Annotated in this window: 50 protein-coding genes and 2 pseudogenes (2 of these 52 cut by a window edge); 26 read left to right on the plus strand and 26 right to left on the minus strand. The window is 64.7% G+C overall.

The genetic code is table 11. From position 1 onward, the window contains the following. The 5 genes from F9288_RS08915 to F9288_RS08930 form a co-directional block, all read left to right on the plus strand. On the plus strand, positions 1-14 hold the end of the coding sequence (locus F9288_RS08915; protein ID WP_174836287.1) for an RHS repeat protein. It extends 2,368 nt beyond the left edge of the window; only the last 14 of its 2,382 coding nucleotides appear in the window; its start codon lies beyond the left edge, outside the window; it ends in the stop codon at positions 12-14. Beyond that, entirely contained in the window at positions 11-799 is a 789-nt protein-coding gene (locus F9288_RS22125; RefSeq protein ID WP_254621191.1) for an RHS repeat-associated core domain-containing protein, read from the plus strand. Before F9288_RS08915 ends, F9288_RS22125 begins: the two co-directional genes overlap by 4 nt. Positions 800-808: 9 nt before the next feature. After that, positions 809-1,150, plus strand: a complete 342-nt coding sequence (locus tag F9288_RS08920; RefSeq protein ID WP_174836288.1) for a hypothetical protein — start codon at positions 809-811, stop codon at positions 1,148-1,150. An 89-nt stretch (positions 1,151-1,239) separates the two neighbouring features. Further along, complete coding sequence (locus F9288_RS08925) at positions 1,240-2,070, plus strand: RHS repeat-associated core domain-containing protein (RefSeq protein WP_302675332.1); 831 nt, start codon at positions 1,240-1,242, stop codon at positions 2,068-2,070. A 439-nt stretch (positions 2,071-2,509) separates the two neighbouring features. Continuing rightward, positions 2,510-2,791 (plus strand): transposase, encoded by a 282-nt coding sequence (locus F9288_RS08930; RefSeq protein WP_174836289.1) that lies wholly within the window; start codon positions 2,510-2,512, stop codon positions 2,789-2,791. 112 nt (positions 2,792-2,903) lie between these two features. On the opposite strand, the gene F9288_RS08935 is transcribed toward F9288_RS08930, so the two are convergent. Genes F9288_RS08935 through F9288_RS08945 form a run of 3 tightly spaced genes read right to left on the minus strand, consistent with a single transcriptional unit; the run spans position 2,904 to position 4,486 of the window. After that, complete coding sequence (locus F9288_RS08935; protein WP_174836290.1) at positions 2,904-3,818, minus strand: HEPN domain-containing protein; 915 nt, start codon at positions 3,816-3,818, stop codon at positions 2,904-2,906. Positions 3,819-3,830: 12 nt separating this feature from the next. Continuing rightward, on the minus strand, positions 3,831-4,232 hold the full coding sequence (locus tag F9288_RS08940; RefSeq protein WP_174836291.1) for a type II toxin-antitoxin system VapC family toxin: 402 nt from the start codon (positions 4,230-4,232) through the stop codon (positions 3,831-3,833). Then, complete coding sequence (locus tag F9288_RS08945; protein ID WP_174836292.1) at positions 4,229-4,486, minus strand: type II toxin-antitoxin system Phd/YefM family antitoxin; 258 nt, start codon at positions 4,484-4,486, stop codon at positions 4,229-4,231. The genes F9288_RS08940 and F9288_RS08945 overlap by 4 nt, the downstream gene beginning before the upstream one ends. 120 nt (positions 4,487-4,606) lie before the next feature. Between F9288_RS08945 and F9288_RS08950 the strand changes: the two genes are divergently transcribed. Beyond that, a complete protein-coding gene (locus F9288_RS08950) occupies positions 4,607-5,128 on the plus strand; it encodes a hypothetical protein (RefSeq protein ID WP_174836293.1) in 522 nt (173 codons plus the stop codon). Between the two features lie 3 nt (positions 5,129-5,131). Here the strand turns inward: F9288_RS08950 and F9288_RS08955 are convergent. Continuing rightward, positions 5,132-6,607: pseudogene (locus tag F9288_RS08955) on the minus strand (conjugal transfer protein TraG); the annotation flags it as partial. On the opposite strand from F9288_RS08955, the gene F9288_RS08960 reads away from it, so the two are divergent. After that, a complete protein-coding gene (locus tag F9288_RS08960) occupies positions 6,582-7,169 on the plus strand; it encodes a hypothetical protein (protein WP_174836294.1) in 588 nt (195 codons plus the stop codon). The pseudogene F9288_RS08955 and the gene F9288_RS08960 overlap by 26 nt on opposite strands. Before the next feature lie 224 nt (positions 7,170-7,393). Here the strand turns inward: F9288_RS08960 and F9288_RS08965 are convergent, their stop codons facing one another. Then, positions 7,394-8,692: a hypothetical protein gene (locus tag F9288_RS08965; RefSeq protein ID WP_174836295.1), complete on the minus strand. Its 1,299-nt coding sequence runs from the start codon at positions 8,690-8,692 to the stop codon at positions 7,394-7,396. 47 nt (positions 8,693-8,739) lie between these two features. Beyond that, positions 8,740-9,225, minus strand: coding sequence for a MarR family winged helix-turn-helix transcriptional regulator (locus F9288_RS08970; protein ID WP_174836296.1), 486 nt, complete (start codon positions 9,223-9,225; stop codon positions 8,740-8,742). 267 nt (positions 9,226-9,492) lie between these two features. Between F9288_RS08970 and F9288_RS08975 the strand changes: the two genes are divergently transcribed. The 4 genes and pseudogenes from F9288_RS08975 to F9288_RS08990 all read left to right on the plus strand — a co-directional run. Continuing rightward, the gene (locus tag F9288_RS08975; protein WP_174836297.1) at positions 9,493-11,709 is read left to right on the plus strand and encodes a TonB-dependent receptor; all 2,217 of its coding nucleotides are present in this window, start codon (positions 9,493-9,495) and stop codon (positions 11,707-11,709) included. Between the two features lie 59 nt (positions 11,710-11,768). After that, complete coding sequence (locus F9288_RS08980; RefSeq protein ID WP_174836298.1) at positions 11,769-12,782, plus strand: MBL fold metallo-hydrolase; 1,014 nt, start codon at positions 11,769-11,771, stop codon at positions 12,780-12,782. Positions 12,783-13,019: 237 nt separating this feature from the next. Next, on the plus strand, positions 13,020-13,304 hold the full coding sequence (locus F9288_RS08985) for a hypothetical protein (protein ID WP_174836299.1): 285 nt from the start codon (positions 13,020-13,022) through the stop codon (positions 13,302-13,304). 49 nt (positions 13,305-13,353) lie between these two features. Next, a pseudogene (locus tag F9288_RS08990) lies at positions 13,354-13,663 on the plus strand (IS481 family transposase); the annotation flags it as partial. 72 nt (positions 13,664-13,735) lie between these two features. Here the strand turns inward: F9288_RS08990 and F9288_RS08995 are convergent. After that, positions 13,736-15,613 carry an alpha/beta fold hydrolase gene (locus F9288_RS08995; protein WP_174836300.1) on the minus strand — a complete coding sequence of 626 codons (1,878 nt, stop codon included), beginning with the start codon at positions 15,611-15,613 and terminating at the stop codon, positions 13,736-13,738. Between the two features lie 119 nt (positions 15,614-15,732). Between F9288_RS08995 and F9288_RS09000 the strand changes: the two genes are divergently transcribed. Then, complete coding sequence (locus tag F9288_RS09000; RefSeq protein WP_174838991.1) at positions 15,733-16,749, plus strand: cupin domain-containing protein; 1,017 nt, start codon at positions 15,733-15,735, stop codon at positions 16,747-16,749. 317 nt (positions 16,750-17,066) lie between these two features. On the opposite strand, the gene hisD (F9288_RS09005) is transcribed toward F9288_RS09000, so the two are convergent. After that, on the minus strand, positions 17,067-18,374 hold the full coding sequence (gene hisD / locus F9288_RS09005) for a histidinol dehydrogenase (protein WP_174836301.1): 1,308 nt from the start codon (positions 18,372-18,374) through the stop codon (positions 17,067-17,069). A gap of 220 nt (positions 18,375-18,594) precedes the next feature. On the opposite strand from hisD (F9288_RS09005), the gene F9288_RS09010 reads away from it, so the two are divergent. The 3 genes from F9288_RS09010 (at position 18,595) to F9288_RS09020 (ending at position 23,516) form a co-directional block, all read left to right on the plus strand. Then, positions 18,595-19,608, plus strand: a complete 1,014-nt coding sequence (locus F9288_RS09010) for a LacI family DNA-binding transcriptional regulator (RefSeq protein WP_174836302.1) — start codon at positions 18,595-18,597, stop codon at positions 19,606-19,608. A 303-nt stretch (positions 19,609-19,911) separates the two neighbouring features. Beyond that, positions 19,912-22,245 (plus strand): TonB-dependent receptor, encoded by a 2,334-nt coding sequence (locus F9288_RS09015; RefSeq protein WP_174836303.1) that lies wholly within the window; start codon positions 19,912-19,914, stop codon positions 22,243-22,245. 20 nt (positions 22,246-22,265) lie between these two features. Next, positions 22,266-23,516, plus strand: a complete 1,251-nt coding sequence (locus F9288_RS09020) for an MFS transporter (protein ID WP_174836304.1) — start codon at positions 22,266-22,268, stop codon at positions 23,514-23,516. On the opposite strand, the gene F9288_RS09025 is transcribed toward F9288_RS09020, so the two are convergent. From F9288_RS09025 to hisD (F9288_RS09035), 3 genes are read right to left on the minus strand one after another with little or no spacing between them, the layout of a single operon-like run. Then, positions 23,513-24,292 carry an HpcH/HpaI aldolase/citrate lyase family protein gene (locus tag F9288_RS09025; RefSeq protein ID WP_174836305.1) on the minus strand — a complete coding sequence of 260 codons (780 nt, stop codon included), beginning with the start codon at positions 24,290-24,292 and terminating at the stop codon, positions 23,513-23,515. The genes F9288_RS09020 and F9288_RS09025 overlap by 4 nt on opposite strands. A gap of 29 nt (positions 24,293-24,321) precedes the next feature. Beyond that, a complete protein-coding gene (locus F9288_RS09030) occupies positions 24,322-25,092 on the minus strand; it encodes an SDR family NAD(P)-dependent oxidoreductase (protein WP_174836306.1) in 771 nt (256 codons plus the stop codon). Further along, a complete protein-coding gene (gene hisD, locus F9288_RS09035) occupies positions 25,085-26,419 on the minus strand; it encodes a histidinol dehydrogenase (protein ID WP_174836307.1) in 1,335 nt (444 codons plus the stop codon). The genes F9288_RS09030 and hisD (F9288_RS09035) overlap by 8 nt, the downstream gene beginning before the upstream one ends. Positions 26,420-26,581: 162 nt before the next feature. Between hisD (F9288_RS09035) and F9288_RS09040 the strand changes: the two genes are divergently transcribed. Continuing rightward, entirely contained in the window at positions 26,582-27,097 is a 516-nt protein-coding gene (locus F9288_RS09040) for a hypothetical protein (protein ID WP_174836308.1), read from the plus strand. Here F9288_RS09040 and F9288_RS09045 read toward each other — a convergent pair. The 3 genes from F9288_RS09045 to F9288_RS09055 are packed head-to-tail and all read right to left on the minus strand — an operon-like array spanning position 27,094 to position 31,291. Continuing rightward, a complete protein-coding gene (locus F9288_RS09045) occupies positions 27,094-29,271 on the minus strand; it encodes a CHASE2 domain-containing protein (protein ID WP_174836309.1) in 2,178 nt (725 codons plus the stop codon). The two genes, F9288_RS09040 and F9288_RS09045, sit on opposite strands and share 4 nt — an antisense overlap. 3 nt (positions 29,272-29,274) lie before the next feature. After that, the gene (locus tag F9288_RS09050; RefSeq protein ID WP_174836310.1) at positions 29,275-30,612 is read right to left on the minus strand and encodes a FecR domain-containing protein; all 1,338 of its coding nucleotides are present in this window, start codon (positions 30,610-30,612) and stop codon (positions 29,275-29,277) included. Then, complete coding sequence (locus F9288_RS09055) at positions 30,599-31,291, minus strand: response regulator transcription factor (RefSeq protein ID WP_174836311.1); 693 nt, start codon at positions 31,289-31,291, stop codon at positions 30,599-30,601. Before F9288_RS09055 ends, F9288_RS09050 begins: the two co-directional genes overlap by 14 nt. Positions 31,292-31,957: 666 nt before the next feature. On the opposite strand from F9288_RS09055, the gene F9288_RS09060 reads away from it, so the two are divergent. The 7 genes from F9288_RS09060 (at position 31,958) to F9288_RS09090 (ending at position 38,812) form a co-directional block, all read left to right on the plus strand. Beyond that, on the plus strand, positions 31,958-32,356 hold the full coding sequence (locus F9288_RS09060; RefSeq protein WP_174836312.1) for a PilZ domain-containing protein: 399 nt from the start codon (positions 31,958-31,960) through the stop codon (positions 32,354-32,356). Between the two features lie 138 nt (positions 32,357-32,494). Beyond that, positions 32,495-33,064: a hypothetical protein gene (locus F9288_RS09065; protein ID WP_174836313.1), complete on the plus strand. Its 570-nt coding sequence runs from the start codon at positions 32,495-32,497 to the stop codon at positions 33,062-33,064. Between the two features lie 159 nt (positions 33,065-33,223). After that, complete coding sequence (locus tag F9288_RS09070) at positions 33,224-33,679, plus strand: hypothetical protein (protein WP_174836314.1); 456 nt, start codon at positions 33,224-33,226, stop codon at positions 33,677-33,679. Positions 33,680-33,686: 7 nt separating this feature from the next. Continuing rightward, positions 33,687-36,227 (plus strand): TcfC E-set like domain-containing protein, encoded by a 2,541-nt coding sequence (locus F9288_RS09075; RefSeq protein ID WP_174836315.1) that lies wholly within the window; start codon positions 33,687-33,689, stop codon positions 36,225-36,227. Between the two features lie 44 nt (positions 36,228-36,271). Continuing rightward, positions 36,272-36,976 (plus strand): molecular chaperone, encoded by a 705-nt coding sequence (locus F9288_RS09080; protein ID WP_174836316.1) that lies wholly within the window; start codon positions 36,272-36,274, stop codon positions 36,974-36,976. A 169-nt stretch (positions 36,977-37,145) separates the two neighbouring features. Further along, on the plus strand, positions 37,146-37,427 hold the full coding sequence (locus tag F9288_RS09085) for a hypothetical protein (protein WP_174836317.1): 282 nt from the start codon (positions 37,146-37,148) through the stop codon (positions 37,425-37,427). Beyond that, positions 37,424-38,812, plus strand: coding sequence for an HD-GYP domain-containing protein (locus F9288_RS09090; protein WP_174836318.1), 1,389 nt, complete (start codon positions 37,424-37,426; stop codon positions 38,810-38,812). Before F9288_RS09085 ends, F9288_RS09090 begins: the two co-directional genes overlap by 4 nt. Before the next feature lie 187 nt (positions 38,813-38,999). Here F9288_RS09090 and F9288_RS09095 read toward each other — a convergent pair whose 3' ends face one another. Continuing rightward, positions 39,000-41,189 carry a TonB-dependent receptor gene (locus tag F9288_RS09095; protein ID WP_174836319.1) on the minus strand — a complete coding sequence of 730 codons (2,190 nt, stop codon included), beginning with the start codon at positions 41,187-41,189 and terminating at the stop codon, positions 39,000-39,002. Between the two features lie 33 nt (positions 41,190-41,222). Beyond that, positions 41,223-42,272, minus strand: a complete 1,050-nt coding sequence (locus F9288_RS09100; RefSeq protein ID WP_174836320.1) for an aromatic ring-hydroxylating dioxygenase subunit alpha — start codon at positions 42,270-42,272, stop codon at positions 41,223-41,225. 181 nt (positions 42,273-42,453) lie between these two features. Here F9288_RS09100 and F9288_RS09105 point away from each other — a divergent pair, with 181 nt between their 5' ends. Beyond that, the gene (locus F9288_RS09105) at positions 42,454-43,329 is read left to right on the plus strand and encodes an alpha/beta fold hydrolase (RefSeq protein WP_174836321.1); all 876 of its coding nucleotides are present in this window, start codon (positions 42,454-42,456) and stop codon (positions 43,327-43,329) included. On the opposite strand, the gene F9288_RS09110 is transcribed toward F9288_RS09105, so the two are convergent. The 5 genes from F9288_RS09110 to F9288_RS09130 all read right to left on the minus strand — a co-directional run bounded on the left by F9288_RS09110 (position 43,326) and on the right by F9288_RS09130 (position 47,678). Beyond that, positions 43,326-44,273: a helix-turn-helix domain-containing protein gene (locus tag F9288_RS09110; protein ID WP_174836322.1), complete on the minus strand. Its 948-nt coding sequence runs from the start codon at positions 44,271-44,273 to the stop codon at positions 43,326-43,328. The two genes, F9288_RS09105 and F9288_RS09110, sit on opposite strands and share 4 nt — an antisense overlap. Positions 44,274-44,302: 29 nt before the next feature. Next, positions 44,303-44,497, minus strand: a complete 195-nt coding sequence (locus F9288_RS09115; protein ID WP_174836323.1) for a hypothetical protein — start codon at positions 44,495-44,497, stop codon at positions 44,303-44,305. Positions 44,498-44,680: 183 nt separating this feature from the next. Continuing rightward, positions 44,681-45,622, minus strand: a complete 942-nt coding sequence (locus F9288_RS09120) for a VOC family protein (RefSeq protein ID WP_174836324.1) — start codon at positions 45,620-45,622, stop codon at positions 44,681-44,683. A 15-nt stretch (positions 45,623-45,637) separates the two neighbouring features. After that, positions 45,638-46,720 carry a hypothetical protein gene (locus F9288_RS09125; RefSeq protein WP_174836325.1) on the minus strand — a complete coding sequence of 361 codons (1,083 nt, stop codon included), beginning with the start codon at positions 46,718-46,720 and terminating at the stop codon, positions 45,638-45,640. 28 nt (positions 46,721-46,748) lie between these two features. Continuing rightward, positions 46,749-47,678: a 3-keto-5-aminohexanoate cleavage protein gene (locus F9288_RS09130; RefSeq protein WP_174836326.1), complete on the minus strand. Its 930-nt coding sequence runs from the start codon at positions 47,676-47,678 to the stop codon at positions 46,749-46,751. 175 nt (positions 47,679-47,853) lie between these two features. Between F9288_RS09130 and F9288_RS09135 the strand changes: the two genes are divergently transcribed. Together F9288_RS09135 and F9288_RS09140 are read left to right on the plus strand one after the other, a co-directional pair. Beyond that, positions 47,854-49,038, plus strand: a complete 1,185-nt coding sequence (locus F9288_RS09135; protein WP_174836327.1) for a cytochrome P450 — start codon at positions 47,854-47,856, stop codon at positions 49,036-49,038. A 29-nt stretch (positions 49,039-49,067) separates the two neighbouring features. Continuing rightward, positions 49,068-50,627, plus strand: coding sequence for an amidohydrolase family protein (locus tag F9288_RS09140; RefSeq protein ID WP_174836328.1), 1,560 nt, complete (start codon positions 49,068-49,070; stop codon positions 50,625-50,627). 47 nt (positions 50,628-50,674) lie between these two features. Here F9288_RS09140 and F9288_RS09145 read toward each other — a convergent pair whose 3' ends face one another. The 5 genes from F9288_RS09145 to F9288_RS09165 all read right to left on the minus strand — a co-directional run. Beyond that, complete coding sequence (locus F9288_RS09145) at positions 50,675-53,056, minus strand: TonB-dependent receptor (RefSeq protein ID WP_174836329.1); 2,382 nt, start codon at positions 53,054-53,056, stop codon at positions 50,675-50,677. A gap of 94 nt (positions 53,057-53,150) precedes the next feature. Further along, a complete protein-coding gene (locus tag F9288_RS09150; RefSeq protein ID WP_174836330.1) occupies positions 53,151-54,179 on the minus strand; it encodes an aromatic ring-hydroxylating dioxygenase subunit alpha in 1,029 nt (342 codons plus the stop codon). Further along, positions 54,176-55,489, minus strand: coding sequence for an MFS transporter (locus F9288_RS09155; RefSeq protein WP_174836331.1), 1,314 nt, complete (start codon positions 55,487-55,489; stop codon positions 54,176-54,178). Before F9288_RS09155 ends, F9288_RS09150 begins: the two co-directional genes overlap by 4 nt. Further along, positions 55,486-57,102: an FAD-dependent oxidoreductase gene (locus tag F9288_RS09160; RefSeq protein WP_174836332.1), complete on the minus strand. Its 1,617-nt coding sequence runs from the start codon at positions 57,100-57,102 to the stop codon at positions 55,486-55,488. Before F9288_RS09160 ends, F9288_RS09155 begins: the two co-directional genes overlap by 4 nt. 26 nt (positions 57,103-57,128) lie before the next feature. After that, on the minus strand, positions 57,129-57,671 hold the 3' portion of the coding sequence (locus F9288_RS09165; RefSeq protein WP_174836333.1) for a fumarylacetoacetate hydrolase family protein. It continues 324 nt past the right edge of the window; the window shows 543 of its 867 coding nt (coding positions 325-867); the start codon falls outside the window, past its right edge; the stop codon is at positions 57,129-57,131.

The raw sequence follows: 57,671 nt of genomic DNA on the forward strand, positions 1-57,671 counted from the left end.
CGCGGTCGCGGTGAACAAATATGACGAATATGGCATTCCCGCGAGCGGCAATAGCGGGCGGTTCCAGTACACCGGACAGATCTGGCTTCCGGAGCTTGGATTCCAATATTCCAGGGCCCGCATGTACTCGCCTACCCTCGGCCGGTTCATGCAGACCGATCCCATCGGCTACGCCGACGGCATCAACTGGTATAATTACGTCGGTGGAGATCCCGTCAATAGGAGCGATCCGAGCGGATTGGAAGGAATTCCGGATGTAGTTGTAACCGCAAACAGCCCTAGTACATTCGGCATGGATAATGGATACAATTTTTTACTTCCAATTTTCGTCTCGAGAGTTGAATATGGACTGAAAACAAATCTAGATGTACAAAAACTCGTTGAAGAACATAAAAATGACAAACCGCCTCAAAAAGAGGCTCAGAAAGATGATGAGATCGGGCCAGATATTGTAGTGACTGCAATTGGAGCTGGCCCAAAACCCACGCCAAACTTTCTACCTCCGACGAATTCGCCAAGGTTTCCACCTGCAAATTTACCGCCTGGGCGCATAAGGGTCATGCCTCCTACGGAGCAGTATCCAAATGGATACTGGGTTCAGACGAACGAATTAGGGCAACCTGTTGATCCGTCTACAGGAAAACCGCCGGCAAACGTGACTCGCGCTCAAGCTCGTGCTCAGACCCATGTCCCATTGCCGGCAAATACGCCTAGGAATTATTCTATACCTACAAATCTAAGCGTACTAGGTATACTCTGTTTCGCCGTTGGGATTTGCAACCCAACGCCGGCTTACTGATGGGGCTACATGTATAAGATATCCGAAAATAACGTTCCCGTCTTTTTGATTGGGAGAGATCTTATCCAAGTTGGTCTTGGGCTTAACGATGTTGTTATGAATTTTGATAACAATTGCTCTATGACTATCATGTCTATCGATAGGTTTTCCGTGGAAAATAAGGATTTATTAGAAAGTGTTGTATCATTCGATGGAAAGTACATAGGGAAGGCGGTAAAAAAAGTAACGATAGGAGATCAATCTACCTTCTTCCTAACATTTGATGGGGGTGGCGTTGTTACGGTGGCCGATGATAGCGAGGACTACGAATCTGTTATCTTGCGGCATGGCAGCAGGACTTACTCAATATAAGGCACTCTCGGCGATGGCGTTGATATAACCGGGTTTCTCGACACTTTCCGATTGCCAACCTCACGATCCTGACCGGCGCTGCGACGACGATCAACCGCTATGACGAATACGGCATCCCGGCTGGCGGCAATGTCGGACGGTTCCAGTATACCGGCCAAACCTATATTCCCGAAATCGGCCTCTATTACTATAAGGCGCGCATGTACTCGCCCACCCTCGGCCGGTTCATGCAGACCGATCCCATCGGCTACGCCGACGGACTCAACTGGTATAATTATACCAAAGCCGATCCGGTGAACAACGTTGATTCCACTGGGACTCAGTCGAGGTATGTCTGCTCGGGTATAGATGACGGCAGCCCTCTAAATTGCTGGTATCAAGATGATGGATTGGATGGCAGTAGTTGGTTGAGTGGAGGATTTCCTTCTTGGCTCTATGATGGTGAAAATGGAAATCCAGGTGAGGGTGGCACGGATACAGCGCCAAATCAGCAGCTGCAGAATGATAAGCGCAACTGTGAGCGTCCTCGCTCTTCGCTAGGTGATGTTGCGGATATTGCAGGACGGGTTTCGGACGCGACGGGTTACGGAGCTCTGGTGTCCCTCGGCCTTGGCGTCGCGACCTCCGAAACTGGAGTTGGTCTTGGCTTCATTCCCGTTGCCGGCTTTCTTGGCCTCGTCTCAGCCGGGGCGGGAGCGGTGCAAGCAACCGCCCAGTATTTCGACGGCAACAAGCGGGGCGCCGCTGCTACTGCGCTCGGTGTCGGAGTTGGTCTGGCGGTTCCCAAGGGTGTCAGCGGCGCGATCAACGCAGGCAGGCTCTCGGGAACGGCTCGGATGTTGGCGACGCCGGAACGCTTAGCTCCTGAGGTGTATGGCACCCGCGCAGGCTCAGTTGCGCCAATCACTCTTTGTAATTGAGGGGCCGTTGATGTTAGAGACTCTACTTATATTTTTTGTGTTATCTTCGGGTGTTTATTGGGCACCACAGGTCTTGCTCACAACATCCGGATCGGAACATTTAACCGAGGCAAAAGCTAGAAGGAAGGTTTCCCTTCACCGCGTATTTTTTCTGTTGCAGGCGGCCTACCTAGTGATAACATTGTGGGTAGCGAACTGGGTCGAAGCTCCTCCAGAAAAGAGATTAACGATTAGCTTAGTTGCCCTCATTCCAATTGTTATAATATCAATGATTCAGCTTTATAATGTTACGAGGCGGTAATAGCCGCAAAAGGAGAACTTGGCCTGCACGAATGTCAATCGGCACGGGATATTGACCCTCGATTGGAGTGGGCCCCTTGGGGCGGACAGGATGGCTGAGCGGGATTGACCGGGTGGTCGGGCTTTTGGAGGATAGCCGATGCGGACACACCGATCCCCCAGCGTCGAGTTCAAGCGCCAGGTCGCGCAGGAGTTGCTCGGCGGGGAGACGCTACACGGTTTGGCGAAGCGCCACGACATTTCGCGCAACCTGATCCGCGTTTGGGTCGAGAAGTACGAAGCCGGCGGGCTGGATGAGGACGCGCGAGCCGCCGACCTTGTCCAGGAATATGAGGTACGCATCGCCGCGCTCGAGCGCCTCGTTGGCCGTCAGGCCCTCGAGCTGGAGTTTCTAAAAGGCTCCTTGCTGATGGTTGGTTGAAGTGATGCCAACATGTCTGGGGGCATGCACCCAGACATGTTGGCCGGCGATCTCGGCGGGGGTCTTCCCGCCCGGCTGTGAGGCTTCATGCGAAACAGGGCGCGTGGTGCTTTCAGACAGCTCGCCGCAATTCCTCGATGCGGTCCGTGCATGTCGAATGTACCAGGCGTCCCAATTCCTCGATCTGCTCGGCGAGCCAGCGCAGCTCCTCTTCGCTGATCCGGTAATGTCTCGAGTAGCGTGCCTTCACATAGGCGTCCTTCAGCTTCTCGAAGCGCGCGCGTTCCTGCCGGTTTGCGCGGGGCCAGGCGTGGAACAGGCGAGGGGCGGCGCGTTCCGCCTGGGTGCGGAGGAAGGCGAGGTTGTGCACGTGCGGGGTGTAGAAGGTCATCACCAGCAGGACGCAGTGATAAAGCCTTTCCGTCGCCTGATGGAGGTTGAATGCGGCATCTCGATACTCGCCCTGCGATATGCAGAACAAAAAGATTTTCTGTGAGCTTGTTGCGAGCGGAAACCACTCCTCAAAATATTCGATCGCCAACGCCAGCGCCTGTTCGGGCGTCTTAGGTTTCGGTGTCAAAAGTTCGCTGTCGTCAGCCTGGTAAAGCGCGATGCCGTCGCGAGCCACGTCCATGAAGAAATAGCGGCCGTGGGCGAGGCCGTCGTTCACTTCCTGGAGCGAATGGACAATGAAATTGACCGGCGTCTTGAGCGTGCCCGTGATCGCGCGTTCGCATGTTAACCGCTCCTCGGCGCGTTCCCAATAGGCAACGCGGTCGGTCAACTCCTTCTGGTTGACGATCACCAGCAGGTCGAAGTCGGACTGATAACCTTTCGCCGTGTGCGGTTCGTCCACCCAGCCGCCGCGCGCATACGAACCGTACAGGATGACCTTCAGGATCCTGCCCATGCGGCGATTGCCGGTGGCCTGGCCATTCGCGTCCTCGAATTCCTCGAACAGGATCTGGACGACGCGCTGCAACTCGCGCTGCTTGGCTGCCGGGAGGTGGTCGAGTTCGGTCTTCATCGAGCGTTCTTGTTAGCCCACGCTGCCGCCGGCGCGCGCATCCCCGACATCCGTTTTCGAGAAATCCTCACCCACGAAGAGTAGCGGGCAATCGCGGTCCATGGCGATTTCGTAGGCGAAACAATCGCCGAAATTGAGCCCGGCCGGATGGACGCCCTTGCCCCAGCGACCATAAGCGTCCGCCGTTCGTTTCGCCGAGCCAGGGGTCACTGGCGCCACATCGAGGCCGAGGCCGTCAAGCAGCAGCGCCGCTTCCTCGCCGACATTCCGACGGCCGGCGACGATCAACGTCTCCGCGAGCGTGCCGGAAGAGATGACGATCTCATCTTCCGCTTCGATGACGGCGATACAGGAATCCGCCTCGGACTCGTTCATCAAAATCGCCATGATCGCCGAGGTGTCGATGGCGATCATTCAGGCAAGCCCTCCTCGCCATAGAGGAAATCCTGGCTCCTCGCGGCGTCTGGGCCAGCCGTCACCTTGCCTGCGGCCGCTGCGCGCAGGGTTTCGAGGAGCCTCCGGCGCGATTCCCGGGTCACGGGCGATCTCACAGGCACCAGGCGCACCGCGGCCTGGCCGTGACGGGTAAGGATGATCTCGTCGCCGGACTCTGCGCGCCGGACGAGCTCGGTGAGCTGCCCTTTGGCGTCGGAGACGGAAATCTGCATTCTGTGACCTCGGAGCTTGGCGATGCGCATCGAGCGAAATGTGGACTATCTTGTGGTCCATTTCAATTGGTGAGATGCCGATCCCGCAAGAATTGCGGAAAAAGTCCGGTGGAGGGGGAGGTGGCGAGGAAAGTGGGAATTTCGTTCTCCGCTAATTGTGCTAGGATTGAGCCGGAAAGCACCACTATGTCGGAATCTCGTCACGACCCGATCCGCCCGGCGACGGAGCGCGAAGAACCCGAAATCCACCTCTCGGACTATTTCTGGCGTCCGCGGTGGGTGAAGCTTTGGTGGGCCAGTGCCGCGCTGGTCTGGATCGGCGTGGTCCTGCATTCGTGGCGTTTGATCGAAATGCCCTTTGACCCTGAAGGCGGATGGCAATTCTGGGTGACGATGGCGTTTCACCCGTTCTTCATCGTGCCGGTTCTCGGCTACCGACTGGCCTGGGCGTGGCGCCGTGACAAGGCGCTTTTTCCTTGGGATTCCGGCTATTCAGGCATGACGGAGGAGGACGACCCTATCGAATGCCTCTATGGCGGGCCCCGGATTGGTTTTCACCGACCGACCCATCTTTCCTATATGTCGGACCCGATGGATGTTAGGTCGCCCCTAAACCCCGCGAACCCGAGCAACCTTCAATAGCGGCTAGCGTTTCTTGAACTCGGCATCGCCATCCCAGAAACCATGGTCACTATCATCGGTGTGGCGGCCCGTCGCCAGAATCGCTCGTTGCTCAATACTAGTGATAGGCGCTGACCAATCGCTGATGCCGCGTCCAGAGGAGGATTGTTGAAGGTAGCGGTTCCTAAGGCCATCGGGCCCGAGAATCTGACGGCTAAGTTCGGTGGAAAATGCTCGGGCGGGGTCATGAGATTTTGATGACACGCGTTCCGCACGGGCGATTGCTTCGCGCACGTCATAATTGACGATATCCATCGTTGCAGACACGTTTGTGGATATATTCCCCATATCAGTGCTGCTCACCCCAATCTGTACCGCGGAACTTCCACTGTACCCCGCCGGGGTCTCGGCCGCATCGGCGGTTGCAGGTGCCCGAGATCCGCGTGATTTCCCCCCGGAGATATGGCCGCCGACCTCCGTTCCTTGCGTCATTTGATGACCAGCACCTCGCGTAATCGAGCGGCTCCAGCCGGACTGGATCATGATCGCCTGCACATCGCGTTGGAGCGTATCGGCGACCTGGGGTTTCAGCCGCCAATTGCCGTTACGATCCATCTCGAAGCCGCCCCGCAGCCAGTTCTCCATCTGGCGGTGACCTTCGGCGCCACCACCGAGGAAATGCTCGATCGTGTCCGGGCCGGCCTGCTTGCCGGCCTCGAACCGCGTGCTGGTATCGCTGCGCGCCGATTGCTGGAAGTTTGCGCTGCTCGACACCAGCAGGTCATTGTCGGCGAAGCTGAGGCGCGCGTGCCCGCCATTGGCGAGCGCCCCGAACTGGCTCTCGTTGATGAACCCGGCGCTGTGGAACTGCTCGGCCTGCGCGGGTGTCAGATTCAGGCCGAGGTCGCCATTCTGCGCCAGCGCCAGGTCCCGCTTCGACATGGTGATGCCGTGGCTGCGCAGCAGGCCCTGCATCCGGGTCAGCCGTTCCTTCGCGACGATGCCGGTGATCCGTTCGTTGCGCGCGCGATCGGCGATCCCAGCCGAGCCTCCTTCCGACATGTCGACCTGGTTGCCGGCTGTCCGGCTCAGCGCCTGGATGAAGCTGTCGAGCCGCGCCGCCCCGCGTGTCGACACGCCGGCGGCCGACGCGCCCTCGGCAAACCCGAAGTTCTCGGACTGCCGGCGCTGTTCGCCGATCCGCGCTGCCGAGCGCGTCCCGCTGGTGCCGACCTCGCGCTGGGCGTCGAGCTTCCCCGACCGCTCCGCGAAGTCGTAGCCCGCCGCCTCGCGCGTCCGCCCATAGACGCTGGTGCCCTCGCGCGCGGCTTCGGCCGTCGCCCCGTCCGCTGTGCCGACAGACGTCGCCGCATTGTATCGCGCCAGGGCCCGCTCGACCTGCGCCTCGTTGCGGCCAGTGGAATGCGCGAGCTGGGTGATGGCGGTGCTGCGCGCTTCGCCGGAGAGCGCGTTGATGAAGGAGATCCGGCGCGCGGTCTCGGCAGCTTTCGTACCAGGCCGCGGCCTGATCGCCCTTCGCATCGATGATCAGGACAACTCCTCCCGCTTCTGCCGCGACCCGCAGGCACCGCCGGCCAGCCGCAAGCAGGAGCTGCCCACCGAGACCATGCCCGTGCAGATCCTTGTCCGTGGCGAGCCGGGCAAGCAGGAAGCCTTCGACGTCATGGCGCGGCCGGACCTTGGATACAATTGCCGGAATGCGGCCATAGCCGATCGAGGCCGGCGCGAGGCTGTAGAACCCCAGCACCCGGTTCGGATGAAGATTGTCGATCGCGCAGAATGTCTTGGCGCCGCCCGTCTCGTGATTTTGCCGCGCGTGCCTGGCGAGGAACGTGTTCAGGCTGGAGTCGCCACAATCGAAGTTCTTCCGGTAGTGCGATTTCGCGACCGGCTCCTCGTGCCATTCTGGAAGGGTCATCAGGAATGGGACAGGGCAGCGGCTGCGGCCCGCAACTTGCTGTTGGGAGCGGGCGGACTCTCGAGAAGGTCCAGCACTCGGTCGTCCGTCAGCCAGTACAGGTCGCTCACATGCCGTCTGTGAGATCCAAGGATAGCTGCCGTATGAAAATGAAGCGTCGCGCCCGATGCCGCTCAATTCTGGCAAGGGGCTGCGGCGACGCACGATGCGCTCAGTCAACATAGGAGATGACAATCGGATTCCGATTGCAGCCCTGACGGTCATTGATTTTTGCGGAGCTATCCCTGCTGACCGGCGTCCAACAATGACGCCGATTCGCAGGGCGGCGAAGGGGAGAGCCCCAAATATCAAAAGATATAGCTATTGGGCTCCAGCCCGATCAGCGCGCGGCCGAGAAGTTCATTTGCGCCGTCAAAATCATAGACAATATGGCTGGCCATCACGTTGACGTCACGAAGCGCACGTTGAATCGGATTGTTGAGCATGTGCGCGCTGGAACCCGCCCCTTCGGCAATGAGGCGAATGGCGCTTTGGCAAAGGTTCATCGCCAGCGCTACCTGCGCTCTAAGCGCGATACGGTCTTCATCGCAGACCGGATTTGAGCGCGCCGCCAGTGCAACGTTGCGGCGCGCTGTGTCGCGTAGAATCATTTCGGCGGTGGCAACCTTTGCGCTTGCCTCGCCGAGGCGCATATGCGCCGCCGGCTTCTCATCCTGCTTGATCGTGGTGCCGACCAGCGTTCTGACGCCGATGCGTTCCTTGAAATGTCCGATCGCTGATCGCGCGACGCCCACCGCGCCGATCGCCGCTGTCACGGCCTGGAATGGCGCCATGGGCATCCGGTAAACCGGATTGTGCGCATGCAGCGTCGATCCCGGCCCGGTGGCACTACGCATTTCCGCCATTTCTATCACGCGATGCGCCGGGACGAAAACCTGCTCGCAACGAATGTCGTTGCTACCGGTGCCGATCATGCCGTCGACGTACCAGGTGTCGATCACATCCACCTCGCTTGCCGGCAGGGCCAGCAAAAGCGGCTTGGGCGGACTCACCTCCAAATCGACTCCGACGACCATCACCCAGTCAGCGTTCATGATGCCGGTGCCCCACTTCCATTGCCCCGACAGGAGATATCCATCGGCCACGGGCTGGGCGACACCGGGTGGGTTGGTCGCTCCTGGCGCAATCATATAGGGAAAATCGCCGCCGAAGGTTTCCTTCTGAAATTGTTCGGAAAATTGCGCGAACATCCAATTATGCTCCACGCAGAACGCGGTTACCCAGCCGGTCGAGCCACACGCTTCGGCGATCGGCAGCATCGCATCGATGAATGTATCGACGCCGAATTCCAGCCCGCCATATCGCTTGGGCACGAAATGATAGAAGCAGCCTGTTTTCCGAATGGCATCCCAAACCGCATCGACAGGTTTGCGCGACTGCTCGCACTCAAGCGCGTGACCGGCGATAAGCGGCTTCAGCGCGGTGGTGCGACGAACCAACTCTTCGGGGGTCAGCGCCTCAAGTTCTTCGCGCGTGAGCCAATCGTCCCCCTTGGGGATGCGACGATCGGCAAGGGTTTCTACTTCCCGCGCAATAGCAACGAGACCCATAGCTCTCGACTCCCAATTCTTGATCACAGCGATCATCCGCGATGATGATTCGGGAGTCAATTTAATAAATAATCTTTCCTATTTTACTGGGGCGCCGATACGACGTCTTCGCCCTCTCCGTCCTCAAGTTGCAAGGTGGCAGGAGCCTTGGGCGGATTCCCCCAATCCTTGTTCAGAGCATCCCGCAAGGCGTTGTAATGCGCCATCCCGATGCGTTGGGCCAGTTCGAGTTCCAGATAGTCGAGTGTCCTGGCTGCCGCCCGGAAGCTTCGATCCGCCGGGCCGACGAGCCGCACAATTCGCGCCCGGGCATCCGCTGGGTCAGGCACAATCTCCACCACGCCTCGAGCTTGCAGCTCATTGAGCATTTGCCCCACTGCTTGTGGCGTAACCCCGAGGTTTTTCGCGATTCTGGATGCGCGATTCACCCCGGAAGAAATGTTCGCGATCAGCAGCGATTGCGCCCGGGTGACATTGGGTACGCCAGCCTCTTTTAATGCCGCCTGCAACCCCTCATCGAACCAATAGACAGCCGTCAAAAGCCTCATCATCAGACGCGGGTTGCTCATCTGGACGCCTCACAAGCGATGGGTTCGGATTTCACGATGCCTCGCTGTGTTTCAGTACGAACCGAGACACAAGCCTTTGCGTCGACTGTCACACGCCATATCGCCCGTTCCGCCCATCTGCTTATTCATATTTTGGAAAAATAATTGACATATTTCCCGAATGTGCAAGGTTAGCTATCTAAGAATATAATTAACCTCGATACCACCCGATTCGGTGCCTCGATCCAGAAAAATTCATCAGAAAATTGATAAAGCGGAGAGTGTGCAATGACTGACAGGACGTACTGGGCGTTGAAGATCGGCGCTGCGGCGATTGCACTGACAGCCGCCTCCACACCCGCGAACGCGCAGCAGATCGCGAATGCCCAGAGCGCCGCGCCTCCGGAAAACGCCGCTGCGCCGGAGATTATCGTCACCGCCACCAAGCGTGCGCAAAGCGTGCAAAAAGTGCCGATCTCGATGACTGTCATCGGCAGCGAGAAGTTGGCTGAATTCCAGGCGACCGATATGAAATCGATCGTCAATTCGGTGCCAAACGTGGCGATCCAGCGTGCCAATGGTAACGACGCCATCTATATTCGCGGCTTCGGCTCAGCCTCCAGCAACTTCGCCTTCGATCCATCTGTCAGTCTTTATATGGACGGGATTTACGCCGGCAAGCAGCGCCAGGCGCCCGCGCCTTTCTTCGATGTGGAGCGCGTTGAGGTGTTGCGCGGGCCGCAGGGCGCGTTGTTCGGCAAGAACACTGCCGCGGGGGCGATCAGCGTCGTGTCGGCCAATCCCACCAAAGAGATGTCTGCTGGGCTGACCGGCACCTATAATTTCGACCAGAAGGGATATCTGCTCGACGGCTACGTATCCGGGCCGGTCACCGACACGCTGAGTGTCCGTTTCGCCCTTCGTCTGCAGGATCAGGACGGTTATGTTCACAATCTTGGCACCGGGGCGTGGGATCGCCGTGACGAGATGCAGATGTTCCGCGCAACCGCGCGCTGGGAACCATCCAATTCCTTCGATACCACGCTGAAGGCCGAATATGGCAATATCAACCGTCCTGGCGGTCTGACCGTCTCATCGCCGCTAAACGTGCAACAGGATCCGGCGTATGTTCGCTATACGCAATCCAGTCCGCTCGGGCCTGACGGGTGGACGAACCAGTCGGTATTGCTGTCGAACACCGCCAACGTACATTTCGGCGAATTCACACTCACCAGCGTCACCGGCTATTCGTGGTACAGTGGCCGCGTGACCAATCTCTTCGATCAGAATACGCCGTCAGGCACGATCGTTCCGACCACGATTGAAAATTCGTATCCAGAACGATCTAATCAATTCTCGCAGGAAGTTCGACTGCTGTCGCCGACAGGTCGAACTATAGAATATGTCGTTGGAGCTTATTTTGATACCGGGAAATATTCGCTCAATGGCACAACCTATTATAATCTTCCTGGGTATCAAAAGATCATCCACACTCAATTTGCGCAAAACAGCGATACGAAATCGGTTTTTGGGCAAGTTACTATCCACCCCGCCTCGATCGTTCGGATCATCGGAAGCTTGCGCTATACCAATACGCATAAAGACGCCTCCTTCCTGGGCGATATTTTTCGCTCGCCAACTGGGGCTACATCAAGCGCGGTGGGCAAAATCGACGAGAATCACATCGATCCGTCCGCCACGATCCAGGTTGATCTCGCGCCCGATGTGATGGCCTATGCAACCTACGGTCGCGGATCGAAGTCTGGCGGTTTCGCGAGCAACACCAACGGCGCCACCAGCGCCACCTTCGCGTTCCTTCCGGAGCAATCCGAAAACTATGAGGCTGGGCTGAAATTCGCGGCGCTCAATCACGCGGTCGTCGGTAGCATTTCGGCCTATCACACGCGGTTCAAGAACCTGCAGGTGTCGGTCTATTCGCCATCGATCTCAGCCTTCCTGATCAGCAATGCCGCCAGCGCGACCGCAAAGGGGGTCGAGGGATCGTTGACGGTGCGTCCGATCCGCAATTTCGATATCTCGGCCAATGGCGCCTATCTCGATATCAAATATGGTGATTATCCCGGTGCGGCCTGCCTTGCGACCCAGCCGTCGACGTGCGTTCCGGCAACTAACAATCTCGCCGGCTACAGCCCGACTTACTCCTCGAAATGGACCGGGTCGGTGCAGGCGCACGCTCGGTTCGATCTCGCCGACTATAAGGTCGATGTGACGGGTGGGGGCGCCGGCCGAACGGGTTTTTATGACGCGGACACGCAGGATCCGAAATACGGATACCAGAAGGGGTACATCAAGTACGATCTGCGCGTGCAATTCGCTCCCACCAGCGAGAACTGGCATATCGCGCTGATCGGCAGGAATTTGTCCGACGTTCACACCGTGTCAAGCGTCTTTGTATTGCCGGCGAGCCTTACCCCCGTTGCCCGCGCCTTGAAATTCCCGGACGCACCACGTTCAATTGCTTTGGAAGTTGGCGTAAAATTGTAGGTTCTGAAAAATGGGCTGCGCGGCGTTTGCTCAAGCGCGATCATAAAATGGAGAGTATCATGCTGCCTAAGGCAACGATGACCCGCCGGGGAATACTCGGGACTGCAATGGCCGGCATGGCGGCGTCGGCGTTGCCGCTGCGGGCGGCCACTCTGACGACTGATCGCTGGATTCTGCTCGGTACTGGTGGTGGACCTATCCCCCGCAAAACGCGGGCGCAGCCAGCCAACCTGCTGCAAATCGGTGATCGCTACTACCTGATCGATCTCGGCGCCGGGGTCACCCATCAACTGACCCTGGCAGGGATCAATCTGAGCAAGATCGACGTTGCGTTCATCTCGCACCTCCATCTCGATCACTCGGCCGGCCTCGCCTCCTTTATTGCACTCGATTGGGTCGAGGCGGCGATGCGAAGGCTGCGGAGTTCGCCGGTCCCCATCTATGGCCCGCCGGGCACCCAACAGGTGGTCGAGGGCACGCTGAAGTCGATATCGATCCAGGCGAACATTTTCATGGCGGAAAGCCCTGGGGCGACGCCGCCGGATCAATGGTTCTCGGGACGGGATATCAAGCAATCGGGGCCGCTTGAAATCTATCGCGATGACGTGTTGCGCGTAACCGCGGTTGAAAACACTCATTATTCAACCATGAAGTTGCCCGAGCGCTCCTACGGTCGGGACATGTCCTTCGCCTATCGCTTCGAAACGCCCCGGCGGAGTATCGTCTATACCGGCGATACCGGCCCGAGCCCGGCGGTGGAGAAGCTGGCCATGGGCGCGGACGTTCTTGTCAGCGAAGTGATCGATTTGCAGGGCGTGATCGGGGATATCCGCCGTGCGACGACAGGCAGGAATATCGATGAAACGCCCATGATCCGCCATATGGAAATGGAGCATCTCACTCCGGAAAACGTGGGCGCGATGGCGGCGCGTACGAAGGTCAAGAAACTCGTCCTGACTCATATCGGGCTGCCGCCGAATGAAGAGACGGCCGATGAAAAATCTATGCTCTCCGAGATCAGGAAAAATTACGCCGGGCCGGTAATATTCGGTCGCGATCTGATGAGCATATAGACTGCCCGGAATGAATGGAGTCCGCCGGTCGAGGGCCGGTGCCGGCTTCCAACTGCGCAAGGTGAAAACTTCCACGAATGACCGGTTCCGGTCTGAGCAGACGTTCAGATCATGCCCGCGGAACGACTCGAACTGGTCGCTTGCTGATCAGCGGCTTCGACCGGTGCGACCTTGTGGGCGATCGGCACACTCAGCTCCGACCAAGGCAAGTGCTTCCGCATTCCTTGGCCGGCTGCGATGAGCGGCAAGGCGCAGCCACATGGGCTATCGGCGACTCTTGCCTGGTTCACTTTGCCGAAGCCGGGCGCTGTCGCCTATCGCGTGGTACGGATGAAGATCGTCGAGCCGGGCCAACTCAGCGCGGCCGGCGTGAAAGCTTGCCACACGCAGCCGGATCCTAAACAGGCCCACAAGGGGACTGTGGTGCATCGCCGCTGGGGTGGGGAAAAGGCTGCGGCGATCGCCGGAGACGGCTTCTTCGAGCTGGACGTCCAACGCGAGGTCGATGATCTAGTTGTTTGATCCCACGGTTTGATGGTGCGATCCATTCGTTGGAATGGAAGGAAGCCGTATGGGCCAGGTACGTCACGGGAGCGCCACGACCACGCACGCCGGCGGCAATACAGCGATCGCAAGCTTCGCTCGCGACGCTGAGCCGGGAACTGGGCATCAACCCGAAGACGGTGGCGAAGTGGCGTAAGCGGACGACGGTCGCGGATCTGAAGACCGGGCCGAAGGCCCCTCACTCCACCACTCTGTCTGAAGCCGAGGAGGCTATGGCTGTTGCATTCCGGCGGCACACCCTGCTGCCGCTGGATGACTGCCTTTATGCGTTGCAGCCATCGATCCCGCATCTGACCCGGTCAGCATTGCACCGCTGTCAGCCGTCGCCAAGGTGTATCACCTCTTACACTAGCTACGGCATCAGGATTTAGCCTTTCGTAGGCCGATGGTTACTGTTGGCGTTGTATTTCGGCCATCTTCACCTGCACCAGCATCGACAGTTCGTCGTAGACGGCCCATTCCTCGATGATCTTGCCGTCCTTGATGTGGAAATGACTGATCCCCATCACCGACAAGGGGTGGCCTGTCGGCGCGCCGAGCGGGCCGTAGCCAAGGTGGTGCCCCTCCATCAGCCAGCGTACGGCATATTTGGTTCCGCCCTGCTCGTTTTCGACCGAGCAGATATGCTGCGGAACGAAGGAGCAATCGGGCATCAGCGCGACGAGCCGCATCGTCTGTTGCAGCACCGCCGCCGGGCCGTAGAATTCGCGCATCAGCGGACCGTGCCACTGGCAATTGGGGGCGTAGATCTTCTCGATCCGGCCGAACATGCGCTTGTTGTAGATGTGGTGGAGATCGCGCAGCAACTGGGCCTCGCCCTCGTCATGCGCGATCGAGGTGTCTGCGTCGCTTTCGGGCGGATACTGCCCGATCATGCGGCGGTTTTCGAGCACGTCCATCAATTGCTCGCCGGCATCGACCTTCTTGCGCGCCAGCGTTTCGGCATAGCCGTGCGGATCGATGCCGAGCTGGATCAGCGGCCCCATATTGTCGCGGACGATCCACTCCTTGTAGATCTTGTTCTCCAGGATCATGCAGTCGGCGACGGTGCGCGTGAGCCAGGTGCGCCCGGTCGGCTTGCCGAACATCCCGAACTGGGTATGCTTGCCGATGCCATGCGTCATGTGGCTGGTGTAGAAACCGTCGACATCGTTGCCGCGCCACAGCACCTGCTGCGCCATGCCACGCCGCTCAGGCGCCTCGACCAGCCGCTGGATCGTATCGCGGATATGGGTCTCGCGGTCGTACATCGTGCCGAGCGTGGTATAGGCGACGCAATTCCACGTGTAATGCGTGTAGATCAGCCCCACGTCGCGCTCGTCCCAGATCTTGTGGGTGCAGCGGACGATATAGTCGACGATATCGGTATAGCAGTCGTCGAAGCCGCGCAGGCTCTGCACGCGCGGGCGATTTTCGGGCACGAGCTGGGTGAAATCTCGCCGCTCGACCTGCAAGACCGCGCGGGGATCGTCCTCAGGCGCCTTGCCTGCTGTGCTGGCGCTCACGCCCTTCGACTCGCTCATCTTCCTGTCTCCTTGATCGTTGTTAGCTGGTTCCGGGAGCTTGCCGACAGCGGCATCGACACGATCGAGCCACGCGCGCACCGCATCGGCGGTGGCCTCGGGTTGTTCGAGCAACGCAAAATGCCCGGCGCGCGGGATCAGTCGCAATGTCGCATCGGGCAGCGCGTCGGCGATGATCTGCTGCGTCGCCGGTGGATTGATCGCATCCTCCGCCCCGGCGAGCACCAGCGCGGGCATCGCCAGCGCTTCGAGCGCGGGGCGATAATCAGGACGGGTCAGCGCCAGTTCGATCTGACGCGTGAAGACCGCGCCGCCGAGATCGTCGGCCATTGCGACGATCATGTGCAGCAGCGCCTGATCCTCGCGCGAATCCGCGCCGACATAGGCCGGCCACGCGGTATCGCGCACATAAATACCGGGTGCGGCCCCGGTCGCCGCCGCGCGACGGTCGGCGTGGGTTTCGGGCGGAACGGGGAGTGGCGTCGCGCCGAGCAGCGCCAGCCCCGCGATGCGGCCCGGCGCGCGCCGGGCGATTTCCAGCGCGACGATCCCGCCCAGTGAGAAGCCCAGCAAAGCGAACCGGCCGGCGGGCGCGGCGGCGAGGATCGCATCGGCGGCCGCGCCGATATCGGCATGATCGGTGTAGGCGATAATCCGCGCGTCCCGTCCCGCCGGCAACGCCGCGAGGAGCGGGGCAAAAAGCCGTTCGTCGCACAAGGTCCCCGGCAGCAGCAGCACCGGCACCACAGATGCTGCTCGCGGCCGTAAGATCGTTTTGCGGGATGCGCCTTGCGTTGCCATCGGCTTTGACCTATTGCATTTGCATTCGAATGCAAAGTGCTTTTTGGAAGGGAATGGCCGTGATGCAATGGACGCAGGAAGCGATGCAGGCGCGATTGGTTCGCTATGCCGATCTCGTGCCGTGCCGCACCGCGTTCATCGATACCAACACGCCGGGATCGACCGAGAAGGAGAATTTCACGATCATCGGCCCCGGGGTGTCCGAAAACGCTGATCAGTTCGTCCATATCGTGGAGAAGCACGGTTTCAACGTCGGCGCGGCGCGTCAGCCGTTCGGCTGCGTCAATTCGCAGCACAGCCACGAAACAGCCGAGGTGTTCGTGGTCCATTCGGGCCATTGGCGGCTGCTGTTCGGGCCGAATTGCGAGGACGGCACGCTGGAAATAGGCCCGGGCGACGTCGCTTCGGTGCCTACCCGCATGTTCCGCGGCTTCGAAAAGATCGACGAAGGCACTGGTTTCCTGTTTGTCGTGCTGGGCGACGACGACCCCGGCCGCGTCACCTGGGCGCCGGCGGTGTTCGAGGCGGCGGCGGACCACGGGCTGAAGCTCGCCAAGGGCGGTCGGCTCATCGATACCTCGTCGGGCGATTACCAGCTCAAGGATGTCGAACTCGAGGACGTGCTGGATACCGAGGCGGTGGCGGAACTGAAGACGCCACCCGCCGAAAAGCTGAAGGAATGCATCGTCAGGGCAGGGGAGGCGCCGGTCAATCCGGTCTCGCCGCTCGCCGCGCCGGGTGTGGGCGAGGCGGGGCTTATCGTGCCGCAGTACACCGGCGACGGGTTTGGGCCGGGGCCGATCGTTGGCTGGTGGCCGCACGGCTTCAACCTGCGGCAGCTGACGTTGGAAAGCGGCGCTTATGTGCCGCTCCACCAGCGCGGCGAGGTCGAGGTGCTGTTCGTGCAGGAAGGCGTGCTCGAAGTGAGCTGGGATGGCGGCGCGATCGTCATGGGGCCGGGGGATACGCTGACGGTGCCGGTCGGGCTGCCGCATGCGTTCCGCAATACCGCCTCGGTAACGTCGGTGATCTTCGTGGTGCGCGGCACCGAAACTCCCGGCGCGCCGGTCTTTTCCTGAAACACCGCTCCACCCCGGCTCGCGCGGGGGTGGGCGACATTTTACGTTCGATGAAACAGATCGTCGCCGTCGCATTCGACGGTGGCTTTTTTGTCTGAAAATTCTCCGCCCAAAAAATACGCCGGGCGGACGATCCTTTCGGCTCGTGCGCCCGGCGTCAGGGGAGGAGAGGGTTAGGACGGATCGACATTCAGCTCTGACGGCCTGCAAATGGCGGCTTTCCGCGCTTCCGGTGCTAACGGACCTTTAGTCCGCTGCGCTCCGGGTCACGGAAAACCACCATTTTCGGCTCGTCATCTTCTGAATGTCGATCCGCCCTAAGCGTCGGCGAGCGCGTTGAGGCGGTCGAGGCGGATCGCGGCGGCCTTCTGGTGGCCTTCCAGCCCTTCGCTGCCGCTCTGGCGGATCGCCGGCGGTGCGACCGCGCGGATCGCGGACGGCTCCAGCCACTGATAGGTCGCGATCTTCACATAGGAGCCGACCCACAGCCCACCGGTATATTTGCCCGCGCCCATCGTCGGCAGCGTGTGGTTGGTGCCGACATTCTTGTCCGAATAGACCACGCTGGCGTTCTCGCCGATGAACAGCGAGCCGTAATTGCGCAGCTTGTGCGAGAAGGCCTGCGCGTCCGCGGTGTGGACCTGGAGATGCTCGGCCGCGACGTGATCGGAATAGGCGATCATCGCCGCTTCGTCGGCGCACAGCACGATCTCGCCGTAATTGCGCCAGCTCTCCCCGGCGACCTTCGCGGTGGCGAGTGTTTCGAGCTGGCGGTCGACCGCCGCCATCGTCGCCTCGGCCAACGCGCGATCGGTGGTGATCAGCCCGACGCGGGTGCGCACGTCATGCTCGGCCTGGCCGAGCAGGTCGGTCGCGATCAGTTCGGGATCGCCGGTCGAATCCGCGACGACGAAGATTTCCGAGGGGCCGGCGAGCTGGTCGATGCCTACGGGTCCGAATACCTGCCGCTTCGCCTCGTTCACGAAGGCATTCCCAGGCCCCATGATCTTGTCGACCTGCGGCACGGTTTCGGTGCCATAGGCCATCGCAGCCACCGCCTGCGCGCCGCCGATCAGGAAAATGCGATCCGCGCCGGACAGATGGCAGCCGGCGACCATTGCCTTGTGCGCATTGGGCGGCAGGCAGGCGACCACCTCGTCGCAGCCGGCGACCTTGCCCGGCACGATCGTCATGATCGGCGCGGACAGCAAGGGGAAGCGGCCGCCGGGGACATAAGCGCCGACGCGCTGGATCGGGATGACGCGATGCCCGAGATGCAGGCCGGGGATCGGCTCCACATCGAGCGGACGGATCGTCGAAAGCTGCGCCTCGGCGAAGCGGCGGACATTGTCGATCGCGAATTCGGTGTCGGCGCGGGTCTGCGGGTCGAGCAGGTCGAGCGCCTTCCGGCGGTCGGCCGCGCTCACCTCGAACTGGTCGAGACTGGCGTTGTCGAACTTCGCCGAATAGTCGCGCACCGCCGCGTCGCCGCGCGTCCGGACATTCCTCAGCACCTCGGATACGATACCGACGATCTCGCCCGAATCGGCGATCTGATCGCGTGCCGGTGCTTTCACATAGGTCGCACGCCCATCGAAACCGTGCGGCGCGTTTGACGTCGTCATGTCGCTCAATCCCTCCAGCCAGATGCCGCTGCCAACCGGCGCGGCTCGTGCCGGGACGTATTGCATTCGAATGCAAAAGTCACCACCTTATTCGTCAGGTGCGCTATCGCGGCGATCCGCGTGGCGGTTGCGGCTGAAAAGCTTGCGCTTCCTGATCGCGGACAATTGCTGCGCGGCGCATCGCATTCTAGGCTCGGCGGATGATGAACAGGGAAAAAGCGTGAGCAGGCCGGCACCGTTGCGTAGAGCCACCTCCTATGACGTGGCGCGGCTCGCCGGCGTGTCGCAATCGGCGGTATCGCGCTGTTTCGCGCCGGGCGGCAGCATCGCGCCGGCCACGCGCGAGAAGATCGTCAAGGCGGCAAACGAACTCGGCTACCGCCCCAATGCGCTGGCGCAGGGGCTGATTTCGGGGCGGACCAATCTGGTCGCGGTGCTGATCTCCTCGCTCACCAACCTTTATTATCCCGAGGTGCTGGCCGAATTGAGCCGCTGGCTCACCGATCGCGATACCCGCGTGCTGCTGTTCGCGCTGCATAGCGAGAGCGAGGTCGATGCGGTGCTCGATCAGGTATGGCGGCACAGCGTCGATGGGGTGATCTCGGCGGCGCGCCTGTCCGACACGCAGTTGCAGCTTTTCGCGGATCATCGCATCCCGGTGGTGCTCTATAACCGCGTCGCGACCTCGGCGGCGAGCGTCTGCTGCGACTCGGCATCGGGCGAGCGCGAACTGGTGCAGCGGCTGCTTGCGGCCGGCCATAAGAGGTTCGGGATCATCGCCGGCCCGGCGGATTCCTATGTCGGCGAGGAGCGTCGTCGCGCCGCGATCGATACGCTGGCGGAGGCCGGGATCGCGCAGCCGCCGGTGGTGCGCGGCGATTTCAGCTATGCCAGCGGCGGAGTGGGGCTGGGCAAGCTGCTCGCGCTCGATCCGGCGCTCGATGCGGTGATCTGCGCCAGCGACCAGATGGCGATCGGCGCGATCGACAAGGCGCGCGTCGAACTGGGGCGAGCGATCCCGGACGACCTGTCGATCGTCGGGTTCGATGGATCGGGGCCGGCGCGCTGGCTCAGCTATGACGTATCGTCGATTCGCCAGCCGGTGCGCCGGATGGCCGAGGCGGCGGTCGCGATGCTGTGTGATCTGATCGAGGATCCCGACGTGCCGGTGGAACGGCGGCTGTTCGCCGGGCAATTCGTCGCCGGCAGTTCGGCCCGGCTCGGCAAGATCTGATCCCGCCAAGAGAGCCGGCGCGGCCCGGCAAACAGCCTTCGAGCGCATTCGAAGGCGCGGAATCGTCTGATGATCGAGGCGTTTAGACGTGTATTGGAATGCGGAATCGATCATATCGTCGACGTAATGCTCCATTATAACTAAGTAAAATGAATGCCTTATACTTCCTCATTGCTGTTCTGCATCGCTCGCATCGAAGTATGAATTCGAATGCAAAAAATTATGGACAGCCTGTCTCCGAAGTGCAATGAAACGCGCGGGAGGGGTGGCTCCGTGCCGCCGCAGGACAAAAGAGGATGTGCAATGAGCAACCGTCTCTGGCTTTCGAGTGTCGCCGCGATCGCACTGGCAAGTGCAATTTCCCCCGCCGCCGCCGAAACCGCGCCGGCGCAGCCTGCGGCTGACGCGCAGGATCAGCCTGCGACTCAGGCCGGCACCGGGCTCGGCGATATCGTCGTCACCGCGCAGCGCCGCAGCGAGCGGCTGCAGGATATTCCGCTCGCAGTCACCGCGGCGAGCGCGGAGGATCTGAACCGCGCGCGCGTCAACGACGTCAGCCGCATGCAATTCCTCACGCCCGGTCTTACCTGGGGTCAGCAGGGCGCGGATTCCTTCCCTGCGATCCGCGGCGTGCGCACCCAGCTGGTCAGCGCGCAGAGCGATCCCGTGATCGGCTATTATATCGACGGCATCTATCAAAGCCGCACCCAGCAGCAGAGCTTCCCGATGTTCGACGTGTCACGCGTCGAGGTGCAGCGCGGGCCGCAGGGCACGCTTTATGGCCGCAACACCTTCGGCGGCAACGTCAGCGTGATCACCGCCGAGCCGGTCCAGCGGTTCGACGCGGGAGTCAACGGATCGATCGGCAATTACAATCTGCGCCAGTTCGACGGCTTCGTGAACGTGCCGGTGATGCAGGATGTGGCGCTGCGCGTCTCCGCCTATCACAGCGAGCACGACGGTTATGTGAAATCGAACGCAACCCCCGGCATCAGCGTCAATGATGAAGATCAGACCGCGGTGCGGGCCAGCCTGCTCGCAAAGCCGGCGCCCGGACTCGAGATCAGCATCCACGGTGCTTATTGGGTGCGTAACGACAATGGCGGCGGCGCTTATGGCTATAAGGTGGTCGGCACGCTGATCGACCCCGCGACCGGACTGCGCTCGATCAACGGCCAGCCTTATGCGGTCAATCCGACGGTGCATAACGGCAGCGCCTTCGTGAACGGCGTCGATATCGGCGTACCGGTGACCGGCGATGCCTGGACCAATCAATGGGATTATCAGCCGTTCGAGCGGCTCAAAGAAAAATATGTCAGCGGCCAGATCAGCTATGATCTCGGCGGCGTCAGCCTGAAGTCGATCACCGGCTACAATGATTTCCGCGCCAACCGCAGCGCCGATCTCGATCAGAGCAGCATCGTCTTCCCGGCGCCAGGCGTGACTGCGGGCTTTGCCGGTTCGGGTCTGCAGGCGGCGAATACCCGCGCGAAATCGTTCAGTCAGGAATTTCAGCTCGCCTCAACCAGCACCACCGCGCCCCTGCAGTGGATCGCCGGGGCCTATTATTTCCACGACATGATCGATGAGCTGTACAGTCAAGTCTATACCGCCGCGACCGCGACCGCACTCGGCACCCGCTCGCGCACGCAGATCGATACCAAGGCCTATGCGCTTTATGGGCAGGCGACCTATGCGCTCATCCCCGATACGCTGAAGCTGATCGCGGGCATCCGCTATTCGGACGAAACCAAGCAATATGGCATCACCAATTTCACCGCCGCGCCGGGATCGTGGAATTTCGCCACGCAGACGCCGGCCCTGGCGAATGGCGAGGCGAAATACAATAAGGTGACCTGGCGTGCCGGCATCGAGTATAAGGTCGCGCCGCGTTCCTTGCTCTATGCGACGGTTTCCACCGGGTTCGAATCCGGCGGGATCAACAACAATTCATCAAACCCGCTGATCCCGGCATCCTATGCGCCGCAGACGGTGACCGCCTACGAAGTCGGATCGAAGAATGTGTTCGATTCCGGCCGCATCGTGCTCAACATCAGCGCCTTCTATAATAAGTATCGCGACCTCCAGATCACGATCCTCGATCCGGCGACCAACCTGTCTTATTACGCCAGCGCCGGCGCGGCGCGCAGCTATGGTGCTGATGTTGAGCTGAAGACGATGCTCCTTCCCGGCTTCCACATTGACGGGACGGCGGCACTGCTCAACGCGAAGTTCACCAGCTATACGCGTCCCAATCCGTTCGGGAATAGCACGACGGTCAATCTCGCGGGCAAGGACGTGCCGATGTCGCCGGCGCTCAAGACCACGTTGAGCAGCTATTACGACATCGACATGGGCAATGCCGGCAAGCTCTCGCCGCGCGTCGACTGGCTGTTCTCGACGCGCTATTTTGCGACTGACTACAACACGGTTCTCGACCGACAGGGCGCGTATAGCATCGTCGATGCCAGCCTGCGCTGGACCGATCCGAGCGAGAAATATTACGTCGAAGGCTTTATGAATAACATCGGCAACAAGGCGGTGATCTACAGCGCGACGCTGGGCAACAGCGCGCGCCTGCAGGAATCTTTCAGCCCGCCGCGACTCTACGGCCTCCGGGTCGGCGCGCGGTTCTGATGGCCGCGCGGGGCGATGCGATGACGCAAGCCGTCAGATCGTCGCCCCCGCCCGAAACCGGCGAAGAGATGCTGCCGCCGCTCCCGCGAGCGGTGGCGGCATTCGCGTTCCTGATGGTCGCGGAATTCTTCTATAGCTGGGCGTGGTATTCGGTCGATGTGCTGCGCCCGTTCGTCAGGGATGCGCTTCACCTGACGCTTACCGAGGCCGGTTCCGGTTATACCGCACAAGGGGCGGGCGCGCTGATCGGCGCGGTGCTGGTCGGGCAATTGGCGGATCGCGTCGGCCGCCGCGCGATGCTGAGCGTGGTGATGATCGGCTATGGCCTCGGCCTGTTGTCCGGGGTGGTAGTGGCGAGCTACCCCCAGTATCTCGCCCAGCGTTTCGTGCTGGGGCTGTTCCTCGGCGGTATCTTTCCGGTCGTGGTCGGCATCTATGTCGGCCTGTTCCGCAGCAACGTGCGCGGGCGGCTGGCCAGCCTGATCTACAGTGTCGCCAGCCTCGGCGTGGTGATGCAGGGGCTGGCGCTGACCCGGATCGAGCCGCAGGACTGGAAATTGCTGTTGTGGATCGGCGGGGTGCCGCCGGTGCTGCTCGCCGTAGTCGTATGGCGGATCATCCCCGCGACTGCCGCCCCGGCGCGCCATCGGGGGGCGGCGAAGCTGCCGGTGATGGAATTGTTCGCCCCCGCGGTAAAGCGGCGGACATTGGCACTTGTCTCGCTCACCGGGCTCAATTTCTTCGGCTATCAGGCGTTCAGCGGCTGGCTGACCACGTATTTGCGGGATTCGCAGCATCTGGCGCCGGCCGCGGTCGGCTCGATCGTCGCCGGGGTGTCGACCGCGAACCTCGTCGGCGGCCTGTTCTGGGGCTGGACCAACGACCGCTTCGGCCGACGCTTCAACGCGATCGGCTTCGTGCTGACTGCGGCGGTGATCGCGGTGTTCGTTTCGCTGCCCGCCGATCCGCGCTGGCTCGGTGCGCTGGGGCTGGCTTATGGCTTCGCGGTTGCGGCGAGCGTGGCCTGGGGGCCGTGGCTGACCGAGCTTTACCCGCCGCATCTCAAATCGACCGCCGCGTCGATCTTCAACTGGGGGCGGATCGTCAGCATGTTCGCGCCGATCGTGACCGGTGCGCTGGCGGGATCGTTCGGCCTTGCCGCGGCGATGCTGAGCGGTTGCGCGGTGTTCCTGATGGCCGCGCTGATCTGGCTCACCTTGCCGGAAACGCACCCCGCGCCGCTCCGGCTGGGGCGCGGGCAGGGCGCTTAACGCCCCGCCTGCGCCAGCAATTGCGCGGCGCCGGCGAGCATGAAGCCGTGATCGGAGCCAAGCAGGAACAGGCTCGCACCCTTGTCGCGCCATATCGGGATATCGGCGCCGCGCGCGAGGAACATTCCGATCGGGCGACCGTGGCGCCTGCCGGCGGCGCACACCGCCTCCACGGCGGCAATGACGCGCGGATCATCCTGATTGGTCGACCCGCACGAGACGGTGAGGTCGACCCGCCCGATGAACAAGGCATCGATTCCAGCGACCGCGGCGATTGCATCGATCTCGTCGATCGCCTCGATATCCTCGATCTGCGCGACCACCACGGTCCGCGCCGCGCTGAAGGCGAGATGATCGGGCATCGCGCGGGTGGTATAGCCCGCCGCGCGCGACGACCCGGCATAGCCGCGCCCGCCCGCGCCATAATGCGCCGCGCGCGCGACCGCCTCGGCTTCCGCCGCCGAGCGAACATGCGGCACGACGACCCCGGCTGCCCCGCAATCGAGCGCGTTGAGGATTTGCTCGGGCGCGGCGGAAGGGAGGCGGACGAGCACATCCTTGCCGCTCGCCCGCGCCGCCATCACGCCATGGTCGATCGCCAGCCGGTCGAACGGCGCGTGCTCCGCGTCGAGGCACAGGCAATCGAGTCCGGTCAGCGCCAGTACTTCGACGACGATCGGCGAGGGCGTCTTGACGAAGGTGCCGATCAGCAGCTCGCCGGCCGCGAGCCGCTGTTTGAGCGCGCCAGTGGCAGCAGTCGAAACGCGATCGGCCATTTGAGTTTTCCTTGTGTCGGTCGGGTGAATCAGTCGGCGGTCCAGCCGCCGTCGATGACGAGGCTGGTGCCGGTCATCAGCGCCGAAGCCTCTGAGGCGAGGAACACTACCGCGCCCATCAAATCCTCGACCCGGCCGATCCGGCCGAGCTTGATCTTCTCGATCACGCTGGCGCGAAATGCTTCGTCGGCGAAATAGGGACGGGTCAGCGGGGTTTCGATGAAGGTCGGCGCGATCGTGTTCGAGCGAATACCATGGCGCGCCAGATCGAGCGCAAAGCTCTTGCTCATCCCCTCGATCGCCCATTTCGATGCGCAATAAAGCGAGCGATTGGGGCCGCCGACATGCCCCATCTGGCTGCCGATATGGATGAGGCTCCCGGAAAGCCGCGCCTCGATCATCTGCCGCGCGCAGGCCTGAGCCACGAAGAAGGCGGATTTGACGTTGAGGCCAAGGACGGCGTCATAATCCTCCTCGCTCACCTCCCACACGGGCTTGGGGCGGTTGGTGCCGGCATTGTTGACGAGAATGTCGAACGCCGGGCGGGTCGCGAAGAAGGCCGCCACCGCGCCGAGGTCGGTCACGTCGAGCGTCGCCGCCTCGGCCGCGCCGCCCGCTGCGCGGATCGCTGCCGCGCCGGCCGCGATCTCAGCGGCGGAGCGCGCCACCAGCGTGACGGCGGCGCCCGCCTCGGCCAGCGCGGCGGCCATCGCCAGCCCGATCCCGCGTCCCGCGCCGGTAACGATCGCGCGGCGGCCGTCGAGCCGGAACGCGGGGGTGACGGGAAGGGGCTCAGGCATGGACGCGGGTGGCCTCGGACGGCTCGGCGACTCCGGCATAGGGTACATTGCGGCCGCCATAGCGGCGTACCCGGATGTTCGCCTGTTCGCCATGCCCGGCAAACCCCTCCAGTGCGCACAGGCGGCTGCAATATTCGCCGATCAGCGCGGAGGCCTCGTCGGTCAGCACGCGTTGATAGGTACAGGTCTTGATGAATTTGCCGACCCACAGCCCGCCGGTGTAGCGCGCCGCCTTCTTGGTCGGCAGGGTGTGGTTGGTGCCGATCACCTTGTCGCCATAGCTGACGTTGGTGCGCGGGCCGAGGAATAGCGCGCCGTAATTGGTCATGTTCTTCAGGAAATAATCCGGATCGCGGGTCATCACCTGCACGTGCTCGGAAGCGATATCGTCGGCGATGCGCACCATCTCCGCATCATCCGCCGCGACGATCACCTCACCGAAATTCTCCCATGCCTTGCGCGCATGGTCGGCGGTGGGGAGGATGGCGAGCAGCCGCTCCACCTCGCGCATCGTGTCACGGGCCAGCGCCTCGGAGGTGGTGAGCAGGATGGCGGGGCTGTCCGGCCCATGCTCTGCCTGTCCGAGCAGGTCGGTGGCGCACAATTCGCCGTCGACTGTCTCGTCAGCGATCACGAGCGTCTCGGTCGGGCCGGCGAACAAATCGATCCCGACGCGACCGAACAGCTGGCGCTTGGCTTCCGCGACAAAGGCATTGCCGGGGCCGACAAGAATATCGACTGGCGCGATGCTCTGGGTACCGAGACCCATCGCCGCGACAGCCTGAATCCCGCCGAGGCAATAGATTTCGTCGGCGCCGGCCAGCGCCTGCGCCGCGACGATCGCCGGGGCGGGTTTGCCCTGAAACGGCGGTGCGCAGGTCACGACGCGCGGCACGCCGGCGACCTTGGCGGTGATCACGCTCATATGCGCGGAGGCAAGCAGCGGATATTTGCCGCCTGGAACATAGCAGCCGGCGGCGTTGAGCGGCAGGTTCTTGTGGCCGAGCACCACGCCGGGCAGCGTTTCGACTTCGACGTCCTTGATGCTGTCGCGCTGGATCTGCGCGAAGTTGCGGACCTGCGTCTGGGCGAATTCGATGTCGTGGAGGTCCTGCGGCGAGAGCTGGTCGATGCACGCCTGGATCTCGTCGCTGGTGAGGCGATAGCTGTCACGATCCCATTTATCGAACTTGATCGACAATTCGCGCACCGCATCGTCCCCGCGTGCTTCGATATCGGCGAGAATCGCCTCAACCGAATCCCGCACCTGCCGATCGGTGGACGCTTTCGCCTCCGCGCTCGCGCCTTTTTTGAGATAGATCGCCATCGCCGCTCTCCTTTGCATTCGAATGCAAAAGCGGTACAGTGCTTCGCGCAATGGATCAAGGGACAAGCATCCCGACCCCTCCCGTTCCGGCCAACATTCTCTTCGGGGTGGTTTGTTGTCGGTTGGTTGGCTAGGGAACAGGCTCGGGGATGGGGGAGCGGGATGAAGCGGGTTGGTCTCATCATCGGGGCGGCATTGCTGCTGAGCGGCTGTACAGGTCCGGTCAGGACGCGCTTCGGCGGCCAGCCGGCAACGACCGCACGCGATCCGGTATCGGCGGTCGCCGTCGAGGCGGACAGCCAGGCCGACCGGCATTGGCCGGCGATCCATGCGGCGATCACGGAGCAGGGCCTGAATCTCGACCCGGCGAGTCCCTACCGGCTGGCCTTCGCTTTCGGTTCGCGTCCGGCCGGCTCCGCGATCCTGGCGTCCGGCGGCGCGGTGGTCTCCCCCGCCAGGAAACGTCATCTGTTCCAATCCTGTCCCGGCCGCACCTATCGCCTGGTCGTGACGTTGACCGACACGCGCACCGGTGACCTGATCGGCCGCGGCTGGGCCGACGAAGCGCATTGCCGCGCCGCCGCAGACGAGGCGCTGCCCGCGCTCGCCGCCCGGGCGGTCGCGATGCTGGCGCATCCTGTTCCGCAGGGAAGCGATTTGCGCTGGACGCGAAACTAGCCGCCCGCCGAAGCGGGGTTTCCGTCGCTATCGCTCCCCGGCCAGTCCGCCGGCGCCAGCGGCAGGACGATGCTGAACGCCTTGATGCCATCGGGCCGGGCCTCGTAACCGACCGCGCCGTTCTGTCGCTCGATCGACGCCCTGACGAAGGCGAGGCCCAATCCCCGGCTTGCGATCCCGCCGCCCGCGGCGCCGGGGGCGAAGGCCAGGAACGGGTCGGCGGCGCGTTCGGAAGGCATGTCCGGCCCCGGCCCCTCGACCGAAACCGTCGCCTTGCCGCCGCCGGTTTCGAGGCGACATGTGACACGATCGCCGGACGCCGCGAATTTCACGGCATTGTCCAGCAGATTCATCAGCGCGCGCAGCAGGGAGGCGTGATCGGCGGTGACCCAGGTTTCGCCGGTCAGGCCGACCTCCTCGATCGTGATCCGCCTCGCCGAGGAGAGCGGCCAGACGAGGCCGATCGCCTCGACGGCGACGCCGCATAGCTCGACCGGCCCCAGTTGCGGCGCCGTGCCCGTCAGCCGCGCCAGCTCGACGAAATCGTCCGCCAGCTTCAGGCCGTGCTCGACATGCTGGCGGATGACCGGCGCGAGCCGCCCGGCGTCATCCGCCGCTCGATCGAGCAAGGCGATGATCGCAACGTGCGGCGCGCGCATGTCGTGGCTTAGGAACTGCAGCGCTTCCTCGCGCGCGCGGGACGCGGCCTTCAGCTCCGAGATGTCGATGAAGCGCAGGATCGTCCCGCCGCCGACCGGCGCGCGCGTCATGACGAGCGTGCGTCCGTCCCGCAACGCGAACTCCGCCCCAGGGGCGATGGTGCCGGGGCCGAGCGTCGCCAGCAGGGATTCGAGCGCTTCGCCTCGCACGGCGCGACCGAACAGCGCGTCCGCGGCGAGGTTGCCCATCACGACCTCGCCGTCCTCGGCGACCACGCAAACCGCGTCGGGCAGCCGGGCGAGCACTTCCGAAACAAAGGCCCGGAGATCGCGTAGCTGGCCGATGACGTCGTGCAGCCGGTTTGATTCGATGTTGACCATGTCGCCCCGGCGGGCCGGCCGGGGACTGGCCGGCAGCAGGCCCGGTTCGGCATGCAGCCGCCTGATCTCCTCGCCCATGAAGTCGCTGACGGCGGCGAGGCGCCGCCATGCCCAGAGCGAATATACGAGGACCAGACCGACCACGCTGGCGCCGGGCGCGAACCACAACCGCCCGAACACCAGCAGCAGCGTGGAAAGGGCCAGCGCGGAAACGGCCGCCAGAATCGACAGCCGCAGGTTGGTCGAGGGGCCGAACCGGAGGAAAGCGATCAGCAGCAGCAGGACCGGCAGGAGGCCGAGCGCCAGCTGCCAGCTTGGGGGCAAAGGGCGGTAGAAACCGTCGTGCAGCAGCGCGTTGACAACATTCGCCTGCAATTCCACGCCCGACATGAGCTTTCCGGCGCTGTGCGGCACCAGGAAATGGTCTCCGAGTCCCGCGGCCGATCCACCGACCAGCACGATCTTGCCTCTGGCGAACACCTCCGGGAGGCTGCCGTCGGCGAGGCTCGAAAATGGGATGCGGCGAAAGGAACCGGGCGGCACGAAGGCGATCAGACGATCGGCGGCGGCATCCCGGCCCCGCCCCGCAGCCGGGTCAATCCGCCGGGCGATCAGCTCGGCCATTTGCGGCGTGCCCGTTCCGGAAGCAAAGCGACGCACCACTCCGTCGCTGTCGGTCGTCACGTCGACCGATCCAAGCCCCGCCGCCGCCGAAGCGATCGCGGGGAGCGGTCTCCCGTTTCCCGCCTCGCCGGGCGCCCTGCGGGGCAGGACCGGCAGCACGACCGGGAAGGCATGGCGCAGCGCCGCCTCCAGCGCCGCATCGTCCGCCGCCGGCTCGAGGAAGAGGATATCATAGCCGATCACCGCCGGACGATCGCGCGCCAGCGCCTCCAGCGCCTTCGCATGGATGCTCCTCGGCCACGGCCAGCGCCCGAGCGCGGCGAGCGAGGCGTCGTCGATCTCGACCAGCAGGATCCGGTCATCCGCCGCCTGCGGGCGCAACCGGGTCAGCTCGTCGAACAGCAGATGGTCGATCGGGGCGGCGACGCGGCTCCCGGTCGCCGCCGCCACGACGAGCGCCGCCGAAAGGGAAACCAGCGCCCATTCCAGGATCAGCCGCCGGTAGAGCATCCGCTACCGCTTGTCGCTGGCGACGGTCAGCTTCTGGAACGGCGACCATGTCTCGGTTCGATCGCCATCCACATATTGGCGGACCTGCACCCGCCAGAAATAGACGCCGTCGGGAAGGCCGGTGAAGCTCAGCTCGGTCCCGGTCAGTCCCGGTTCGTCGATCACCGGCGGGCTGGTCGTCGTCCCTTCGACGAGTTGGAAGCGATAGACATGCCTGCCCTGCCCGCTGGGCGCCCATTTGAACAGCAGGCGATCCTGATCCCGCCCGGCCGAGGCGTTGACGCCAGTGAGCGCGCGGCGCACCGAATAGACCTGGCTCGCGCCCTCCAGCCCGCTGGTGGCGATGGCCGAGATGCGCGCGAACCAGCGCCCGTCCGCAAGCCCCGGAACATGGATCGCGGGATCGTCCCCGGAGGCTTCGGCCACGAGGTCGTTGAACCCGGCATCGGATGCGACCTGGACGTGATAGGAGCGGGCGCCGGCGACCGGCTTGACCCGGAATGTCGCGACCGGATCGATCAGCGGCGCGCCGGGATCGTCGAGGTCGGGCGCCGGCAGCAGCGCCTCGGTCGCCACGGCGCCGCTTGGGGAGATACTGGCGCCGAATCCCTTGTGGACCATCGCGGGATTATCGGCCGGACCGGCCGCGACCGCCACGGTCCCGTCGAGCACCTCCGTCACCGAACCCCCGGTCGCGTCGTCATAGCCGACACGCAGGACGGTGCCGCGTATCGCCGTCAGGGCGCGCGGGGTGTGCAACCGGAAATCGCTCCCGTTCGGCGCCAGCGGGGTCGCCTGCGTCTCCAGCTTGCCGCTATCGACGGTGATCTCGAAGCGCACCGCGTTGGTGAGGATGATGCGGCGCATGGCGTCGAGCCTGATCCTGCTGCGCGTCGGGATCGACAATTGCGATGCATTGGACAGGCCGATGCTGACGAAGCCATCGGTCCCGGTCTCAATGGTCGTGCCGGGCTGTATTTCCGCCCCGGCCCGGGCGGCGACGCTCGTCCCGCCGGAAATCATCCGGGTGGAACCGCGCGCCGCGAGCACATGCGCGACCAGTGGCTCGCTCCTGAGCAGGCGCACCGGGATGCGCAGCGTCGTGCCGGTAGGAATCCTGAGCGCGTCGGCGATACGGTTGACGCGCTGCACGACGCGGAAGTCTTCCCTGCGCATGAGGTAGCGCGCCGCGAGGCCGTAGAGGTTCTGGCCCGGCTTCAACTGATAGACGAGGCTGTCCCCGGCGGCATTGGCCGTGATGGGTTCGGCCGCCGCCGGCCGCGCGGCCAGGCACCAGAACATGGCCAGCGCCGCCGCCAGGAGCGGCTCAATCCTCCGCATGGGCGCTTTCCAGTCGATAGCCGTAGCCGAAGACGGTGCGAAGGAAGAAGCCGTTCTCCGGCCGCAGCGAGAGCTTGGCGCGAATCCGCGAGACGTGCATGTCGAGCGTGCGGGTGGAAAGATCGGCGACGCTTTTCCAGACGAATTCCATGATATAGGCGCGCGACAGGGCGCGATTGAGATTGCGGAAGAAAAGCAGCGCCAGCGCATATTCCTTTGATGTCAGCGCGATGGTCTCCTCGCGGAAGACGACCTTGTCCCGCACCCGGTCGAAGCGATAGGGGCCGAACTGGAGCGTGCCGGTATCGCTCTCCCCGCCGCGGCGCCGAAGCAGCGCGTTGACCCGCGCGGCGAAAACGACCGGCGTCTCTGGCTTGACGATGAAGTCGTCGGCGCCGGCGTTGAGCGCGTGCGCGATGTCATCCTTGTCGGACCGGCGGGTGAGCATGAGGATGGGCGGCGGATCGGCGAGGTGTGATCGCACCCGCTCGATGATTTCCAGACCGGACATCTCCGGCATGTTCCAGTCGACGATCAGGAGATCGAACGTCTCGCGCTGAAGCGCCGTCATCAACTCCCGCCCGCTGCGGCAGCGGAAGCAGCGGTGCCCCTGTTCCTCGAGCATGTGCCGGACCATGTCCAGCATCGTCTCGTCATCGTCGACCAAGGCAATATGCATCAGGGGCCCCCCCAGTCCCGAAAGCGAGCGACTAGGATGCAATGCCCCGCGCGTCATGGCCTAAGGAGGCATTTTACAACCTTTTACAACTCGCGCATTGCGGCAACGCAACGCGACCGGCACATTGCGCGCCGCAGGAAGCGGCGGGAATGCCCCCCGGACAATCCCGCCCGGGTCGTGACATGCGGGATGATCGCGGGCAATCGCGACCATCCCGCATGGACCGGAGCGGCGATCCGATCGCCGGAATGGCCCGGATGCGTCGCTTTGCCGTCATGCCCTTCCAGCAGGGTGACGCGGAGGCGTCTCCCGCACGGATGTGGGCGAGGTATCGCTCGGCTTCGAGCAACGGGCCTCGCAGCGACATTGCGTTGACGTTGTCTGGCGCAATGATGTCCGATGAAAGAGGTCCATCATACGGAAGCGGAAGCATATATGCCCGATATTGCGGGCATTGATAAAGCGGTGATGCTCATTATGAAAAGACAATCGTCGTGATACAAGATTTTACAATTTATATATTACCTCACGACCCCATGATTTTCCGCTGTTTACAACGAAATTGCGTGCCATAAGTCTTTTGAAGATAGATAGATATCTGAAAAAATTAATAACTTGGCAAGTGACTGGGCATAAGCGTCTTTCGATTGGGATCAGGAGTATGTAATGGGTGAGCGTAAGGAGCAGCGGCACGCTCTCGAACTGGGGGCGCAATTCAGGGTGCGGACAGGGCGCCGCGACGTTCTGCTCACCGACCTCTCGCGCCATGGATGCCGGATCGTGGCGCCGGGACTCCATCTGCCTGTCGGCCAGAACATCCTGTTGCGCCCCAAGAGCCTTGAAAGCCTCGCCGCCACCGTGCGCTGGTGGGAGAACGGTGCCGGTGGCGTGGAATTCGATCTCCCGCTGCATCCGGCGGTCGTCGATCATCTGTGCAGGCTTCATCCGGCCCGGATTTCGATAGCCCGCGCGTGCTCCGCCGCCGAGGCCCGGTCCCCGGCGAACGGGAATGGCGTGGCCTTCCGAAACGGCATTTTTCGATTCAACAAGCAAGCCATGCGCTGAGTAAGTAATTTTCACGATGTAACAAGTTGTAAAATGAATACATCTTGCCAAGATGTCGTTAACTATCAAATATTATAGCCCGACGTAGTAAACATTTAGCAGATATATTGCGAAATCAATATACTACGGAGATAGGTAATGCGGGCATATTATTATTCGCGGGGCAAGGCGATTTTCAAGCTTGCCTTGCTGGGCAGCTTGTCGGCCGGCGCGTTGACGGGCGAGGCGGATGCCGCCAGCCAGGGCACGCTCGGCTCCACGTCGACCGGCTCCGTGAATATCTCGGTGTCGGTGCCGAGCCGGGCGCGGATCACGGGCCTGACGGACATCACGATCACCAATCAGGACCCCGGCACCGCGATCAACAGCGCCCAGAACATCTGCGTCTGGAGCAACACCGCCACCAGGAAATATACCATTGCCGCCTCGGGCAGTGGAATGAGCAACGCCTTCACGCTGGCCAATGGATCGCTGAACGTCCCTTATTCGGTCCAGTGGAGCGATACGTCCGGCGCCACCACAGGTACCGCGCTGACCGCTGGCACCGCGTCGGTCGCCTTCACCTCCACCGCGACCGATCAGGCTTGCGCCACGGGCGCCAGGACCTCGGCCAGCCTGATCGTCAACATGGCGACGTCCGATCTCGCGACGATGCAGGCGGCGACCGCGTACAGCGGCGTCCTGACGCTGGTCGTGACGCCGCAATAAGAGCCGACACCGACAACCGGGTGATTCCGCCAACCGCCTCGCTTTGACGCGCCGGCCAACGGAATCACCCGGTTTTCGCGGCGCGTCAGCGTTAACCACGTCCGGTGAGACATGTTAACCATGCGAAAGAGCACATCCCGTTCCCGGTCGATCGCCCTGGTGCTCGCGTCCTGGGCACTCGCGGCGGCGGCGACGGCGGACGCGCAGCAGGTCCAGGTCTCCGGACTCGCCAATGTCGCATTCGGCACGGTCGCGAACTTCTCGGTCGACCTTGTCCGCAGCCAGAGCATCTGCGTCTATAGCAGCGCGGCCAATGGCCGGTATCAGGTGACCGCGACCGGCAACGGAGCGGGGGGCGCCTTCACGCTTGCCTCGGGCAGCAATCTGCTCGCCTATGAGGTGCAATGGTCGGCATCCTCGGGCCAAGCCACGGGAACCGCGCTGCGGCCGGGCGTCGCGCTTGCGGGGCAGACCTCGATCGCCACCCAGAACAAGTGCGGCTCCGGCGCGGCGGCGAGCGCAAGTCTCATCGCCCTGATCCGCGCATCCCAGATCAGTGCCGCCACCGCCGGCCAGTATCGCGGCACCCTGACGCTGCTGATCGCGCCGAACTGACCGCGCCATGCAACGGTTCCCCTCTCGCGGCTCCACCCGTCGCCGGTTCGGCGCGGCGGCGCTGCTCGCGTCCGCCGCCGCGTTGCCGGCCGGGAGCGCGGCGGCCGGTCCGGTCGGGGGCGCGCCGCTTGCCGTCATCACGGTCGGCGAGCCTGCCGGCTTTTCGATCCTCACGCAGCGCCAGCAAGCCGTGGTCGACATCTATTTCGGTGGCCGTCGCGTCGGGGACGCGCTCGTCACCTATCGGGCCGGGACGCTTTCCTTCGCCGACCCCGTGCGCGTCGCGGGGCTGATCCCGAACCTTGCCGACGCGGAAGGCATCGCGGCGCGGCTCGCGGCGGGCGGCCTCGCCACCAACGCGGCATTGGCCTGCGCGCCCGGATCGGATTCGGCGGCGTGCGGCCGCCTGACCCCGGACGACATCGGCATCATCTTCGATCAGAACCGCTTCCGGGTCGATGTGTTCGTCAACCCGCGCTTTCTCGCGGTGACGCGGCCGGACGCTCCCCGTTATCTTCCGGCCCCGCCGGCGGGCCTGTCGTTGATCGACAGTTTCGGCGCGGCGCTGTCCGGTGACAGCGGCGGGCCGCAATATTACAACCTGCGCAACCGGCTCGTCGCGGGCGACGCCGATGGGCGCGTGCGGGCCGAGTTATATTACGCGTCGGGCTTCGGCGTGCAGGCCGATCGCCTCGACATGGAACTCGATCGCCCAGGCTGGCGCTATCTCGCGGGCGCGTTCTGGGCGCCCGGCTCCGAACTGCTCGGCCGCAGGAAAATGATCGGCTTCGGCGCCGAGACCCAGACCGACACCCGGATGGACAAGGACATCCTGCGCGGCGACCCGCTTGTCGTCTTCCTCGCCCGGCGGTCGCGCGTCGATATCATGCGGGAGGGGCGGCTGGTGTCCTCCGGGATCTATGAAGCCGGCAACCAGACGCTGGACACGTCCACGCTCCCGGACGGGTCCTATGAGGTCACGCTCCGCATTTCCGAAGCGGGCGGGGCGCAGCGCGAGGAGCGGCGCGCCTTCACCAAGAACGCCGCCGTCCCCGCGTTCGGGCAGCGGTTTCTGTTCGCCTATGCGGGGGTCGTCTCGGACGACAGCCGGGCCGGCTTCCTCAATCCCACGGGCGAGCCGTTCGCCCAGGTCGGCGCGGCGTTCCGGCCCGATCGTCATCTCGCCCTGAACGGAAGCGTGATCCTCGCCGATCGCACGTTGATCGGCGAGTTGGGCGCGAGCCTGATCGGAACGCTGGGCCAGTTGCGCCTCGCCGTCATCGGCCTTTCCGACGGGACTGCCGGCGGATTGATCCGCCTTTCGTCGGCGGGCAACGGTCGCCTTAACTTCAATGTCGACGCCCGCCGGCTGACGGTCGGCAAAAGCACCGGGTTCGCCGCGGCGACCCAGCCCCTAGCATCCGGCTATGCCGCCGCATTGGGCAGCAACATCATTGCGCCATCCTATTTGGGCGGCGGCGATTTTACCGCGGTGAGCGGCAACCTGAGCTATGACATCGCGCGTGCCCAGTTCCGCCTCACCGGCACCTATTCCCACGCGCAGGGCCAGCAGGCCGCCTATTCCGTCGGGCCGAGCGTTCGCTGGGAGATAGTACGCGAAGGCCAGGCTCATCTGTTCGCGAACGGGGATTTCGTCGTCACGGATCGCGGCCGGTCCGGATTCCTCGGGCTGACGTTGCAGGTTTTCGGGCGATCCTCCTCCCTGTCGGCAACGGCTGGCGGCCAATCGACCGACTTCGCGGGAGAGGGGCGGCGGACCAGCGCGGTCGGCTCGCTCTACGGCGCGTGGCAGGCCGGCAATGTCGCGGGGGGCGAGCTCAACGCCGGCGGCGGCTATGAACACGGCGTCGACCGCGACCTGCTCAGCGCGAGCGGCGACTACCGGAGCCAGTTCGCGGCGGTCCGCGCCGACCTGCTCCAGAACCTGCGTCCGGGGGAGGGCCGGACCCAATACAGCCTTGCCTTCGATACGGCGATAGCGGCCAGGGGCGACGGCATCGCGGTCGATGGCCGGCAGCAGCTCGACAGCATGGTGATCGTGTCCGTCGATGCGCCGGGGCCGCAATCCCGCTTCGAGGTCCTCGTCAACGACGCCCCCGTCGCCGAGGTCATGACCCACGACCGCGTGCCGCTTACCCTGATTCCTTACCGCCAGTATGCCGTGAGAATCCGCCCGCTGGGCGACGCGCTGCTGCGTTACGATTCCGCGCCGCGCACGGTGTCGCTCTATCCGGGGAGCGTCGCGAGCCTTTCCTGGCGCGCGCAGCGTGTCGCGGCGGTGTTCGGCCGGATCGTCGATCGCGACGGCCGCCCGCTGGGCAATGTCGCGGTCGCCGCGCCGGGCGAGACAAGCCAGACCGATGACAACGGATATTTCCAGATCGAGGCTTCGCCCGACGCGAGCCTCGCCATTTCCTCGGCCGGACGCGCTCTTTGCCGGCTCGGTCTTCCGGTGGTCGCGCAGCGGGAGGGGTATCTGCGCGTCGGCACATTGACCTGCGGCGACCGGCAGGTGGCGGAGCGATGAGCAGCCCCCGCCCAGCCCCGTCGCCATCATCGAAGGAGACCAGGATGCGTGTTCGAACCAGGCGTTTCCCCATTGCGGCGCTGGGCGTGGCCGCGTCGCTCGCCGTTTGCCACCCCGCGCCCGCGCGCGCGGAAATGGTGCTGAGTCAGGTGATCGTCGATCTCCAGCCCGGCACGCCGGCGCATGACGATATCGAGGTGTGGAACAACGGCCCCGACCGTATGTATGTGGTCGCCGAACCATCGGAAATCCGCTCGCCGGGGTTGCCCGACGAAAAGCGTCTCTCCGATCCCGACCCGGCCGTCACCGGGCTGCTGGTAACGCCGCAGCGAATGGTGCTCGAACCCGGAGAGCGCAGGACCCTGCGGGTCTCGGCGGTGGTGCCGCGCGCGGCGGCCGACCGCATCTACCGGGTCGTCGTCAGGCCGGTGGCCGGACCGGTGAGCGCGAGCGCCACCGCGATCAAGGTCCTGATCGGATATGACGTGCTGGTGCTGTTCCGGCCGGACCGGGTCGCAGGTGACCTCACCGCGACCCGGTCCGGCCGCAGCCTTTCGATCCACAACGGCACGAACACCGCGCAGGAACTCTTCGACGGAACGCAGTGTGATCCGGCAGGGCGGAATTGTCAGAAACTGGGTGCGACGCGCCTCTATGCCGGCGCGACCTGGCAACAGGAGCTGCCGTACGACACGCCGGTCGACTATCATGTGACCGCCGGGCGCGGCACGACCAACAAACGCTTCTGAATCCGCCGTGCCGGCAACTTGCGATCTTCTGCCGCGATCGGGCCGTAATTGTAAAATCTTCTGCAATCGCAACCACTTTGATTGCATTTTAACCTGCTCCGCCATCTACACCATTTTCTCCTGATTTTTGCCTCCCCGCATTCGTCCGATCATCACAAGAGAAGGAACCATGGAAAATACCGATGACTTTCCGGCAGCCGCGACAGGCGAGCGCCAGATCGGCGACGGCAGCGGCCGGCCGTCGCCGGGTCCCTCGGGCGAGCTGGCCGCGATCGCGGATGGTCTCGGTTCGCTGGCGCGCAGCGCCCAGATGCTCAGCCTCAACGCGGCGATCGCCGCTTCGCGCTCCGGCGCCTCCGCCCCCGAAATCGGCGTGATCGCGCAGGAGATCAGGCGGGTCGCGACGGAGCTGGAGGCATTCACCACCCGCTTGGGCAAGGCGTGCCGATGATCGCCGCGCCGCCCTCGCGAAAGCGCATCGCGACGCGCCAGCTTCGTCTCGGCATGTATATCAGCGGCATAGACGGCAACTGGCTAGACTATCCCTTCTGGAAGCGCCGTTTCCTGCTCACCAGGGACGTCGATCTGGAAGCGCTCCGGGAAAGCGCCATCCGCGCCGTCATCATCGATACCGGCAAGGGACTCGACGTCCTCGAACCGACCCGAACCGCTCCGGCGGCGACGCCGGAGATGCCATCGCCATTGCCATCACCGCCGACACCGACACCGACACCGACACCGGCGGTCCGGCGCGACACGCGCGGGGGCGCTCCACGTTCCCCGGTCGGGATCGCCCGTGTCGAGGTCGATATTCCCCGATTCAGCGCGGGCGCCGCCGGCCGCGCGCCCGTTGGTCTCGCCGAGGAATTCGATCGCGCGCGCGAAATCGTGTCGTATGCCCGGCGCACCGTCACCCGGCTGTTCGACGAGGTGCGTCTGGGCAAGGCGATCGACGCGACGCACCTCCAGCCGCTCGCGGACGAGATCGCCGCCTCGGTCGCGCGCAACCGGTGCGCGATGAGCAGCATCGTCCGGCTTAAGTCGAAGGACGAATATACCTACATGCACTCGATCGCCGTTTCGACGCTTATGGTGAACCTCGCCGGCGAGCTTGGCCTGACGGCCGACCAGACGCGCGAGGCGGCGCTCGCCGGCCTGCTCCACGACGTCGGCAAGATGGCGGTCCCCAATGAACTGCTGCAGAAACCCGGCGCGTTGACCGACAAGGAACTCAGGCTCGTGCAGACGCATCCCGTGCGGGGGCATGCGCTCCTCACCCGGAGCGTGGGGGTGCCTGCCGCCGCGGCGGATGTCTGCCTCCATCATCACGAGAAGATCGACGGCACCGGCTATCCGCACCGTCTCGCCGGGGACGAGATCAGCCTGCTCGCGCGAATGGGCGCGGTGTGCGACGTCTATGACGCCGTGACCTCCGAGCGGCCGTACAAGGCGCCGTGGACGCCGTTCGAGGCTCTGGTCCGGATGCAGACCTGGAACGGGCATTTCGATCCGGAGGTGCTCGGCGCGTTCATCCGCAGCATCGGCATATATCCGGTGGGCACCCTCGTTCGGCTCAAGTCCGGCGTGCTGGCGGTGGTCAAGGAGCAGACCGCAATCCCCGCTCAGCCGCTCGTCCGTGTATTCTACTCGATCACCAACCGGACGGATATCCCCGCTTACGACCTCGATCTTTCGCATGCCGGCGCCAAGCACGCCTTCGCGCGCGCGCAAGACGCGATCGTGTCTTCCGAACGGCCGGGCGACTGGCTCATGGACGACTGGGAGACGATCTGGCCGGGATTGCTCGCGTCGCCGGCCGGAGGCGATCCGCGCTGAACGGTGAGCGGGACCGCCCGCGTGAAGCCGAATCGGGACTGACGGTTTGATCAAGCAACGGCGCACATGCCGCCAGAGCGAGAGAACCTCGGCCTTCCAGGCGTCGAGCGCGCTATCGCGTCCGCGCATATTCATCGAGCAGGCTGGCCGAAACCGGATTGTTTCGGCCGGAGATCGAATCTTCAACTCAGAATTTGAACCCCGCCGTCACGCCATATGTGCGAGGGGCGCCGTAGAGAAAACCATGCACGCCCTCGGGCAGCGAGGTCGAGAACGACAGGATCTTCTTGTCGGTCAGGTTCTTGCCGAATACTCCCAGCGAGAAATGATCGTCGCTGCTCGTCCAGGTCAGCGTCCCGCCGATCTGCGCGAACGCGGGTTGCTTGATGACATTGTCGGATTCAAGGAAATAGCCGCTGTTATAGACCACGTTGGCGCTTGCCAAAATCTTGCCGCTGCCGATGTCGGTCGCATAGGTCGCCGCGCCGTTGAGCGTCAGCTTCGCCGCCAGCGGCAGGGTGTTCCCAGTGACGGGTCCCATCGTCGAGGGCGCGCCGCCCAGGGGATTGCTGATCGGCGCGAGCGGATAGGATGTGTATTCTGCGTTGGTCCAGCCCAGCCCGCCGGACAGGCGGAATTCGGGCGACAGCTTGGCTTCCAGATCGACATCGGCGCCATAGATGCGCGCGCGGGCGGCGTTGACGATCGAGATGATCCCCATCGTCAGGCTCTGGCTCTGGATATCGCGATAATTGTCATAGAAGCCGGCGATGTTGATCCGCAGCGCATGCCCGAGCAGGTCGGTCTTGATCCCGACCTCATAGGCGTCGATCGTTTCGGGCCGATAGGCCGGCGTGCCGGGGGAACCGGTGTTGTAGCCGCCGCTCTTGAAGCCGCGGTTGAACGATACATAACCCAGCACGTCGCTGCTGAAGCGGTGATCGAGCGCCGCCCTGAAGGTGAACTTGCCGAAGCGGACATGGTCGTCCGCCGCCGGCACCGGCAGGGTTATGCCGAGCGCGGGGATATCGACGACGGTCAGTCCGTCGAACACCTTGCGCCGCTCGGTGGTGTAGCGGGCGCCGAGCGTCAGGTTGGTGCCGGTGGCGATCTCATAGGTTCCTTGCGCATAGCCGGCGATCGACTCGGTGTCCTGACGGTTGGTGACGGTCAGCAACTGCCCGGCCGCGTAGAGGTTGAAGTTGAACGGGTCATAGGCGGTGCGGGCGTTGATGTAGAACAATCCCGCGACCCAGGTGAACTTGCCCGCTCTGGCCGGCTGGAGTTGCAATTCCTGGGTGAACTGGCGCTCGGGCTGGGTATAGCGGATGTCCGCCAGATGCAGGGGCAGCGCGTCATAGTCGAACGCCGTGGTGTAGCTCGACTGGCGATAGGCGGTGATGCTGGCGAGCGTCAGCTTGCCTATCCGCTGGTCGATCTTCAGGCTGCCGCCCGCCGACCAGCCGCGCTTGAAGGTCGGTGAATCGGCGATCTGGTCGTAGCCGATATTCGGCTGCGGCCCGGCGGCGAGGTCGTTGACGTTGAGCGTGCCGGGCAGCGCGATGCCTGCGAGATCATTGCGCTTCACCGTCGAATAATCGGCGGTAAGTAGCAATGTCGTATCCGGCCCCGCGTCGATCAGCAGCTTGCCCCGGACCAGAATGTCCTTGGAGATCTTGTAGGTGTCGGCGCCGGTGGTGAGATTGCGCCCGAAGCCGTCATCCATGTGCAGGCCGTAGGCGGAAAGGCTCGCCGCGACGCCATGGCCCAGCCCGCCGGTCAGATAGAGGTTGCCCTCCATCGTGCCGTAGTTGCCGTAGCTCGCCTTCGCTTCTACCCCGAGTTGCTCGCTCGGCAGCCGGGTGGTGATCTGGATCAGCCCCGCCGTCGCGTTGCGGCCGAACAATGTGCCCTGCGGTCCCTTGAGCACCTCGACCTGCGAGACGTCGCTCAGGTTGAGGAAGTTCGCCACCGTCGAGGCGAGATAGACGCCGTCGAGATAGACCGCGACCGGATTCTCGAATCCGGGGTTGACCCCGGTGCTGCCGACCCCGCGCAGGCTGGTGCTCATGATGCCGTTGTTGTTAACGATATTGAGCGAGGGCACCGCGATCCGCAGGTCGGTGACGCTGGTGATATTGGCGTTGGCGAGCGCGGTGGAGGGCAGGGCCGTGACCGCGACCGGCACGTCCTGGAGATTCTGCGAACGCCGCTGCGCGGTGACCACGATGTCCTCGAGACCGGTCGAGGGCACGGCCGTTTCCTGAGAGGGGGCGATGTCTTGCGCGTGCGCCGACGGCGCCAGCACCAGCGCGGCGGCATATGCCAGGACCGAACCGATCGTCAGCCCTGCGTGCGGCGTCTCGATTGCCTTCATGTCACATCCTCCCTTGCCCGTTGTTTTTCGGGCTTATTGTGCGGTCGCGGCAGCGGGTGATGCCGCTTCCTGTTCCGCTTCGATCAGTTTCGCGAGCGTGCGGCGCGCCAGCACCGCGGCCGCGTCGCCCTGCAGCAGCACGGGCTTCAGGCTCCAGAAATCGGCGTCTCCCATCATCGCCTGCTGCGCCTCGATCATCGGCTTGTCTTCAAGGCTGAAGGCGGCCTCGACGCCGGCGCGCAGCGTATCGCCCAGTCCCGGCTCGTCGCGGCGGAAGCTGCGGCAGCCCGCCCAGAAATAATGCGTCGACCGTTCGCTTTCCGGGGTCATGAAATGAACGTTGAGCGTCTCGCGCGCGCCCTCTCGCGCGCTGCCGACATCGGTCATGCCAAAATGCAGCAGCATCAGCCCCGGCGGGTCCCACACCACGTCGATCCAGGCATCGACCGGCTCGTCGCGCTCGAACAGCATGTTGAGCAGCGGTCCCTGCCGCGCATCGGGCATCCAGCGGTCGCAATAGATGCGGTTGCCTTCCTGCCGCGTCCTGGGTTTGGCGCGCGCGGTCGCTTCGCAGCCCAGGCTCCCCTGATGCAGGAAATCGACATGGCCCAGATCGAGGATGTTGTCGGACAACAGCTCGTAATAGGCCTTGGTATGCATATAGCCCTGCTCGCGCGCATAGCGATCGCCCGGCTCGAGAAAGGGATAATCGGGGAGTAATGCCGGATCGGCGCGCGTGGGATCGCCCATCCAGATCCATAGTCCGCCATATCGTTCGAGCAGCGGATAGCGGCGCAGGCTGGCGGCGGCGGGCGTCGCGCCGGCGCCTTGCGGGTTGAACACGCAGCGCCCCTCCGCATTGAATTTCAGCCCATGATACGGGCATTGGATACGGTCGCCATCGAGCTTGCCGAGATGGAGCGGCGCGAAGCGGTGCGGGCAGCGATCGGTGAGCGCGACGGCGTCGCCGTCCTGCTTGCGGAACATCAGGATCGGCTCGTCGAGGATATGCCGGGCGAATGGCGCGGCGGTGACCTCGCCGCTCCACGCAGCCATATACCAGCAGTTGCGCAGATACGTCATTTGGCCTCTCCCAGCTTGAAAGCTAACCGGCGCGCTGCCGCACTTCCTGCACGATCCGGACGCCGGCTCTGCACGATTGCGTCGGGGCGGAGAGGGGCGATTCATACCGACGCGGCGACCAAATATGCAGGATCGCCGCGCCTCCGTTCTTTAGGATGCCGCTTGAAATCGGGAGAGCGGGATGACCAGCGCGGCGAACACGATCACTCTGGATGGCCGGCGTTTTTCGATGCGCGCCAATCGGGTCGGGCAGGCGGCCGAGGGCGTGCCGCTGGTCGTCGCGCTCCACGGCGGCGGATACAATTCGGCCTATTTCGACGTGCCGGGCTTTTCCCTGCTCGATCGCGCCGAGCGGCTCGGCATCCCGGTGCTGGCGTTCGACCGACCGGGTTACGGCGAGAGCGAGGTTCTCGCGCCCGGAGAACATGCGCATGCGGCCAATGCCGCGATCCTCGATGCGGCGATCGGCGTGTTATACGCCCGGCATCCCGGCCGCCCCGGCGTCGTGCTGATCGGTCATTCGATCGGCGGCGCGATCGCCGTCGGCATCGCCGCGCGCAAGCCGGACTGGCTGCTCGGCATCGCCGTTTCCGGTGTCGGATTGAAGAACATGCCGGGCGATCTCGAAATGTGGCAGTCGCTGCCCAGGATACCGTTCATCGAGCTTCCTTCGGCGGTCAAGGACGGCAAGATGTTCGGCGTGTCCGGCACCTATGACGCCGGCGCCCCCGAGCGCAGCCATGTCGCCGACGCGCCGGCGCCGCTTCAGGAGCTGCTCGACATCGTCACGGTCTGGCCGGACAATGTTTCCGCGCTGCTCGCTGCGGTCGCCGTTCCGGTCCACTATCGGCAGGCCGATGCCGATGCCCTGTGGCAAGTCAGCGCCGACGAGGTCGAACGCTTCGGCGACGCTTGTGTCGCGGCGCCGTGGCATGACGCCCGACTGGTCGCCGATGCCGGGCATTGCATCGATTTCCACAAGCTCGGCGCCGCCTTGCAACTCGACCAGCTTGCCTTCGCGCTGACCTGCGGCGTGCGCCGGGCAATCGCCCGCTAGTCGATATCCCTGCCCGTGTTGATCCGGCGATAGCGGCCGGGGGTGATGCCGTGAAACTCGCGGAACACGCGCGTCATATGCTCCTGGTTGCAGAAGCCCGTCGCGGTCGCGATGTCGGCCAGCCGGGCGGGGGAATATAGCGCGTTGCGCACCGCCTCGACGCGGCGCTCCTGGATGTAGCGATAGGGCGGGACGCCGACGGCCTTGCGAAACAGGCGGCCGAACCGCACCGGGCCATAACCCGCCACCCGCGCCATGTCCGCGACGCCGATGTCATTTTCCAGATGTGTCAGCACGAACTCCTCCACCGCGCGCAATTTGTTCAGCGGAATGTGTCCGTCGAAAGCGGCGTGAGGCGCGGGCACGCGGTCCGAACAGGTCTGGACGAGCTGCGCCGCCAATGCCCAGGAAAGATGCTCGACATAGGCCGAGGAGCGTTTGGTGGGCACGTGCATCTCGGTCGCGCAGGCCTGCACGAGACCGCCGAGCAACTGGTCCTGCAGGCCGAGCCGGGGCACCAGCTCCACATCGGCGGTGCCGCGCAACTCGCCGGCGACTTCCGCGACGATCCCGGCGCTCACGTAAAGATGAAGGCAATCGACTTCGTCGCCGGTCGTGACGGCCACCTCCGCCCGCGCGGGCACCAGATTGAGCTGGCCGGCGTAGAAGGTCGTCTCGCGCCGCGCGCCCGCTACGGTGGTGGTTACCCTGACGCTGCCGCGCCGCAGGAACAGGAGCAGATGATCCTTCGCGCCCGGAAACGCCGCCGAGAATGGCGGCTCGTGGAAATCGAGCATGAACAGATGCTGCCAGCCCAGCCCCTCGCTGCTCGCGCGCAGCGTGTGCTCGGCGTAATCGTGAACACCGCGAATGACCGCCAGCGCGCCGGCCTCGGCGACGGCAACCGATCCGACGCGATTGTCGACATGCTGCTCGACGGCCATCACTCTCCCCAATTCGAGGTGATCTGTCGTCACCCTGCGCCGATTATAGCGGGCAATCCGCAATTTGACATCGCCTCGGCGTCGATGCGATCGCCGGTGCGTTCCCCGGTCCGGGCCAGGTAATCCTTGTCGATAGTCATGGGACCTGAGCGAAAAGTCGGGTCGCCGGCCTCGATGGCCAGCATCGAGATGAGCAAAAGCGCCTGACCTTGTTCGCGAAACAACGCTCTCGACGAGCGCTACTCGACCGAAATCACATCTGTCGCCGCCGCCGGTGTGGCGCCGATGACCCATCCCGGCGCTGCGTATCATCGGCGGGCAGGCTGGCTTCAAGTTCCAGGGCCGGTTTCGGGTGCGGGACTTTCCCGCCCGCCAATCCCGAGCGGGCGGGAAGGCTTGTATCGGCCTCATACGGCGAAGTCGGGTGGTGCGGCCGGCCCCCATTGGTGGCCCATCATCGTCGGGATATCGGTGACATTGGTGGGGACGCGGGCGTCGAACAGGTCGCCGTCGGTCCAATGCTCGACGCGGTGCCCCCAGGGATCGCGCCAGTAATCGAACACCTGGCTGCCAAGCACATGGCGGCCGACGCCCCAGTCGTGGCGATGGCCCTTTTCCTCCAGATAGCGCCCGCCAGCCATCAGATCGTCGAGGTCGGACACCTCGAAGGCGGCGTGGTGGAACTTCGGCGGCACGCCGGGCAGCGAGGCGAAGTTCAGCGTGTGATGATCGACCGGCTCGTCGCCGCGATCGCAGCGGATGAACAAGGCGGCGACGTCGTCGTTCGGCGCGCGCACCTCATCCGACACGAGCAGGCCGAAGCGGCTCCGCCACCACGCCCAGGTCCGCGCCATGTCCGAAACGCCGAGGACGACATGGCCCAGCCGGACGACATGCGCGGGGCGGACGGCGATGCGCTTCGCCTCGCCGGGGCGCTCGCGGCGGGCGGCGATGTTCCAGGCATTGTTGGGCGGCGGGGCAAGCGACGCCACGCGCGGCCGCTCCGCCACCGCTTCCACCCGGAAGCCGTCGGGATCGGTCAGCATCACGCGCCAGCCGCCGCCGGTCGCCGCTTCCACTGCGGCGCCTTCCGCCCCGGCGAGCGCCTTGAGATCATCCATGCGGCGCATGCGAATGGCGAGGCTGACGAAGCCCGGCTCTCCCTCGACCGTCTCGTGCAGGAACGGCGCATCGCCCACACCGCGCATGCGCAGCACGCCGTCGCCGAAATCCTCCGCGGCCCGCAGGCCGAAATCCTCCAGGAACCCGCGCATCCGGGCGAGATCGGGGGCGGAGAAGCGCACCGACTCGACGTCGGCCGCCTTTGCAATCACCGTTTCAACCATCATGTCTCTCCCTTGCGTTCAGGCGCGCGGTTTCACGTCACGAATCCGATCCGCGATGGCCAGCGCGTCGATATGGTCGGCAAGGCGGCCCGAGACCTGCTCGGGTTCCAGCCGGCCCAGCCCGCAATAGGCGCCTAGCCCGAAATCGGGCAGGAAACGGCGCGCCAGCCGATATCGCTCCGCGAAGCTCTCCATCGAATGGACCAGCCCGAGATAGACCCGCGCGTCGCCGAGCGCGAGGTTCGCCAACGGAGCATAGAATGCCTCATCGACGGTATCGAGCGCGGGGATGTGCATCCAGTCGATCGGGCGGGCCGAGGCGGCGGCGATCGCATTGGCCAGCTCGACGGTGCGGCCCAGTGTGTCCGGCGCGAAGCGCGGCCAGCCCCCGAACGTGCCGAAGCAGAGGTGGAAGCCCAGTCGCGCGCCCGGCGCGACGGCGGCGGTCAGCTCGGCGAATTGCGCGGTGTTGCGCTCGATCGAGCCGTCGATCGGCAGGCCGGTCGCGCCATGCACGTCCGTGACCTCGAACGAGCAGTCGAACTGCACCGCCAGTTCCTCCGCCGGCACGATCTCGCAGATCTTGCGGGCCTCGGCGACCAGGGATTCCTGGAAGCCGGCGCGGACGATGCCCAGCTCGCGCTCGTCGGTGCCGAAGATCGCCGGGTTGCACACGCTGTTGGTCGCGGGCAGCGATACCTGGAAACGCGCCTCGGGTCGCAGCTTGCCTTCGCGCTTCAGCGCCGAGAAGATGGCATAGGAATTCTGCGCGTCCTTGGCATAGCCCAGCCGCCAGCCGGGCATGTCGAACGACAGCCGCTCGATGCCCGGCTTGACGCGGAAGCGCCACACGTCCTCGCGGCTGGCGGGGATCAGCCTCTCGCTGCCGAGCGGTGCATCGGGGCGATGCACCGTCTCCAGCGCGGCATGGCCGTTGAAAACCTGGAACGCCATCCGCAGCACCCAATAGCGCCGGTCGAGGACCTCGCCGTCGGGAATGCAGTCGAGATGGTCGCCGAGCTGTCCGGCGGCGGTCAGCATCACCTCCTGCGCGGATTCGAACGGCACGCTGCCCACCAGCAGCAACTTGTCCTCGTGCATGTTCCCTCTAATCCCTGGAATGTCGCGATCAGAAAGCGACCTGATCGCCGCCCTTGAGCGCCAGAATCTCGCGCGCCTCGTCGGGGGTGGCGATTTCCAGCCCCAGCCCTTCGATGATCTTGCGCACCTGAGTCACCTGCCCGGCGTTGGTTTCGGCAAGCTGGCCCGCGCCGATCCACAGCGAATCCTCCAGCCCGACGCGGACGTTGCCGCCCATCGCGGCCGCCATCGCCGCCACCGGCATCTGCGCGCGCCCCGCGCCCAGCACCGACCAGCGGTAATCGTCGCCGAACAGCCGGTCGGCGGTGCGCTTCATGTGCATGACCTCGTCGGGATGCGTGCCGATGCCGCCCAGCAGGCCGAACACGGTCTGGATGAACAAGGGGCCCTTCACCAGTCCTTCGCGGTAAAAATAATGGAGGTTGTGGAGATGCGCGGTGTCGTAGCATTCGAACTCGTAGCGCGTGCCCGACTCGCTCATCGTCTCGAGGATGGTGCGGATGTCCTTGAACGTGTTGCGGAAGATGAAATCCTCCGTGCTGGCGAGCATCGCCGGTTCCCAATCGTGCTGGAACGTCCTGAAACGCTTGAGCATTGGGAACAGTCCGAAATTCATCGACCCCATGTTGAGGCTGGCGACTTCCGGCCGCCACCTCGCGGCCGGGCGGATGCGCTCCTCCACCGTCATGCCAGCGGCACCCCCCGTGGTGATGTTGCACACCACGTTGGAGCGCTGCCTGATCGAGCGCAGGAACGGCTCGAACGCTTCCGGCGTCTGGTCCGGGCGGCCATCGGCGGGGTTGCGGGCGTGGAGGTGGACGACCGCCGCGCCTGCCTCCGCCGCGCCGACGGCGGCATCGGCGATCTGCTCCGGCGTGACCGGCAGATAGGGCGACATCGAGGGGGTATGAATGCCTCCGGTCACCGCGCAGGTGATGATAACCTTCCTCACGAACATCCCCTTCCCGAAAATATCTACGGATAATAAATATATTTATTGCACTCGTAAATCGAGGATGCCAGACTTTTTTCACAATCTCGGCACGGGAGAGGAAGGATGGCGAGGATCGGCTGCCCGGACGGCGTCGGAGCGATAGGGGCGCCGCGCGCGTCGCGTCGCGGGAGCGGATGCCGTGGCTGACGCAGCCGTTCGCGCCGCGATCCCCGTGCTGGATCTCGACCTGTTTTGCGACGCCAGCCTGCGCGATCCGTTCGCTGATTACCGCGTGTTGCGCGACGCCGGGCCGCTGGTCCGGCTGACCCGTCCCGATGTCTATGCGATCGGCCGGTTCGCCGACGTGCAGGCGGCGCTGCGCGCGTCGGACGCGCTCATCAACGGCGAGGGCGTCGGGTTCAGCGACGCGTTCAACGCGCCCAAGGGGATGAACGTCATACAGTCGGACGGCGACCTCCACCGCCGCCTGCGCTCGACCGTCACCCGCCCGCTGTCGCCCGCGCGGCTGCGCGAGGTGCGGCCCGATCTGAAGGCGATGATCGTCGAGCGCGTGCGCTCGCTGGCGGGGCAGGGCTGGTTCGACGCGATGGCGGGGCTGGCGCGCTTCCTGCCGGTCGAAGCGGTGTCGCATTTCGTCGGCCTGCCCGCCGTGGGGCGCGAGCGGATGCTGGAATGGGCGGCGGCCGCGTTCAACGTGATCGGCCCCGATCAGGAGCCGTCCGACGTCCAGTCGCTGCGCGAGGCGTTCGGCTTCATGGCGGGTCTCGGCAAGGACAAGGTGCGCGACGGTAGCTGGGCGGGCGAATTGTTCGCCGCCGCGCGCAGCGGGCGGCTGTCGATGCAGGAAGCGATGGCGGCGATCAGCGCCTATGTCATCCCCAGCCTCGACACGACGATCCTTGCCAAGGGCCATCTGCTCGCCAATCTGGCGCGCAACCCCGACCAATGGGCGCTGCTGCGCGCGCGGCCGGAACTGATCCCCGGCGTCGTGCTGGAGGGGGTGCGCCGCGATTCGGTGCTGCGCTGGTTCTCGCGCGTGGCGGTGGAGGATTACGCGGTGGACGGCGCGACGGTGCCGCGGGGCGCGCGGGTGATGCTGCTCTACGGCTGCGCCAATCGCGACGAGCGGCATTATGACGACCCCGACCGCTTCGACGTGACGCGCGACGCCCGCGATCATCTCGCCTGGGGAACGGGGCCGCATATGTGCGCCGGGATGCACCTCGCGCGGATCGAGATGGAGGTGCTGCTGGAGGCGCTGGTCGAGGCGGACGTGACGCTGGAGGCCGGCGAGCCGGAGATCGGGGCCAATCGCGGCCTCTACGGCTTCACCGCTTTGCCGTTCCGCCTCGGCCAGGGATAGTTCGCGCAGCCAACCGGAGATCGACGAGCATGCTGTCCCTCACCACCCACGCGGCGCCGTGTCCCTGCTGCGCCTATGCCCATGCGCAATCGGCCCTGTCCTTTTCGCCTCTGTCGCTGTTCCGGTCGGCGCGGTCGCGGCGGGCAGGCGTGACGAGCGCGACGGCGACGGCTCCGGCGGAGCTGCACCTGACCGGCGTCACCGTGGTCGATCCGCGCGACGGGCGGAAATCTCCTGGCATGACGGTGGTGATCCGCGCCGGCCGGATCACCGCGGTCGTGCCGGATGGGGAGGAGCGCCCGGCCGGTGGCTCGCAGCGGATCGATGCGCGCGGCAAATATGTCGTGCCCGGCTATAACGACATGCACAGCCATGTCCTCGAGCTGGCCGATCCCTCCGGCAGCCTCGCGCTGATGCTGGCGGAGGGCGTGACGGGATTCCGCCAGATGTCCGGCTCCCCCGCCCTGCTCGCGAAGCGGCGGGCGGGGACGCTGCCGATCGGCGCGGCGGCGCCGCAATTGCTGCAAACCCCCGGCGCGATCCTCACCCCGTTCAACGCCGCCACGCCCGACACGGCGCGGGAGGAGGTGCGACGGCAGAAGGGGCAGGGCGCGGATTTCGTGAAGATGGGTTTCGCCAACCCGGATTCCTTCTTCGCGGCGGTGGAGGAGGGGCGGCGCATCGGCATCCCGGTGCTGGGCCATCTGCAGGAGGGCACCGATCCGGTCGAGGCGACGGCGGCGGGCTTCCGCTCGATCGAGCATCTCGGGCCGGGCAGCACGGTCTGGGTGCGCTGCTCGCGCGACGAAGAGGAATTGCGCCCGGAAAGCTATCGCCGCGACATCGTCAAGCTGCCGCCATTCAGGATTCCGTTCATGGAACGGATCGTCATGAAGAAGTTCGAGCGGATGCTGGTCAATCCGTCGGCGTTCTCGAACGAGGCGGACGTCGATCGCCTGCGCCGCGCGAGCGAAAGCTTCAGCAGCACCCGCGCCGAGGAAATGGCCGGGCATTTCGCCGGGGACGGGAGCTGGCAATGCCCGACATTGGTGCGGCTGCGCACCCAGACCTTCGCCGACGCGCCCGATTACGAGCAGGACGAAATGCTGCACTATCTGCCGCGCAAGAGCGTGCGGCGCTGGCGCGAGGTGACGGGCGTGTGGAAGGCGCGGACGGCGGAGGTACGGCAAACCTATCGCGACGTCTATCCGCGCCAACTCGCGTTGACGAAATTGCTGCATGATGCGGGGGTACGGATGATCGTCGGCACCGACGGCGGCTCCTATCTCGGCCCCGGCCTGACGCTGAGGCAGGAGTTCCGCGAGCTGGCTGATGCCGGGATCACGCCGCTGGCGATCCTCCGGATGGCGACGGTGAACGCCGCCGACTATCTCGACCGACGCGACGTGGTCGGGCAGGTCGCGCCGGGCTATGACGCCGATCTGGTGGTGCTCGACGCCGATCCGCTGGCGCGGGTGGAGAACCTCCACGCGATCGCCGGCGTGGTGCGGGCGGGCGCCTATCATTCGCGCCGCGACCTGGATGCGCTGAAGGCTTCCGTAGCGGCGGGGGAGGGGTATCTGGGGTAGGGCAGCCTCCCGTCACCCCGGCGCAGGTCCGGGGTGACGGGAGCGGATCAGAACTTAACCCCGAACCGCGCGCCGATCGTGCGCGGGTTGCCGTGGAAGCAGGTCACGGCTTCCGACTTGCCGGCCACGTCGAGCGCGCTCAATTGCGGGCCGAACGGCAGATAGCCTTCGTTCACGCAATAATGCTTGTCGGTCAGGTTCTGGCCGAACAGCGCCAGCGAATAGCGGTCGTCGGGCGCGAAGATCGTCAGCCGCGCCGACAGCAGGGCATAGCCGTTCTGGAAAGTGATCGGGCTATAGTCGTTGACCGCGTTGATATTCTGGCGGCTGACCGTGGTGAGGTCGCCGCGCAGCGTGGCGCGATAGCCCGAGGTGAACTCCTTGCGGAACTCGATCCCCTCGCTGGTCGACCATTCGGGCGCGTAGGTCGGGCGCGCGCCGGTCAGGTCCTGGCTGCCGGTGGCCCACGGCAGCGGCGGCGCGTTGCGATAATCGGTGAACTTCGCGTCGTTATAGGCGATCGCCGCGTTGAGCCGCAGCCAGTCGGCCGGCGCGGCGGAGAATTGCGCCTCGACGCCCTGGCTGCGGATCGAGCCGACATTGCGGACGATCGACGCCACGCTGGTCAGCGCGCGCTCCTGGAACCCGTCCACGTCCATGCGATAGAGCGTGACGTTCGCCGTCAGCCGGCGATCGAGGAACTGCGTCTTGGCGCCGACTTCGTAATTCTTGACCGTCTCCGGCTGGAAGATGCGCAACTGATCCAGCACTGCATTGGCCGCGCCGGAATTGAAGCCGCCCGCCTTGAACCCGGTCGAATAGGTCGCGAACAGCATGATGTCGTCGGCCGGCTTCCACGTCAGGTTGGCGCGGCCGGTGAAGCGCCCGTCCGAATATTTGAACGACGAATCCTCGTTGACGCCGAACACCGCCGCCGGGTTGACGCGCACGCCCAGATAGCTCGCGCTCTTGTTCTCATGCGTGTAGCGCCCGCCCAGCGTCAGATCGACGCCCGGCAATAATCCGATCGTCGCCTGCGCATAAGCGGCATAGCTTTTCGTGAGCTGCGGGAAACGGTTGTAGAAGGCGGACTGCGCCTGCCCGGCCTGACACGGCCCGATTAGCGGGGGCGCGAAGTTCGCCACGGCGGTCGTGCAGAATTCCGAGCGCAGATTGTAATCCAGGTCGAGATTGAAATCCTCCTGGAAGTAATAAAGTCCGGCGACGAAGTTCAGGTGGCCATCGAGCAGGTTCCTTGGCGAGATGATCTGAAACTCGTGGTTCTGGCTCTTGCTGTCGTAGATGAAGTGCCGATAGACCAAAGGCACCGGAAGGAAGGTGACTTCGCCGTCCTGCTCGCTCGCCCGCCAGTGGCGATAGCTGTTGATCAGCTTGAAGGTGAAATCGGAATCGGTGTTGTAGCTGAGCGTGCTCGACACGCCCCAGTGATAATCGTCGAGCCCGGCGGTCGACACGTCCTGCGCCGACGAATTGGAATCGATCCCGATCGTCGGCAGCCGCCCGCCCAGCACGCGCGTCAGCCCGGCCAGCACCGTTGGCGTGACCGAAGAGGGGATGATCGAGATATTGTACCAGCCGTCCCCGGTCTGGCTCGCATAGTCGCCGCGCACGACCCAGTTGAGGTGCGGCGTGATATCCCAGCGCGCGGTGAGGCGCAGGCTGATCGTGTCGGTGCCGCCGAACCGCTGGCCGGTCCTGGACTGGTGCCAATAGCCGCCGAACTTCTCGCCCAGCCCGGCGAAGCGGATCGCGAACGTATCGCTGAACGGCAGGTTGGCGACCACCTCGCCGCGATAACGCTGGCCGCTGCCGACCTCGAACGCGGCGTTGCCCTCGAGCTGGTTGGTGGGAAGCGCGGAGGTGATGCTGATCGCGCCGACCGAGGCGTTGCGGCCGAACAGGGTGCCCTGCGGCCCCGACAGCACCTCAAGGCTCTGCACGTCGATCAGCGTCGAGTTGAGCGAGCCGGCGCGGGGCACATATACGCCGTCGAGATAGGTGGCGACGCTAGGCTCGATCGCGCTGTTGCCGAATGAGCCGAGGCCGCGGATGCCGTTGCGCGCGGCGACCGTGCCGGGGCCGGAGCCGAACTTGAAGGTGGGGACGATCTTGGTGAGATCCTGCACCTGCGACACGCCGGTATCGCGCAAGGTGGCCGCGCCGAACGCCTGGATCGAGATCGGCACGCTCTGCACGTTTTCCGCGCGCTTTTGCGCGGTGACGATGATGTCGGTGTCGGACGGAGCGGCATCGGCGGATGCGGCGTCGGCCGGCGCCGGATTTGCTGGCGCGGTCTGCGCATGCGCATAGACCGAGGTGCCGGCGAGCGCGATCGCCGCGAGCGTCGTGAAGCGCCCGGCGCGCCTGCTGGCGTCGCGGATAGCAGGCAAGGTGTCCAGAACCGTCATTGATCCCTCCCCAATGAGCGCCCACTGCGCAGATCGCGACAGGCGTTATAGTTATATTTGCTGATGTGATATTTTAATTAGAAATATCTTTTTATCAAGCCGCCTTGGCCTCGGCGGCGATCAGGGCGTCCATCCGCCGCCTCACCAGCACCGCGCCCTTGTCGATCTTGAGCAGGGCAGGGCGCAGGGACCAGAAATCGGCGTCGCCGATCCGCTCCTGCTGCGCGGCGATCATCGGCTCGTCCTCGGTCTCGAAGATGTGCTGGCGAGTCCGGCGGGTTTCCTCGTTCAATTCGGCGTCATCCAGCCGGAAATCGCGTGTCGAGGCGAAGAAATAATGGCTGGTCGTCGCCGTCTCGGGCGTGAAGATATGGACGTTGATCGAATTGCCGCCCAGTTCGCGCGGCGTGCCCGCCGGCACCGCGCCGGCGACGAGCTTGATGACGCCCGGCGCGCTCCACTCCACCTCGGTCCAGCTATCGACCCGGTCGACTCCCGCCGGCAGGCGGCCGAGCGCGAGCGGGATCGGCACCTCGTTCGTCGGGCGCCAACTCATCGCGATGATGCCGTCGGGGCGCTCCTCCACCTCGCCGGAGGTGCGGGTGATCGATCCGCCGCCCAGCGTATCGGGGTGGAGGAAATCGGTGTGCGACAGGTCGAGGATATTGTCGACGAAGAGCTGATAATGGCCGGTGCCGCGGATATATCCCTTGTTGAAAGCGGTGTCGGGCGCGTTCGAGAGGAAATCGAGATTGCGGATCAACGCGGGATCGGCCAGCGCCGGGTCGCCCGGCCAAACCCACAGCGCGCGATACGCCTCCGCCACCGGATAGGCGCGCACGTCGAGCGCGCGCGTCACCGGCCCATGCGGGTTGCGCACGCAGCGGCCCTCGCCGTTGAAGGCCAGCCCGTGATAGGCGCACACCGCCGCCCCATCCTCGACCCGGCCCTTGCTGAGCGGGGCGAAGCGATGCGGGCAGCGGTCGAACAGGGCATGGGCCACGCCCGCCTCGTCGCGATAGAGATAGACCGGGTCGTCGAGCAGCGTGCGGGCGAGACCGCCCGTCGCGGGCAGGTCGTCGCTCCAGCCCGCCATGTACCAGCAATTGCGGAGATAGGTCATCGCACACTTCCCTTGCGCGCGTGGATGAAGAGGAGCGCGGCGGCCACCAGCGCCGCCGCGGCGAAACCGCCGGAAACCCCGGTCCGGCCGAACCCGGCGGCGAACAGATAGCCGGCGAGCAGCGGCGACACCGCGCTCGACACCCGGCCGACGCCGATCACGAAGCCGCTGCCGGAGGCGCGCTCGGCATCGCCGAAGCCGCGCGCCAGCACGCCGTAGAAACCGGCCGCGCTGCCGAACAGGCAGAAGCCGCACAGCCCCGCCAGCACGAACAGCGACATGGTGGAGAGCGAAGCGGCGCCGAACGCGGCGATCGACAGGCCCAGCCCGATGACGGCCACGGCGGTGACGCGCGACTGGCCGAAGCGATTGGCGAGGCCGCCGACCAGCAGCCCGCCGACGATGCCGATCAGGCTCATCGTCGCGGAGATCAGGCTGGCGGTCGCGGCATCCTGCCCGGTGTCGGCGACAAGCTGCGGCAGCCAGCTCAGCAGGTAGTAGCTGACGCTCGCCACTAGCAGGTTGGCAACCGAGAGGCGCAGCGTGGTGCCGATCCGGTCGGGCGCGAACACCAGCCGATAGCCGATCTCGCGCGGGCGGCCCGACGGTTGCGCGGCGATGTCGTGATGACCGAACCGCGCGAGCAGGCGATCGAGCCGCGCCAGATGATGCGTTCCCCCGCGCGCCGCGAGGAACCCCGGCGATTCTGGCAGGAACAGCAGCACGACCGGCATCAGCGCGATGGTCGCCACCGCCCCGGCGACGAACACCGCGCGCCAGCCGTGGACCGGCATCAGCGCGGCCGCGACCAGACCGCCGACCAGCCCGCCCGCCGGATAGCCGAGCGACATCAGCGCCACCGCGAAGGGCCGCCGCCGCGCATTGGCGAACTCCGCCGCCAGCGGGTTGATGACCGAGATGCACGCGCCGATGCCCAGCCCGGTGACGACGCGCCATGCGGTCAGCACGCCGATCGACCCCGCCGCCGCCGAGCCGCACGAGCCGATCGCCATCAGGATCAGGCTGGCGATCACCAGCCCGCGCCGCCCGAGCCAGTCGGCGAGCGGCGCGAGGAAGAACGACCCCGCTGCCATGCCCGCCAGCCCGGCCGACAGCACGACGCCCAGCGCCGCCTTGTCGATCCCCCAGTCATGCGTGATCGCGGGCGCGGCGAAGGTGACGGACAGCACGTCGAACCCGTCGACGGCCGACAGCAGGATGGTCGTGGCGACCGCCAGGATTTGCGTGCCGCTCATCGGCGCGGCGTCGAGCCGCCGGCGGATGTCGTCGAGGGGCAGGTGAGCGGTCACGCCGCCACGGCGGCCTCGAGATGCCCGGTCGCCCGCGACAATGCGCCGCCGGCCCAGCGATCGCCGCGCCATGCGACATGCTGGTCGGGACGGACCAGCGCGAGCTTCGCCTCGTATAGCGCCGCGATGTCCACGCCGTCCGGGCGCACCACGGCCAGCGGCACGCCCAGCGCCTTCGCCTCGGCCACCGCCTTGTCGATCTCGGCCGCATCGGCATCGGCCGCCGCGACCAGCGAGAAACCCTGCCCGAACAGGTCGTAGAGCGAGCGCCCGTCCGCGAGCCAGGCGTGGGGCGCGAGGCACCCCGGCCGCGCCGATGGCGCATAGAACTGGCTGTCGTGCTCGGGGACAGGGCCGCCCTCCCGCGCGATCAGCGGGGATTCGTAGCAGAGGCCCAGCACGGTGCCGAGCGTGTAGAACTCGCGCGCCTTGCCGGCCTGCACGCCCGCGCCGACCTTGGCGCGGATCGCCTCGCCCTCCGCCGTCGCTTCCTCGATGCCGGGGGGCGGGGGCGCGACATAGATGGCGTAATTGGCCATCGCCTCGTCGATCACCTTGCGATGGACCGGACGCCGCTCCACCTCATAGCTGTCGATCAGCGCGGGGCCGCCCCAGCCCTGCAACGTCGCGGCGATCTTCCAGCCGAGATCGATGCCGTCGCCGACGCCCATGTTCATGCCGTATCCGCCCGCCGGCGGGTGAAGGTGGCAGGCATCGCCCGCGAGGATGATGCGCCGGTCGGCATAATGATCGGCCAGCAGGTCGTGCGCGGACCAGGTATCGGCGCTGACCACCTCGAAATCGAGGTCGATGCCGGTGCGCTCGCGGATCAGCGCGGCGGCCTCTTCGGGCGGCAGCGACTGGCCGGGCTTGGCGCCGCCCGGCCCGAAGAACCACAGGTCGCCCTTGTCCATCGGCCCGAGCGCGCTGAATCCGTCCTTGCCGATCTGCCAATAGATCGCGGCGGGGCCGAAATCATGCGCCCCGGCCATGCCCGGCGCGCGGAAGATGATGTTGTAATGATGGGAAAGGCCGTGCCGCCCCTCCATCTTCGCGCCGATCAGTTCGCGGATCGCGCTGCGCGCGCCGTCCGCGCCGATCAGGTAGGATGCGCGGACCTGTAATTCCTCGCCATCGGGCGCGCGCAGCGTGGCGGTGACGCCGTCCGCGTCCTGTTCGGCGGTGACGAATTCGGTGTTGAGGCGCACCTCGACGCTCGGCAGTTCGCGCACCTTGTCGAGCAGCACCTTTTCCAGCCGGTATTGCGGCACCCACTGGCCGTGCTCGGGATAGCGCGGGTCGCGCTTGGGCGACGCGTTGAAGGCATCGGCGAAGCGCGCCAGTTCGCGCCCCTCCGGCCCCAGCCGGGTCACGAACACCATGTTGTTCGGGTAATCGACGCCGAACGGCGCCTCCGCCGCGAGCCGGTCCGCGATCCCCCAGCGCCTGAGGTGCGTGCGGGTGCGGACGTTGGTGGTCTTGGCGCGGGGCGCCGCCCCGACGCGCTCGTTCCGTTCCGCTAGCAGCACGCGGATGCCGCGCATGCCCAGCTCGATCGCGGCGGCCAGCCCGACCGGGCCGGCACCCACCACGACAACATCGGTGTCGATCATCGCTTTTCGCCTCTCCTGCGTGTCCGTCAGCGCCCGGTGGGCGCGATCACTCTGTTCTCGATCGCGCCCAGCCCCTCGATCTCGCAGCGCACCACGTCGCCGGGCTTGAGGAATTGCGGCGGGGTCATCGCGATGCCGACGCCGTCCGGCGTGCCGGTGGCGATCAGGTCGCCCGCGTCGAGCGTGAAGGCGGTGGAAAGATAGGCGATCTGGTCCCACACATCGTACACCAGCTCGCTGGTGTTCCCGTCCTGCCGCGACTCGCCGTTGACGAAGGAGCGGAGCCGCAGCGCATGCGGATCGGGCACCTCGTCGGCGGTGGTGATCCACGGCCCGATCGGCCCGTGCGTGTCGAACGACTTGCCCACCGTGAAGGTCGGCGAATGCTTCTGCCAGTCGCGGGCGGAAACGTCGTTGCAGACCATATAGCCGAAGACGTGATCGCGCGCATTCTCGCGCGTCACGCGCTTTGCGGGCTTGCCGATGACCACGCACAGCTCGACCTCATAGTCGAGTTGCCCGGTCACGCCGGGATCGGTGTCGTCATGCGGGCCGACGATGCAACTGGT

It is taken from the genome of Sphingomonas sp. CL5.1 (assembly GCF_013344685.1).
GTDB lineage: Bacteria > Pseudomonadota > Alphaproteobacteria > Sphingomonadales > Sphingomonadaceae > Sphingomonas.

Bases quoted from the DNA above. Each gene is read 5' to 3' on its own strand.
- F9288_RS08920 (WP_174836288.1), top strand. From the start codon at position 809: ATGTATAAGATATCCGAAAATAACGTTCCCGTCTTTTTGATTGGGAGA.
- F9288_RS08930 (WP_174836289.1), top strand. From the start codon at position 2,510: ATGCGGACACACCGATCCCCCAGCGTCGAGTTCAAGCGCCAGGTCGCG.
- F9288_RS08935 (WP_174836290.1), bottom strand. From the start codon at position 3,818: ATGAAGACCGAACTCGACCACCTCCCGGCAGCCAAGCAGCGCGAGTTG.
- F9288_RS08940 (WP_174836291.1), bottom strand. From the start codon at position 4,232: ATGATCGCCATCGACACCTCGGCGATCATGGCGATTTTGATGAACGAG.
- F9288_RS08945 (WP_174836292.1), bottom strand. From the start codon at position 4,486: ATGCAGATTTCCGTCTCCGACGCCAAAGGGCAGCTCACCGAGCTCGTC.
- F9288_RS08960 (WP_174836294.1), top strand. From the start codon at position 6,582: ATGAAGGAGATCCGGCGCGCGGTCTCGGCAGCTTTCGTACCAGGCCGC.
- F9288_RS08965 (WP_174836295.1), bottom strand. From the start codon at position 8,692: ATGATCGCTGTGATCAAGAATTGGGAGTCGAGAGCTATGGGTCTCGTT.
- F9288_RS08970 (WP_174836296.1), bottom strand. From the start codon at position 9,225: ATGAGCAACCCGCGTCTGATGATGAGGCTTTTGACGGCTGTCTATTGG.
- F9288_RS08975 (WP_174836297.1), top strand. From the start codon at position 9,493: ATGACTGACAGGACGTACTGGGCGTTGAAGATCGGCGCTGCGGCGATT.
- F9288_RS08980 (WP_174836298.1), top strand. From the start codon at position 11,769: ATGCTGCCTAAGGCAACGATGACCCGCCGGGGAATACTCGGGACTGCA.
- F9288_RS08985 (WP_174836299.1), top strand. From the start codon at position 13,020: ATGAGCGGCAAGGCGCAGCCACATGGGCTATCGGCGACTCTTGCCTGG.
- F9288_RS09000 (WP_174838991.1), top strand. From the start codon at position 15,733: ATGCAATGGACGCAGGAAGCGATGCAGGCGCGATTGGTTCGCTATGCC.
- hisD (WP_174836301.1), bottom strand. From the start codon at position 18,374: ATGACGACGTCAAACGCGCCGCACGGTTTCGATGGGCGTGCGACCTAT.
- F9288_RS09015 (WP_174836303.1), top strand. From the start codon at position 19,912: ATGAGCAACCGTCTCTGGCTTTCGAGTGTCGCCGCGATCGCACTGGCA.
- F9288_RS09020 (WP_174836304.1), top strand. From the start codon at position 22,266: ATGACGCAAGCCGTCAGATCGTCGCCCCCGCCCGAAACCGGCGAAGAG.
- F9288_RS09025 (WP_174836305.1), bottom strand. From the start codon at position 24,292: ATGGCCGATCGCGTTTCGACTGCTGCCACTGGCGCGCTCAAACAGCGG.
- F9288_RS09030 (WP_174836306.1), bottom strand. From the start codon at position 25,092: ATGCCTGAGCCCCTTCCCGTCACCCCCGCGTTCCGGCTCGACGGCCGC.
- hisD (WP_174836307.1), bottom strand. From the start codon at position 26,419: ATGGCGATCTATCTCAAAAAAGGCGCGAGCGCGGAGGCGAAAGCGTCC.
- F9288_RS09040 (WP_174836308.1), top strand. From the start codon at position 26,582: ATGAAGCGGGTTGGTCTCATCATCGGGGCGGCATTGCTGCTGAGCGGC.
- F9288_RS09045 (WP_174836309.1), bottom strand. From the start codon at position 29,271: ATGCTCTACCGGCGGCTGATCCTGGAATGGGCGCTGGTTTCCCTTTCG.
- F9288_RS09050 (WP_174836310.1), bottom strand. From the start codon at position 30,612: ATGCGGAGGATTGAGCCGCTCCTGGCGGCGGCGCTGGCCATGTTCTGG.
- F9288_RS09055 (WP_174836311.1), bottom strand. From the start codon at position 31,291: ATGCATATTGCCTTGGTCGACGATGACGAGACGATGCTGGACATGGTC.
- F9288_RS09060 (WP_174836312.1), top strand. From the start codon at position 31,958: ATGGGTGAGCGTAAGGAGCAGCGGCACGCTCTCGAACTGGGGGCGCAA.
- F9288_RS09065 (WP_174836313.1), top strand. From the start codon at position 32,495: ATGCGGGCATATTATTATTCGCGGGGCAAGGCGATTTTCAAGCTTGCC.
- F9288_RS09075 (WP_174836315.1), top strand. From the start codon at position 33,687: ATGCAACGGTTCCCCTCTCGCGGCTCCACCCGTCGCCGGTTCGGCGCG.
- F9288_RS09080 (WP_174836316.1), top strand. From the start codon at position 36,272: ATGCGTGTTCGAACCAGGCGTTTCCCCATTGCGGCGCTGGGCGTGGCC.
- F9288_RS09085 (WP_174836317.1), top strand. From the start codon at position 37,146: ATGGAAAATACCGATGACTTTCCGGCAGCCGCGACAGGCGAGCGCCAG.
- F9288_RS09090 (WP_174836318.1), top strand. From the start codon at position 37,424: ATGATCGCCGCGCCGCCCTCGCGAAAGCGCATCGCGACGCGCCAGCTT.
- F9288_RS09095 (WP_174836319.1), bottom strand. From the start codon at position 41,189: ATGAAGGCAATCGAGACGCCGCACGCAGGGCTGACGATCGGTTCGGTC.
- F9288_RS09100 (WP_174836320.1), bottom strand. From the start codon at position 42,272: ATGACGTATCTGCGCAACTGCTGGTATATGGCTGCGTGGAGCGGCGAG.
- F9288_RS09105 (WP_174836321.1), top strand. From the start codon at position 42,454: ATGACCAGCGCGGCGAACACGATCACTCTGGATGGCCGGCGTTTTTCG.
- F9288_RS09110 (WP_174836322.1), bottom strand. From the start codon at position 44,273: ATGGCCGTCGAGCAGCATGTCGACAATCGCGTCGGATCGGTTGCCGTC.
- F9288_RS09120 (WP_174836324.1), bottom strand. From the start codon at position 45,622: ATGATGGTTGAAACGGTGATTGCAAAGGCGGCCGACGTCGAGTCGGTG.
- F9288_RS09125 (WP_174836325.1), bottom strand. From the start codon at position 46,720: ATGCACGAGGACAAGTTGCTGCTGGTGGGCAGCGTGCCGTTCGAATCC.
- F9288_RS09130 (WP_174836326.1), bottom strand. From the start codon at position 47,678: ATGTTCGTGAGGAAGGTTATCATCACCTGCGCGGTGACCGGAGGCATT.
- F9288_RS09140 (WP_174836328.1), top strand. From the start codon at position 49,068: ATGCTGTCCCTCACCACCCACGCGGCGCCGTGTCCCTGCTGCGCCTAT.
- F9288_RS09145 (WP_174836329.1), bottom strand. From the start codon at position 53,056: ATGACGGTTCTGGACACCTTGCCTGCTATCCGCGACGCCAGCAGGCGC.
- F9288_RS09150 (WP_174836330.1), bottom strand. From the start codon at position 54,179: ATGACCTATCTCCGCAATTGCTGGTACATGGCGGGCTGGAGCGACGAC.
- F9288_RS09160 (WP_174836332.1), bottom strand. From the start codon at position 57,102: ATGATCGACACCGATGTTGTCGTGGTGGGTGCCGGCCCGGTCGGGCTG.